The organism is Thioclava sp. GXIMD4215 (assembly GCF_045291555.1).
GTDB classification, from domain to species: domain Bacteria; phylum Pseudomonadota; class Alphaproteobacteria; order Rhodobacterales; family Rhodobacteraceae; genus Thioclava; species Thioclava litoralis.
The window spans coordinates 1,637,808-1,694,516 of the sequence record NZ_CP149515.1; the positions used below are offsets into that span (position 1 = coordinate 1,637,808).

Annotated in this window: 58 protein-coding genes (2 of these 58 running past the window's edge); 20 read left to right on the plus strand and 38 right to left on the minus strand. The window is 60.8% G+C overall.

Annotation, left to right across the window (positions count from 1 at the left end; all coding sequences use genetic code 11):
* Positions 1–135, minus strand: partial view of a cytochrome-c oxidase, cbb3-type subunit II gene (ccoO, locus tag WDB86_RS08125; protein WP_339108979.1) — the start only. 594 nt of this gene lie to the left of the window's left edge; only the first 135 of its 729 coding nucleotides appear in the window; its start codon is at positions 133–135; its stop codon lies beyond the left edge, outside the window.
* 12 nt (positions 136–147) lie between these two features.
* Positions 148–1,743, minus strand: a complete 1,596-nt coding sequence (gene ccoN / locus WDB86_RS08130) for a cytochrome-c oxidase, cbb3-type subunit I (protein WP_406720249.1) — start codon at positions 1,741–1,743, stop codon at positions 148–150.
* A gap of 212 nt (positions 1,744–1,955) precedes the next feature.
* On the opposite strand from ccoN, the gene WDB86_RS08135 reads away from it, so the two are divergent.
* Both WDB86_RS08135 and WDB86_RS08140 read left to right on the plus strand, forming a co-directional pair.
* The gene (locus WDB86_RS08135; RefSeq protein ID WP_339108977.1) at positions 1,956–2,795 is read left to right on the plus strand and encodes a universal stress protein; all 840 of its coding nucleotides are present in this window, start codon (positions 1,956–1,958) and stop codon (positions 2,793–2,795) included.
* 18 nt (positions 2,796–2,813) lie between these two features.
* Complete coding sequence (locus tag WDB86_RS08140) at positions 2,814–3,353, plus strand: hypothetical protein (RefSeq protein WP_339108976.1); 540 nt, start codon at positions 2,814–2,816, stop codon at positions 3,351–3,353.
* Between the two features lie 7 nt (positions 3,354–3,360).
* Here the strand turns inward: WDB86_RS08140 and WDB86_RS08145 are convergent, their stop codons facing one another.
* On the minus strand, positions 3,361–4,296 hold the full coding sequence (locus WDB86_RS08145) for a PhzF family phenazine biosynthesis protein (RefSeq protein ID WP_406735653.1): 936 nt from the start codon (positions 4,294–4,296) through the stop codon (positions 3,361–3,363).
* On the minus strand, positions 4,277–5,023 hold the full coding sequence (fnrL, locus tag WDB86_RS08150; protein ID WP_406721634.1) for a transcriptional regulator FnrL: 747 nt from the start codon (positions 5,021–5,023) through the stop codon (positions 4,277–4,279). The genes WDB86_RS08145 and fnrL overlap by 20 nt, the downstream gene beginning before the upstream one ends.
* Positions 5,024–5,078: 55 nt before the next feature.
* Here fnrL and hemN point away from each other — a divergent pair, with 55 nt between their 5' ends.
* A complete protein-coding gene (gene hemN / locus WDB86_RS08155; RefSeq protein WP_339108973.1) occupies positions 5,079–6,434 on the plus strand; it encodes an oxygen-independent coproporphyrinogen III oxidase in 1,356 nt (451 codons plus the stop codon).
* A gap of 149 nt (positions 6,435–6,583) precedes the next feature.
* Here the strand turns inward: hemN and WDB86_RS08160 are convergent, their stop codons facing one another.
* The 10 genes from WDB86_RS08160 to WDB86_RS08205 all read right to left on the minus strand — a co-directional run bounded on the left by WDB86_RS08160 (position 6,584) and on the right by WDB86_RS08205 (position 21,289).
* On the minus strand, positions 6,584–7,807 hold the full coding sequence (locus WDB86_RS08160; RefSeq protein WP_339108972.1) for a glycosyltransferase: 1,224 nt from the start codon (positions 7,805–7,807) through the stop codon (positions 6,584–6,586).
* Positions 7,804–9,387 (minus strand): ABC transporter ATP-binding protein, encoded by a 1,584-nt coding sequence (locus tag WDB86_RS08165; protein ID WP_406735654.1) that lies wholly within the window; start codon positions 9,385–9,387, stop codon positions 7,804–7,806. The genes WDB86_RS08160 and WDB86_RS08165 overlap by 4 nt, the downstream gene beginning before the upstream one ends.
* The gene (locus WDB86_RS08170) at positions 9,384–10,490 is read right to left on the minus strand and encodes an ABC transporter permease (protein ID WP_406735655.1); all 1,107 of its coding nucleotides are present in this window, start codon (positions 10,488–10,490) and stop codon (positions 9,384–9,386) included. Before WDB86_RS08170 ends, WDB86_RS08165 begins: the two co-directional genes overlap by 4 nt.
* A gap of 1 nt (position 10,491) precedes the next feature.
* Positions 10,492–11,688, minus strand: coding sequence for a microcin C ABC transporter permease YejB (locus tag WDB86_RS08175; protein ID WP_406735656.1), 1,197 nt, complete (start codon positions 11,686–11,688; stop codon positions 10,492–10,494).
* A gap of 39 nt (positions 11,689–11,727) precedes the next feature.
* Positions 11,728–13,608 (minus strand): extracellular solute-binding protein, encoded by a 1,881-nt coding sequence (locus tag WDB86_RS08180; RefSeq protein WP_406735657.1) that lies wholly within the window; start codon positions 13,606–13,608, stop codon positions 11,728–11,730.
* A gap of 259 nt (positions 13,609–13,867) precedes the next feature.
* The gene (locus WDB86_RS08185; RefSeq protein ID WP_406720245.1) at positions 13,868–14,380 is read right to left on the minus strand and encodes a c-type cytochrome; all 513 of its coding nucleotides are present in this window, start codon (positions 14,378–14,380) and stop codon (positions 13,868–13,870) included.
* A gap of 117 nt (positions 14,381–14,497) precedes the next feature.
* The gene (locus WDB86_RS08190; RefSeq protein WP_406735658.1) at positions 14,498–16,603 is read right to left on the minus strand and encodes a hypothetical protein; all 2,106 of its coding nucleotides are present in this window, start codon (positions 16,601–16,603) and stop codon (positions 14,498–14,500) included.
* Positions 16,603–19,347 (minus strand): DUF4159 domain-containing protein, encoded by a 2,745-nt coding sequence (locus WDB86_RS08195; RefSeq protein WP_406735659.1) that lies wholly within the window; start codon positions 19,345–19,347, stop codon positions 16,603–16,605. The genes WDB86_RS08190 and WDB86_RS08195 overlap by 1 nt, the downstream gene beginning before the upstream one ends.
* Positions 19,347–20,255, minus strand: a complete 909-nt coding sequence (locus WDB86_RS08200; RefSeq protein WP_406737032.1) for a DUF58 domain-containing protein — start codon at positions 20,253–20,255, stop codon at positions 19,347–19,349. The genes WDB86_RS08195 and WDB86_RS08200 overlap by 1 nt, the downstream gene beginning before the upstream one ends.
* A gap of 17 nt (positions 20,256–20,272) precedes the next feature.
* Complete coding sequence (locus WDB86_RS08205; protein ID WP_406735660.1) at positions 20,273–21,289, minus strand: AAA family ATPase; 1,017 nt, start codon at positions 21,287–21,289, stop codon at positions 20,273–20,275.
* 78 nt (positions 21,290–21,367) lie between these two features.
* Here WDB86_RS08205 and WDB86_RS08210 point away from each other — a divergent pair, with 78 nt between their 5' ends.
* Genes WDB86_RS08210 through WDB86_RS08220 form a run of 3 tightly spaced genes read left to right on the plus strand, consistent with a single transcriptional unit; the run spans position 21,368 to position 23,569 of the window.
* Positions 21,368–21,955, plus strand: coding sequence for a DUF1285 domain-containing protein (locus tag WDB86_RS08210; RefSeq protein ID WP_406720241.1), 588 nt, complete (start codon positions 21,368–21,370; stop codon positions 21,953–21,955).
* Positions 21,956–22,756 (plus strand): TIM barrel protein, encoded by an 801-nt coding sequence (locus WDB86_RS08215; RefSeq protein WP_406735661.1) that lies wholly within the window; start codon positions 21,956–21,958, stop codon positions 22,754–22,756. It begins immediately after the preceding gene.
* Positions 22,757–22,762: 6 nt separating this feature from the next.
* Positions 22,763–23,569 (plus strand): glycosyl transferase, encoded by an 807-nt coding sequence (locus tag WDB86_RS08220; protein WP_339108960.1) that lies wholly within the window; start codon positions 22,763–22,765, stop codon positions 23,567–23,569.
* A 3-nt stretch (positions 23,570–23,572) separates the two neighbouring features.
* Here WDB86_RS08220 and WDB86_RS08225 read toward each other — a convergent pair whose 3' ends face one another.
* From WDB86_RS08225 to WDB86_RS08240, 4 genes are all read right to left on the minus strand, one after another.
* Positions 23,573–24,490, minus strand: a complete 918-nt coding sequence (locus WDB86_RS08225; RefSeq protein WP_406735662.1) for a cation diffusion facilitator family transporter — start codon at positions 24,488–24,490, stop codon at positions 23,573–23,575.
* 76 nt (positions 24,491–24,566) lie between these two features.
* Positions 24,567–27,404 (minus strand): DNA polymerase I, encoded by a 2,838-nt coding sequence (gene polA, locus WDB86_RS08230; protein WP_406735663.1) that lies wholly within the window; start codon positions 27,402–27,404, stop codon positions 24,567–24,569.
* Positions 27,405–27,992: 588 nt separating this feature from the next.
* Positions 27,993–28,412, minus strand: coding sequence for a globin domain-containing protein (locus tag WDB86_RS08235; RefSeq protein ID WP_339108957.1), 420 nt, complete (start codon positions 28,410–28,412; stop codon positions 27,993–27,995).
* A gap of 100 nt (positions 28,413–28,512) precedes the next feature.
* Positions 28,513–28,737, minus strand: a complete 225-nt coding sequence (locus tag WDB86_RS08240) for a zinc-finger domain-containing protein (protein ID WP_339108956.1) — start codon at positions 28,735–28,737, stop codon at positions 28,513–28,515.
* A gap of 81 nt (positions 28,738–28,818) precedes the next feature.
* Between WDB86_RS08240 and WDB86_RS08245 the strand changes: the two genes are divergently transcribed.
* Positions 28,819–29,748 (plus strand): ABC transporter ATP-binding protein, encoded by a 930-nt coding sequence (locus WDB86_RS08245; protein WP_339108955.1) that lies wholly within the window; start codon positions 28,819–28,821, stop codon positions 29,746–29,748.
* A gap of 122 nt (positions 29,749–29,870) precedes the next feature.
* On the opposite strand, the gene WDB86_RS08250 is transcribed toward WDB86_RS08245, so the two are convergent.
* The 4 genes from WDB86_RS08250 to ectA are packed head-to-tail and all read right to left on the minus strand — an operon-like array spanning position 29,871 to position 33,600.
* The gene (locus tag WDB86_RS08250) at positions 29,871–31,313 is read right to left on the minus strand and encodes an aspartate kinase (RefSeq protein ID WP_406735664.1); all 1,443 of its coding nucleotides are present in this window, start codon (positions 31,311–31,313) and stop codon (positions 29,871–29,873) included.
* A 6-nt stretch (positions 31,314–31,319) separates the two neighbouring features.
* Positions 31,320–31,727, minus strand: coding sequence for an ectoine synthase (locus WDB86_RS08255; RefSeq protein ID WP_339108953.1), 408 nt, complete (start codon positions 31,725–31,727; stop codon positions 31,320–31,322).
* Positions 31,728–31,772: 45 nt separating this feature from the next.
* A complete protein-coding gene (gene ectB / locus WDB86_RS08260; protein WP_406735665.1) occupies positions 31,773–33,041 on the minus strand; it encodes a diaminobutyrate--2-oxoglutarate transaminase in 1,269 nt (422 codons plus the stop codon).
* A 49-nt stretch (positions 33,042–33,090) separates the two neighbouring features.
* Positions 33,091–33,600, minus strand: coding sequence for a diaminobutyrate acetyltransferase (gene ectA / locus WDB86_RS08265; RefSeq protein ID WP_406721632.1), 510 nt, complete (start codon positions 33,598–33,600; stop codon positions 33,091–33,093).
* 260 nt (positions 33,601–33,860) lie between these two features.
* Here ectA and WDB86_RS08270 point away from each other — a divergent pair, with 260 nt between their 5' ends.
* From WDB86_RS08270 to WDB86_RS08285, 4 genes are all read left to right on the plus strand, one after another.
* Positions 33,861–34,343, plus strand: coding sequence for a MarR family transcriptional regulator (locus tag WDB86_RS08270; protein ID WP_339108951.1), 483 nt, complete (start codon positions 33,861–33,863; stop codon positions 34,341–34,343).
* A gap of 186 nt (positions 34,344–34,529) precedes the next feature.
* Positions 34,530–35,714: a M24 family metallopeptidase gene (locus WDB86_RS08275; protein ID WP_406735666.1), complete on the plus strand. Its 1,185-nt coding sequence runs from the start codon at positions 34,530–34,532 to the stop codon at positions 35,712–35,714.
* Positions 35,715–35,728: 14 nt separating this feature from the next.
* A complete protein-coding gene (gene argE, locus WDB86_RS08280; RefSeq protein ID WP_406735667.1) occupies positions 35,729–36,883 on the plus strand; it encodes an acetylornithine deacetylase in 1,155 nt (384 codons plus the stop codon).
* 101 nt (positions 36,884–36,984) lie between these two features.
* On the plus strand, positions 36,985–37,125 hold the full coding sequence (locus WDB86_RS08285) for an entericidin A/B family lipoprotein (protein WP_339108947.1): 141 nt from the start codon (positions 36,985–36,987) through the stop codon (positions 37,123–37,125).
* A 73-nt stretch (positions 37,126–37,198) separates the two neighbouring features.
* On the opposite strand, the gene WDB86_RS08290 is transcribed toward WDB86_RS08285, so the two are convergent.
* A complete protein-coding gene (locus WDB86_RS08290; RefSeq protein WP_339108946.1) occupies positions 37,199–38,017 on the minus strand; it encodes an ABC transporter permease in 819 nt (272 codons plus the stop codon).
* Between the two features lie 123 nt (positions 38,018–38,140).
* On the opposite strand from WDB86_RS08290, the gene cysQ reads away from it, so the two are divergent.
* From cysQ to WDB86_RS08330, 8 genes are all read left to right on the plus strand, one after another.
* Positions 38,141–38,935: a 3'(2'),5'-bisphosphate nucleotidase CysQ gene (cysQ, locus tag WDB86_RS08295; protein WP_406735668.1), complete on the plus strand. Its 795-nt coding sequence runs from the start codon at positions 38,141–38,143 to the stop codon at positions 38,933–38,935.
* Positions 38,935–39,732 carry a manno-octulosonate cytidylyltransferase gene (locus tag WDB86_RS08300; protein ID WP_406735669.1) on the plus strand — a complete coding sequence of 266 codons (798 nt, stop codon included), beginning with the start codon at positions 38,935–38,937 and terminating at the stop codon, positions 39,730–39,732. Before cysQ ends, WDB86_RS08300 begins: the two co-directional genes overlap by 1 nt.
* Positions 39,733–40,066: 334 nt before the next feature.
* Positions 40,067–40,972 (plus strand): UTP--glucose-1-phosphate uridylyltransferase GalU, encoded by a 906-nt coding sequence (gene galU, locus WDB86_RS08305; protein WP_339108943.1) that lies wholly within the window; start codon positions 40,067–40,069, stop codon positions 40,970–40,972.
* Between the two features lies 1 nt (position 40,973).
* Positions 40,974–41,960: a UDP-glucose 4-epimerase GalE gene (gene galE / locus WDB86_RS08310; RefSeq protein WP_406720231.1), complete on the plus strand. Its 987-nt coding sequence runs from the start codon at positions 40,974–40,976 to the stop codon at positions 41,958–41,960.
* Between the two features lie 187 nt (positions 41,961–42,147).
* A complete protein-coding gene (locus WDB86_RS08315; RefSeq protein ID WP_406735670.1) occupies positions 42,148–42,993 on the plus strand; it encodes a glycosyltransferase family 2 protein in 846 nt (281 codons plus the stop codon).
* Positions 42,994–43,183: 190 nt separating this feature from the next.
* Positions 43,184–44,194, plus strand: a complete 1,011-nt coding sequence (locus WDB86_RS08320) for a glycosyltransferase family 2 protein (protein ID WP_406735671.1) — start codon at positions 43,184–43,186, stop codon at positions 44,192–44,194.
* Positions 44,191–45,888 (plus strand): beta-1,6-N-acetylglucosaminyltransferase, encoded by a 1,698-nt coding sequence (locus WDB86_RS08325; protein WP_406720228.1) that lies wholly within the window; start codon positions 44,191–44,193, stop codon positions 45,886–45,888. Before WDB86_RS08320 ends, WDB86_RS08325 begins: the two co-directional genes overlap by 4 nt.
* A gap of 4 nt (positions 45,889–45,892) precedes the next feature.
* Positions 45,893–47,290: a nodulation protein NodH gene (locus tag WDB86_RS08330; protein ID WP_339108938.1), complete on the plus strand. Its 1,398-nt coding sequence runs from the start codon at positions 45,893–45,895 to the stop codon at positions 47,288–47,290.
* Here WDB86_RS08330 and WDB86_RS08335 read toward each other — a convergent pair.
* The 15 genes from WDB86_RS08335 to WDB86_RS08405 form a co-directional block, all read right to left on the minus strand.
* Positions 47,287–47,748: a PTS sugar transporter subunit IIA gene (locus tag WDB86_RS08335; protein ID WP_406720226.1), complete on the minus strand. Its 462-nt coding sequence runs from the start codon at positions 47,746–47,748 to the stop codon at positions 47,287–47,289. The genes WDB86_RS08330 and WDB86_RS08335 overlap by 4 nt on opposite strands.
* Positions 47,749–47,783: 35 nt before the next feature.
* Positions 47,784–48,362 carry a ribosome hibernation-promoting factor, HPF/YfiA family gene (gene hpf / locus WDB86_RS08340; protein WP_339108936.1) on the minus strand — a complete coding sequence of 193 codons (579 nt, stop codon included), beginning with the start codon at positions 48,360–48,362 and terminating at the stop codon, positions 47,784–47,786.
* Between the two features lie 303 nt (positions 48,363–48,665).
* Positions 48,666–49,415 (minus strand): LPS export ABC transporter ATP-binding protein, encoded by a 750-nt coding sequence (gene lptB / locus WDB86_RS08345; RefSeq protein ID WP_406720225.1) that lies wholly within the window; start codon positions 49,413–49,415, stop codon positions 48,666–48,668.
* Positions 49,415–49,900 (minus strand): lipopolysaccharide transport periplasmic protein LptA, encoded by a 486-nt coding sequence (gene lptA / locus WDB86_RS08350; protein WP_339108934.1) that lies wholly within the window; start codon positions 49,898–49,900, stop codon positions 49,415–49,417. Before lptA ends, lptB begins: the two co-directional genes overlap by 1 nt.
* An 11-nt stretch (positions 49,901–49,911) precedes the next feature.
* A complete protein-coding gene (locus WDB86_RS08355; RefSeq protein WP_339108933.1) occupies positions 49,912–50,514 on the minus strand; it encodes a hypothetical protein in 603 nt (200 codons plus the stop codon).
* A gap of 18 nt (positions 50,515–50,532) precedes the next feature.
* Positions 50,533–51,147: a ribonuclease D gene (locus WDB86_RS08360; RefSeq protein ID WP_339108932.1), complete on the minus strand. Its 615-nt coding sequence runs from the start codon at positions 51,145–51,147 to the stop codon at positions 50,533–50,535.
* Positions 51,148–51,351: 204 nt separating this feature from the next.
* Positions 51,352–51,873 (minus strand): flagellar basal body-associated FliL family protein, encoded by a 522-nt coding sequence (locus tag WDB86_RS08365; RefSeq protein WP_406735672.1) that lies wholly within the window; start codon positions 51,871–51,873, stop codon positions 51,352–51,354.
* A gap of 7 nt (positions 51,874–51,880) precedes the next feature.
* Complete coding sequence (gene flgH / locus WDB86_RS08370; RefSeq protein ID WP_339108930.1) at positions 51,881–52,606, minus strand: flagellar basal body L-ring protein FlgH; 726 nt, start codon at positions 52,604–52,606, stop codon at positions 51,881–51,883.
* A 5-nt stretch (positions 52,607–52,611) separates the two neighbouring features.
* The gene (gene flgA / locus WDB86_RS08375; protein WP_339108929.1) at positions 52,612–53,043 is read right to left on the minus strand and encodes a flagellar basal body P-ring formation chaperone FlgA; all 432 of its coding nucleotides are present in this window, start codon (positions 53,041–53,043) and stop codon (positions 52,612–52,614) included.
* Positions 53,043–53,828 carry a flagellar basal-body rod protein FlgG gene (gene flgG / locus WDB86_RS08380; protein ID WP_339108928.1) on the minus strand — a complete coding sequence of 262 codons (786 nt, stop codon included), beginning with the start codon at positions 53,826–53,828 and terminating at the stop codon, positions 53,043–53,045. Before flgG ends, flgA begins: the two co-directional genes overlap by 1 nt.
* Positions 53,829–53,839: 11 nt before the next feature.
* Positions 53,840–54,553, minus strand: coding sequence for a flagellar hook-basal body complex protein (locus WDB86_RS08385; RefSeq protein ID WP_339108927.1), 714 nt, complete (start codon positions 54,551–54,553; stop codon positions 53,840–53,842).
* A gap of 3 nt (positions 54,554–54,556) precedes the next feature.
* On the minus strand, positions 54,557–54,823 hold the full coding sequence (locus tag WDB86_RS08390; RefSeq protein WP_339108926.1) for a flagellar biosynthetic protein FliQ: 267 nt from the start codon (positions 54,821–54,823) through the stop codon (positions 54,557–54,559).
* A 3-nt stretch (positions 54,824–54,826) separates the two neighbouring features.
* The gene (gene fliE / locus WDB86_RS08395) at positions 54,827–55,135 is read right to left on the minus strand and encodes a flagellar hook-basal body complex protein FliE (RefSeq protein ID WP_339108925.1); all 309 of its coding nucleotides are present in this window, start codon (positions 55,133–55,135) and stop codon (positions 54,827–54,829) included.
* 17 nt (positions 55,136–55,152) lie between these two features.
* Complete coding sequence (gene flgC / locus WDB86_RS08400; protein WP_339108924.1) at positions 55,153–55,545, minus strand: flagellar basal body rod protein FlgC; 393 nt, start codon at positions 55,543–55,545, stop codon at positions 55,153–55,155.
* Between the two features lie 2 nt (positions 55,546–55,547).
* Entirely contained in the window at positions 55,548–55,934 is a 387-nt protein-coding gene (locus WDB86_RS08405; RefSeq protein ID WP_406735673.1) for a FlgB family protein, read from the minus strand.
* 80 nt (positions 55,935–56,014) lie between these two features.
* Between WDB86_RS08405 and WDB86_RS08410 the strand changes: the two genes are divergently transcribed.
* Positions 56,015–56,709, plus strand: the 5' portion of a protein-coding gene (locus tag WDB86_RS08410; RefSeq protein WP_406735674.1) for a FliI/YscN family ATPase. 625 nt of this gene lie beyond the right edge of the window; only the first 695 of its 1,320 coding nucleotides appear in the window; its start codon is at positions 56,015–56,017; its stop codon lies off the right edge, out of view.

A 56,709-nucleotide genomic window follows, 5' to 3' on the forward strand; every position in this document is an offset into this window, starting at 1 on the left:
CTTCTCGATCGTGTTCTCGAGATAGAACAGAGGCGCGATTTCGACGATCCCGCCGATGGTCACCACAAGGAAGGAGCCGATCAGAAGCAGCGTCGCGTTCTTCTCGATGATCCCGTGTTTATCCAGAATGGACATAGGTCTCTCTCCTTACTCTGCCGCAACAGGTGCCGCGGCCACGGCCTTGGGCTGCTTGGCAACCGTCGCCCAAAGGTTCCAGGCCATGATCAGCGAACCGGTCAGATACATCACACCCCCAAGAGCCCGCACGACATACATCGGGAATTTGGCGGAAACGGTGTCAGCGAACGAGTTCACCAGGAAGCCCTGCGCATCCACCTGACGCCACATCAGACCTTCCATGATACCGGTCACCCACATGGAGGCGGCGTAGAGCACGATCCCGATCGTCGCGAGCCAGAAATGCCAGCTGACGGCCTTGAGCGAATAGAGACGCTCGCGTTTCCACAGTTTCGGAACAAGGAAGTAGAGCATCCCGAAGGTGATCATCCCGTTCCAGCCAAGCGCGCCGGAATGCACGTGACCGATGGTCCAGTCCGTATAGTGCGACAGCGAGTTGACGGCCTTGATCGACATCATCGGACCTTCAAAGGTGGACATGCCGTAGAAGCCGATGGACACCACCATCATACGGATCACCGGATCGGTGCGCAGTTTGTCCCACGCGCCCGAGAGCGTCATCAGACCGTTGATCATCCCGCCCCAGCTGGGCATCCACAGCATGATCGAGAACACCATCCCCAGCGTCGAGGCCCAGTCGGGCAGCGCGGTGTAATGCAGGTGGTGGGGACCAGCCCAGATATAGAGGAAGATCAGCGCCCAGAAGTGGATGATCGACAGCTTGTAGGAATAGACGGGACGCTCGGCCTGTTTGGGCACGAAATAGTACATCATCCCGAGGAAGCCTGCCGTCAGGAAGAAGCCCACCGCGTTATGGCCATACCACCACTGCGTCATCGCATCCTGCACGCCCGAGAAGAGCTGCACGGATTTCGACCCGAAGATCGAGACCGGCAGAGCGAGGTTGTTGACGATATGCAGCATCGCCACGGTCACGATGAACGAAAGGTAGAACCAGTTGGCCACATAGATATGCGGCTCGCGGCGTTTGAGGATCGTGCCGAGGAAGGTGATCAGATAGGCCACCCACACGACGGTCAGCCACAGATCGACATACCATTCCGGCTCGGCATATTCTTTCGACTGGGTGGCCCCGAGGATATAGCCAGACGCCGCCAGAACGATGAACAGGTTATAGCCCCAGAACACGAACCAGCCGAGGCTGCCGCCAAACAGCCGCGCCGCCGAGGTGCGCTGCACCACATAGAAGGACGACGCGATCAGCGCGTTCCCGCCAAAGGCGAAGATCACCGCAGAGGTGTGTAGGGGACGAAGCTTGCCGAAATTCAGATAGCCCTGCGCCCATTCGAAATTCAGCGCCGGAAAGGCCAGCTGGAAAGCGATGAACACGGCGACCAGAAAGCCGACGATACCCCATAGAACCGTTGCCACCACGCCATAGCGAATGACACTGTCAAAATATTCCGTTTGCGAGACGGGTTTGGATTTTTCCATTCCCCGCATCACCCAGATCAGTGCAATCACAGCCGCCACAAATACTTCGATCGCATTCACGGTATAGGCGAGATCGCGGCCATAGCTGGCAGCAATCGCGGCAAGCACCGCGACGAGCCCCAGCATAGCTAGCTTGAGATAATCCCACATATTGCGTCCCTTCGTCTTATTCTCCCCTGCTCAAATGAAAGGGGCACGACTTCAGTCCCTTTTGCGGGGGACGCCTTCACTATGCATTGATCTGCATCAACTCTTCGAGAGGGCAAAAAGTAGGTCTTCAATCCATGAATTGATCCTTGTCAAAGTGGTGAATTAGAAGCAGGCATATGATATTTTCCGAACTGAAATGACGAGGCAAAGCCATGTCCTATAAATCTATTCTGACTATTGTTACCGATCTGGGCGCGGCGAAAGCCCAGTTGGACGCGGCCGTTGTGATGGCCCGTCAGGAGCAGGCGCATCTTGATGTGCTCTGCCTCGGCGTCGATGTTTCGCAGACGGGCTACTATTATGCAGGCGCAACTGCCTATGTTCAGAAGGAAATCATCGAACAGGCGCAAGACGAAGCCCGCAAGATCGAGGAAGGCGTGCTGGCGCGGCTGAAAGCCGAAGACATCCGCTGGGCCACCGAAACCATGGTCGTCCAGCTTGGTTCGATCTCTCCGGCTGTGGCGATCCGTGCGCGGTTTGCCGATCTGGTCGTGATGGGACGCCCCTATGGCGAAGATCGTGGACAGGAAATCGAGGCCACCATCGAGGCCGCCCTGTTCGAGGGCAATGTGCCGGTGCTGATCGTCCCCGACGATTTCAACGGTCGCCTGAGTGGCCGCCATGTGGTGGTTGCATGGAATCAGTCCGACGAATCGCTCAATGCGGTGCGCGACGCCCTGCCGCTGCTGAAAGCTGCGGAGAAGGTGGATATCACCCTTGTCGCGCCGCCCGCACATGGGCCCGAACGCGCCGATCCCGGCAGTGCGCTTTGCCAGATGCTTGTGCGCCACGGTGTGGCCGCCGAAGTGACGGTGCTGCCCAAAACCATGCCGCGCATCTCCGATGTGATCAATCGCCATGTCAGCGACACGAGCGCCGATATGATCGTGATGGGGGCCTATGGCCATTCGCGCTTCCGCGAGGCGATTCTTGGCGGGGCAACCCGTCACATGCTGGAAATGGCTGCCGTTCCGGTGCTGATGTCGCATTAAACCGGCAAGAAATCTCTGATGGCACTCACGAACGGGCGGCTTTATGCCGCCCGTTCCACACTGTGCTGGACAGTCGTGCCGCCACACCCCAATCCTGCGGCTGTCACCCGAAAAACCGGCCATTGGAGACTGGAGAGACTGATGCGACTGCTCGCCCTGCCCCTGATAGGAACCCTCGCGCTTGCGGCCTGCATGCCGCCGGGCAGCGCCAAGCCGGATGCGGGGAACGTGGCCGCAGCCGGACCGATCCCCGCAGGGTTTCAGGGCCGCTGGGGCATGAGCCTGAACGACTGCACCTCGACGAAGGGCGATGCCAAAGGGCTGATGACGGTCAGCGCCGATACCCTGACCTTTTACGAATCGCGCGGTGTTCTGACCGAACCGCAGGAACAATCCGCAACCAAGCTTGCGGGCCTGTTCGACTTTACCGGCGAGGGCCAGTCATGGTCCTATCACGAAATGCTGGAATTGAAGGACAAGGGCCAGACCGTGATCCGCACCGAAACCGGCGATGGCGCGGCCCCTGCCCCGCTACGCTATACGCGCTGCCCGATCTGATCGGGGATCAGGACCGAGGGGGGGGCCTGAGCCTGCCGCGGCTGATCTCGACCGCCGCGCCGGACACATGGACCGAGGCCAAGCGCCCGCCCCGACAGATCACGCGCAGTCCAAGATCCGAGATGCGCCCCATCTCGACACCCTGCTGCAAGGCAAAGCAGGTCTCGCCATCCCGCAGAGCCCCTCGTGCCAGAAGCTGCGCGGCGAAAAGTGCGGTGGCAGACCCTGTCGCGGGGTCTTCGGGAATACCGCCCATCGGGTCGAACATCCGCCCCTGCCAGCGATACGCCCCTGTGGGCGCATAAAGATACACCCCCGCCGCCGCCAGCTCTGTCTGCAAAAGGTCGAAGGCGGGCTGCACCGGCCACGCCCGCGCCAGCGCCTCTGTATCGCGCAGACCGATAAATGCAAAACGCGGCCCGCCGGCAATCACCGCCAGAGGCGCGTCATCCAGATCCGCAGGGCCTAGCCCAAGCGCGGCGGCACAACGATCCGGCGCTGCGCTCTGCGGCAGGTCGTCGGGCAGGCATTCGGGCAGGACAGGTGCCTGAAATTCGGCACGGATCTCTCCGGCCTCACGCCAGACACGCACCGGCACAAGCCCCGCTTCCTCTTCCAGCACCAGCACACGGTCGAAATCGGCCCCGTCCGTATCCGGAGCAAGATCCTCAAGCGCCAGAAAGATCGCGCAGCCAATGGTGGGATGACCGGCAAAGGACATTTCGCCCTGCGGATAGAAGATCCGGACGCGGGCACGGTGGGCCGGATCGGCGGGCGGAAAGACGAAGATCGTCTCGGAGAGGTTGAACTCGCGCGCGATGGTCTGCATCTGCGCATCGCTCAACCCCGTCGCATCGGGCAGAAGGGCAAGCGGATTTCCCGCGAAGGGCGTCGTTGTAAAGACATCAAGCGTGACAAACGCTCTAGTTGAAGATCCCGCCATCCGCATCATCTCCCGCCTCAAGCTGCAACGCATCCATATCGGGCACGGTCACATGGCGCTTGCCTTCCAGCGAAATGATCCCGTCCCGCTTGAGCGCCGAAATCTGGCGCGACACCGTTTCAAGCGTCAGGCCCAGATAATCGGCCATCGCCTCGCGGGTCAGCGGCAGATCGAATGTCATGCTTTCCGAGGGGTTTTTCATCTGCAAGGACGCATTGCGCCGCGCGATGATCGACAGCAGCGAGGCGATCTTCTCGCGGGCGGTCTTGCGCCCCAGAAGCAGCATCCATTCACGCGCGGCATCCAGCTCGTCCAGCGTCATCTGCAACAGGCGCTGCGCCAGATGCGGGGTGCGCTCGATCATCGCCTCGAAAGGCTTGCGCCGGAAGCAGCACATCAGCACATCGGTGGTGGCCGTCACGTTGTAAGCGGCGTTGGACCGCCCCGGACGCCCGACAAAATCCGAGGGCAGCAAAAGCCCCACCATCTGCGTGCGCCCGTCTTCCATCGCCTGCGTGATCGTGGCGATTCCCGTCACCACAGAGGCCACGAATTCCATTTCATCACCGGCCCAGACAATGGTCTGGCCCGCCTCGTAGGTGCGGTAGAACTTGATCGCCTCAAGCTCGTCGATTTCCTCCGCGCTACAGCGAGCACAGACCGCCCTGTGGCGGATGGTGCAGTCCCCACACTGAAGCGTGAGCGAGGGCACATCATCTTTCGTAATGGACATTTGATATGAGTCAATTTCTGCTGCGCGTTGATCTTCTAAACATATCTGCATGGAACACAAATCGCAACTCGCCCGTCTGGGATTGTTTGACGCACGCGTCCCCCGCTATACCAGCTATCCGACGGCCCCGCATTTCAGTGCGGATGTGGGACCGGAGGCCTTCTCCTCCTGGATCGAAGCCATCCCTGCGGGAAGCTCTATCTCGCTTTATATGCATGTGCCTTTCTGTCGGCGGCTCTGCTGGTTCTGCGCCTGCAGAACGCAGGGCACGCAAAGCGCCGAGCCAGTGCAGGCCTATTCCGAAGTCCTGCTGCGCGAGTTGAAAATGCTCAAACAGCGGCTCGCCCCCGGCGTCACTTTGTCGCGGCTGCATTGGGGGGGCGGCACGCCGACGCTGATGCCCGCCGATATGATGCGCCGTCTGGCCGAGGCCACCTTCAACGCGGTGCCTCTGGCCGAAGGGGCCGAATTCTCGGTCGAGATCGACCCGAACGAGATCGATGCCGCACGTCTGGATGCGCTGGCGCAGTCGGGCATGAACCGTGCCTCGATCGGGGTGCAGGATTTCGATCCCGAGATCCAGAAGATCATCGGGCGCGACCAGAGTTTCGAGGTGACGGCCCGCGCGGTCGAGATGATCCGGGCACGAGGCATCTCCAGCCTCAATGCCGACATCCTGTTCGGCCTGCCACGGCAGACGCCGCAGCGGATTTCGTCTTCGGTGCAGAAACTGCTGTCGCTGGCCCCCGATCGTGTCGCGCTTTACGGCTACGCCCATGTGCCGTGGATGGCCCGTCGCCAGAACATGCTGCCCTCCGACGAATTGCCCACACCGGAAGAGCGGCTCGACCTGTTCGACCGCGCGGCGATGCTGTTCCGCGCGGATGGCTATGACACAATCGGCATCGACCATTTCGCGCTGCCCGATGACGGTCTGGCCGTGGCGCAGAAGGCAGGCCAGCTACGGCGCAATTTCCAGGGCTATACCGACGATCAGGCCAATGTTCTGGTCGGCCTCGGGGCCAGCGCGATCTCCCGCTTCCCGCAGGGCTATGCGCAAAACGCCTCGGCCACGGGCAAGCATGTGGGCGCGATCCGCGATGGCAGCTTCTCGACGGCGCGCGGCCATATCCTCAGCCGCGAGGATCACCTGCGCGCACGTATTATCGAAGCCCTGATGTGCGATTTCGAGGTCCGCACGGATGACCTTCTCCGCCATCATGATGTGACGCTCGCCCATCTGACACAGATGTTCAGCCATTGTGCGGCCGAATTCGAGGACTGCGTCGAGATGACAAGCTTCGGCCTTGTGATCCCCGAGAAAGGCCGCCCCCTGACCCGTTTGATCGCGCGGTATTTCGATGCCTACGATCTCTCGAAGGCGGGCCACAGCTCGGCCATCTGAAACCAGCGTTAGGGGGCAAAGCCGGAGGGGGCAGTGCCCCCGACCGAAACGGAGCGGGGCTCGATGCCCTGCTCCGTTTCGCTCCCCCCGCAGGACAAGGGCGCGCCTGCCCCCGCTCCCCCACAAGGCGGCAACACACTGGAACCGCCTCAGGCACGCCCTGCGGTTTCGACAAACTCGACAAGTCTGGGCAGACACTGGCGGCGCAGATCATATTGCGCGACCATATGGGCACGCGCGGCAAGCCGCATCGGGATAAAACGCTCGGGGGCGGCCAGAGCCGCGATCAGCCGGTCCGACCACCCCTGAATATCGAAAAAGCCGACCAGCTCTCCGGTCTCCCCATCCGCGATCATCTCGCGCACGGGGGCGGTATCGGAGGCCACGACATGGCACCCCGCACTCATGCTTTCCATCAGCGACCAGCTCAGCACAAAGGGATAGGTCAGATAGGCATGGGCACGGCTGACCTGCAGCATCGCGATATAGCGGTCATAGGGGATACGCCCCAGAAAATGCACCCGCGAGAGATCCAGCCTGTCGCGGACCTCGTTGAGATAACGCTCTTTCCAGCTGATCCCGTCTTTCGGGGGGCCGCCGTAACTCTGCCCCTCCTCGCCCACGATCAACACATGGGCCTCCGGACGCGCCGCCAGCACGTCGGGCAGCGCCCGCATGAAGCTGTGATAGCCGCGATAGGGCTCCAAGGAGCGGTTGACGAAGGTCAGCACCTCGTCTCCGGGACGGAAACGCAGCCCCTTTTGCGCAATCTCGAAGACCGCATCGGGGTTGGGGCACAGCCTGTCGGTATCGACCCCGTCATGACAGATGGTGATCTTGTGCCGGAATTCGGGCTGGAAGGTCTCGGCCTGAAACCGTGTGGGGCACAGGGCCGCATCGGCCTGCACCATGGTCTGGATCAGATGTGCCGAGCGCGCCACGGTCGAGATACGGCTCTCGAACATGTCACGTGCGAATTCGGGATCGAAATCGGTATCAAGCCCCGATGTCCGGTACATCAGTTCGCCATAGATCAGAAGTCGCGCTTCCGGCCAGACCTCGCGCAGATACAGCGTCTCGCCCCAACCGGGATGGCCGAAAATCACATCCGGCACATAGCCATGCTCGCTGCGTAATTGCCGCGCGGCACGGGCCGCCTTCATCCCGCGCTCGGAAACCTGCGCATACATCCGCGTAAGGTTCGACGACAGGGTTACCTCGTCGGGCTGGCGGTATTTCACCACCCTGACCGGTGAAGGGCGGGTGTTTTTCTCGGCCGTCAGGGCCAGAACATCATGGCCGCGCGCCTGAAGCGCCGGAGCCAGATGCGGAAACTGGCCGGGAAAGTTCTGGTGCGCGAAGAGGACCTTCACACCGCCTCCCCCAAAGCTGCCGCCATCAGGTTGCGGGTATAACCGGTTTTGGGGTTGGCAAAGACATCGCCCGCCGCGCCCTGCTCGACCACCTCGCCGCGCTTCATCACCAGAACCTTATGGCTCAGCGCCCGCACCACCCGCAGGTCATGGCTGATAAACAGATAGGCCAGCCCGTGTTTGCGTTGCAGGTTGCGCAGAAGATCGACGATCTGCACCTGCACCGTCATATCCAGCGCCGAGGTCGGCTCGTCCAGAACCACCACTTTGGGGCGCAGGATCATGGCGCGGGCAATGGCGATGCGCTGCCGCTGCCCGCCCGAGAATTCATGCGGGTAGCGATGCATCGCCTCGGGCGGCAGGCCGACCTCTGCCATGATCTCCGCCACCATTTCGGTGCGGTTGCGCCCGGGCTCGAGCCCATGCACGGTCAGCCCTTCGGCGATGATCTGTTCGACCGTCATCCGCGGGCTGAGCGAGCCGAACGGGTCCTGGAACACAATCTGCATATCGCGGCGCAGCGCGCGCAGGCGCTTGCCCTCCCACTGGGCGATATTCTCGCCCGCATAGATGATCGGCCCGTCGCTTTCGATCAGCCGCATGATGGCCAGCGCCAGCGTGGTCTTGCCGGACCCGCTTTCGCCCACAATGCCCAGCGTCTCCCCCGCCCGCACCGACAAAGACGCGCCATTGACGGCCTTTACATGGCCGGTCACTTTGCGCAAAAGCCCGCGTTTCACGGGAAACCAGATCTTGAGATCCTCGGTACGCACCAGTTCCGGCGCATCCTCGGGCACCGGATCGGCAAGACCTTTAGGTTCGGCGGCCAGCAGCTTGCGGGTATAGGGGTGCTGCGGATTGGCAAAGATTTCCTCGGCCGGCCCCTGCTCGACGATCTCTCCATTCTGCATGACACAGACACGGTCCGCGATACGGCGCACCACGCCAAGGTCGTGGCTGATGAACAGCAGGCTCATGCCCATATCGCGCTTCAGATCGGCCAGCAGGTCAAGGATCTGCGCCTCGATCGTCACATCCAGCGCGGTGGTCGGCTCGTCGGCAATCAGCAAATCCGGCCCATTGGCCAGTGCCATCGCGATCATCACCCGCTGGCGCTGCCCGCCCGAGAGCTGATGCGGATAATCGGCCAGACGGCTTTCGGGGTCGGGGATGCCGACCTTATCCAGCAGCTCGACAATCCGTGCCTTGGCCTGCGCGCCCCGTACACCCTGATGCAGCGCCAAGCTTTCGCCCAGCTGCTTTTCCAGCGTATGGAGGGGATTGAGCGAGGTCATCGGCTCCTGGAAGATGAAGCTGATATCATTGCCGCGCACCTTGCGCAGAAGGCGCTCGGGGGCACCCACCATCTCCTGGCCCTTATAGCGCACAGACCCCGACAGATGCGCATTCGGCCCCAGAAGCTGCACCGAAGACAGCGCTGTGATCGACTTACCCGAGCCGGATTCCCCCACCAGCGCCACGGTCTCGCCCTGCCCCACGGTAAAGCTGACGCCCTTCACCACCTCCGGCCCGCGCCCGAAACTGATCTTCAGGTCTTTGACATCGAGGATCGTGGTCATTGGAACACCTTGCGCGGGTCGAAGGCATCGCGCACGCCCTCGAAGATGAAGATCAACAGCGACAGCATCGCCGCGAATGTGAAGAAGGCCGAGAGCCCGAGCCACGGAGCCTGCAGGTTTTCCTTGCCCTGCTGCGCCAACTCACCCAGCGAGGGCGCCGAGGACGGCAGCCCGTAGCCAAGGTAATCCAGCGAGGCCAGCATCGAGATCGTGGCGGTCACCACGAAGGGCAGCATGGTCAGCGTCGCCACCATTGCATTGGGCAGGATATGGCGGCGCATGATCGTGCCGTCACTCACCCCCAAGGCCCGCGCGGCGCGGACATATTCGAAATTGCGCGCGCGCAGGAATTCGGCGCGCACGACCCCCACCAAGGCAGGCCAGCCAAACAGGATCGACACAAAGACCAAGAGCCAGAAACTGCGCCCCAGAATGGCGAAAAGGATGATGATCACATAGAGCGAGGGCGTCGAGGCCCAGATCTCCAGAAGCCGCTGGAAGACGATATCGACCTTGCCGCCGAAATAGCCCTGCACCGCCCCCGCCGCGACCCCGATCAGCGAGCCGACGCCGGTGACGATCAAGGTGAACAGGATCGAGGTGCGGAAGCCGTAGATCACCCGCGCCAGCACATCATGGGCAGTGTTGTCGGTGCCCAGCCAATGGGTGCTGTCGGGCGGCGAGAAGGCCGGCGCGACATCGCTGATGGTGCGGTAATTATAATGGATCAACGGCCAGATCATCCAGCCGGTCTCGACCTTTTCGCCCTCGACCGTGCCTTTCTCCCGCGCCTCTTTCATATAGGTCTCGGGGTCGTCCCAGCAGGCCTCGTTACCGCCGGTGACAATCAGGCATTGCACCTCCGGCTCGCGATAGACGGCTTCGGTGCGGAAATCCCCACCGAATGTGGTCTCGGGGTAGAACCGGTAGGCCGGAAAATAGAAATGCCCGCGATAGTTCACCACGATGGGCTTGTCATTGGCCAGCACCTCGGCAAACAGCGAGGCGACAAACAGCACGCTAAAGATAACCAGCGACCAGAAGGCGCGGCGATTGGCTTTGAAATTCTGCCAGCGGCGCCGGTTGAGCGGGGAAAGTGCCATATCAGCCGCCCCTCTTCTCGAAATCGATCCGTGGATCGACAAAGACATACATCATATCCGACAGGATGCCGACCACCAGCGAGATCAGGCCAAAGACGTAAAGCGTGCCGAAGATCACCGGATAGTTCCGCTCGACCGCCGCCTGAAAGCCCAGAAGACCGAGGCCGTCGAGCGAGAAGATGGTTTCCACGATGATCGACGACCCGAAGAACACGCCCAGAAAGGTCGAGGGGAAGCCCGCGATCACGATCAGCATCGCATTGCGGAACACATGGCCGTAAAGGACGCGATGTTCGGTCAGCCCCTTGGCGCGGGCGGTGACGACATATTGCTTGTTGATCTCGTCAAGGAAGGAGTTTTTCGTCAGCAGGGTCAGCGTGGCGAAACTGGAGATCGTGATCGCCGTGATCGGCAGCACGATATGCCAGAGGTAATCCTTGGCTTTGCCAAGGGTGGTCAGCGTGTCGAAATTATCCGACGTCAGGCCCCGCAGCGGGAAGAGCCTGTAACAGGTCGGGTTCCAGCTCTCGGGGATAAAGGGGATGTGGAAGCAGTTGCCCGACACAAACAGCACCAGCAGAAGCACCGCAAACAGGAACCCCGGAATGGCATAGGCCACCACGATAACCGCCGAGGTCCAGGTGTCGAAGGAGGTGCCATCGCGCACCGCCTTGCGGATGCCCAGCGGGATCGAAATCAGATAGGCCAGCAGCGTCGACCAGAGCCCCAGCGTGATCGACACCGGCATCTTCTCCGAAATCAGCTGCATGACCGTCTCGTTGTGGAAGTAGCTCTTGCCGAAATCGAAGGTCAGATAATGCCCCATCATGATGAAAAACCGCTCGACCGCACCGATTTTTTCGGTGCGGCATTCGGGAGCGGTGACAGAAGGCACCCCCTGATAGCCCTCTTCGCAGACGATCCGCGAAAAGCCCATCTGCACTTCCAGCTGGGCGAGCTGCTGCGGCGAGATCCCCCGCGCGCCCTGATAGCCCTGATCATCGCCGCCCTGCGCCTGTCCGGAATCGCCGCCGCCGCCGGTCAGGTTGCGCATGGAATCGCCGCCCCCCTCGACCCGCGCAAGGATCTGCTCAATCGGACCGCCGGGGACAAATTGCGTGAGGGTGAAGTTGACGATCATGATGCCGAGAAGTGTCGGTATCACAAGAAGCAACCGCTTCAGGATATAGGCGCCCATAAGTGGCCTCGCCCCTTTTCTGCCCGAGCCCCTGCGCGCTTACAGCGCGCCGGAGGCCTTCAGTTTTTCTGCTTTTGCGGCGTCATACCACCAGAAATCCATCTCGCCCAGCGAATAGGGCGGAAGGGTCTGGGGGTGATCGAAGATGTCATAATACGCGACCGTATAGGTGTTCTTGTACCATTGCGGCACCCAGAAGCGGATCGCCCGCAGCACACGGTCCAGCGCATGGACACGGGTCGTCAGCTCGTCTTCCGTCGTGGCCTGCTCGACCAGCGTGATCAGCTTGTCGACCGCCGGATTGGCCAGACCCATCGCGTTGAAGACATCCCCCACGGATTGCGACCCGAAATATTGCTGCAGATCGGACCCCGGTAGCAGATCCTGCCCGAAATGGCTGATCACCATATCGAAATCATGGCTGCGTTCGCGGCTTTGATATTGCGCGTCATCGACACGCTCGTTGACCGCCTCGATACCAAGCTGTTTGAGGTTCTCGACATAGGGGTTGATGACACGGTCCATCGACTGGCTGTCATTGAGAATGTCGATATGCAGCACCTTGCCATCCTTGCGGCGCAAACCGTCGCTGCCCACGGTCCAGCCCGCCTCTTCCAGAAGCTTCGCCGCCTGACGCAGGTTCTTGCGATCCAGCGCACGTTCACCCGATACGGGGGCCATCACCGCATCCTCCGTCAGCACCCCTTCGGGCAGATCGGCCTTCAGCGGCTCGAGGATTTTCAACTCTTCGGGGCTGGGCTTGCCAGTGGCCTCCAGCGGCGAATTCTCCCAGATCGAATTCACCCGCTCGTAAAGCCCGTGAAACAGCGTCTTATTGGACCATTCGAAGTTGAACGCCAACCCAACGGCCTCACGCACCTTCGGGTCCTGAAACATGGGGCGGCGCATGTTCAATACGAAAGCCTGCCCCGAGGCCACATTCCCGTCAGGCAGTTCGGCCTTGACCACCGCCCCGCTTTTCACAGCAGGAAAGGTATAGCCTGTCGCCCAGCTATTGGACGACGCCTCGTTGCGGAACCTATAGATCCCCACCTTGAACGCCTCGAAAGCGGCGTTGTAATCACCGAAATACTCGATGCGCAGCTTGTCGAAATTGTTCCGCCCGCGATTGATCGGCAGGTCCTTGCCCCAGTAATCGGGATTGCGCTTCCATGTGATCGAGCGGTTGTTCTTATCGCTGTCATACATATAGGGGCCGGTGCCGACCAGCGCCTCGGGGAAGGTCTTGTCCAGCGTCAGATTGAGGCGCTCGAACTGCTTTTGCTCAAAGACGGGCAGCCCCCCCACCATCTGGATCACATCGCGGCGCGGCGCATCCTTGGTGAAGGTATATTTGATCGTATGGTCATCCAGCACCTCGGCAGAGGCCACCTGCTGCGCCACAAGCTGACGGAAGCTCGACAGACCATAATCGCGCAGCTGCTCGAAGGAAAACAGCACATCCTGCGCCGTCATCGGCGTCCCGTCCGAGAAAGTAATGCCCTCGCGCAGATGGAAGATCACCCAATCCTTGGACACGGGATATTCAAGTGTCGTGCACATCAGGCAATAGCTCTGCCCCACCGTATCGGAGGTGCCGGTCAGAATGCTTTCCTGCGGCACCGAAGCCAAGGCCGCAGCGCGGCCCTGCACCGAGTAGGGGTTGAAATTATCGAAGGCCCCGACCGTCCATTCCGACATCTCCCCCCCTTTCGGAGCCTCGGGGTTCACATAGTCGAGATGCTGGAAATCTGCGGGATATTTCAGATCATTCAGGGTCGAGATCCCATAGGCTTTCACCACGGTCTGACCACCGACCTGCGCGGCCCCCACCTCGCCCGCAACCTCTTGCGCCGCCACCGGTCCGGCAAGCAGGGGGCTTGTGCATCCCAAAACGGCAATCATAGCAAAAGGCATCATATATCGCCGCGCTCCGCGCTCTTGCGGAACCGCCTCTACAGGCGCCTTTGTCATGTCATGCATTACCGTTCCTTTCACACAGGCTGGACCCCGTATAGGTAAAACTGCGAAAGGCCGCCTATCAAGTTGCTTCTGTGTGAAACACCTGTGAAGGCACGATTTTTCATGAGGATGCGCAGGATTGTGAAGCGGTGATGCAAAAAGAGCCACCCCCGAGGGCGGCTCTTGGAACGGTCTCTGCTTGGCGTGAAGGCCGCGGTTATTGCAGGCTTTCGATATAGGCGACCACATTGGCGCGGTCTTTGGCCTTTTTCAGACCGGCAAAGGTCATCTTGTTGCCCGGAGCGAAATCTTTGGGATTGGTCAGCCATGCATCCAGCGCCTCGTAATCCCATGTGCCGCCATGCCCCTTCAGCGCCTCGGAATAGGCGAAGCCATCGACACTGGCGATCTGGCGCCCGACCACGCCATCCAGATGCGGCCCCACAGCATTCGTGCCGTCAACCTTGTGGCAGGCCTTGCATTTATTGAAGACCTTGGCACCGGCGGCGGCATCCCCCTCGCCCATGACGACCTCGACCACATCCTCGGCCGGTGCCGCCGCACTGTCGCCGCCAATCAGACCACCGGGCGCATCGGTCATGCCCGCTGTCTGTGCATCATTGCCGCCCACAGTATAAAGCGCCTGCGCCGCCCAGCTTCCGACAAGAAAAAACAGCACAGCGCCCACCAGACCGAGGGCCGCTTTGAAGAGGTTAGAGAGTGTGAACATGGCTCATCCCGGGATGGATCATCGTCAGTAATTGCGACCATTTAATATCACCAAATGGTGAGCACTTTGACCGAGATCATGTTTTCGCTTTAAATCCGCATCTGCCGCAAGCCGGACCTATCCTGTCTGGCGACGGCGTCCCCGCCCTTCGTAAAGCCATGCCCCCACTGTCAAAAGTGCCGCCAGCACCAGCCATGCCCAAGCGGGGAGGACCGGCATCACACGGATATCGGCCACTTCGGACGCCCCGCGCGGCGTGATCCCGATCCAGCCCTGCCCGGCCGAGGGCCGGCCCTCGCGCACGCTGCGAATCTGCGGGATCCCCTCTTCCAGCCGCGTCACAGCCCCGCCAGAGCCCGCCACCGCCTGCGCCAGTGGCGCGCCCGAGGCAATGGTCTGCTCATATTCGCGCGGACTGGCCGGACCCAGCGCCACAACGCGGTCCATATCGCCCTGTTTCAGCCGGTACAGCCCCGCCTCGGACGCGGCCCATTGCGCGGTAAACCGCCCCGGTGCGGTTTCTTTCAGATCCACCTGCGCGGTCGTGCCATCGGGCCTGGTAATCGTGACAGGGCCGGTTTTCTCGGCCATGCTGCGACGGACAATGGTAAAGCCCATCGCGCCGGGCTGGACCTCGGCATACAGCGCCTCTTCCTCCAGCTCGGGCTCTTTCATCTCCCAATGGGCGATACGTTTGAGCAATTCCAGCTGCGGCCCGCCCCCGTCATAGCCGCGATCCCACAGCCATGCCTGATCGGATGCCAGAAGCGCCACCCGCCCCTTGCCTTCGCGGCTCATGACCAGAAGCGGCGCATCCTGCGCGCCCGTCAGCACGGTCTCGCCGCGCACATCGCCCAGTTCAATCTGGCGCAGCCAATGGCCCCAATGCTTGGTCCCGCCATCCTTCGCGGGATCGACCGGCGGCATCCCTGCCAGCCCCGCCGTCACCGGATGGCGCATCCCCAGCTTGGTCGGGCGCGGCAGATAGCTCTGCGAGAATACCCGCCCCGTAGGCCGTGCCGGCAGAATGTCCTTGAGCGGCGTCTGCCAGAGGCTTTCGACAGTGGCGAATTCCGGCCCCGCCGATACCAGAACCGCGCCGCCATCGCGCACATATTGCGCGATATTGGCAAAATAGCTTTGCGGCAGGATGCCCCGCGCGGCATAGCGGTCAAAGATGATCAGATCGAAGTCATGGATCTTGTCAACGAACAGCTCGCGGGTCGGAAAGGCGATCAGCGACAGTTCCGACACCGGCACCCCATCCTGCTTTTCCGGCGGGCGCAGAATGGTGAAATGCACCAGATCCACCGCAGCGTCCGATTTCAGCAGGTTCCGCCATGTGCGCTCGCCCGCATGCGGCTCGCCCGACACCAGCAGCACGCGCAACCTGTCGCGCACCCCGTTCATCTGCACCACCGCATCGTTATTGCGGTCGGTCAGCTCGCCCGCGACCGGCGTCAGCGAGAACTGCACCACATTCTGCCCGCCGTGGTCCAGCACCAGCGGCAGCTCCAGATCCTCGCCCACATTCACCTGATAGCTTTGCGCGGCGGCCCCATCGATGGCAATCTTCAGCTCGGCCGTTTTGGGCGCCTTGTCAGGCACCTGCCCCATATCCTCGACCTTCAGCCGGATCGAGACGGGTTCTCCGATAATCCCGAAGCTCGGCGCGGACTGGATCACCAGACGGCGGTCCCAATCCGCCTTATGGCCCGTCATCAGCACCTGAAGCGGCGCGGGCAGATCCGGCATCAGCCCCGCGTCATGCGCCTGCCCGTCGGTCACCATCAGCGCGCCCGCCACCCGTGCACGCGGCTCGGCGGCCAGCGCCTCGGCCATAGCCGAGCCCAGCAGCGTGCCTGCATTCTCGGGCGCATCGCCCACCGTGATCCGGCGCAACTCCGTATTGGGCCGCGCCTCGATCTGACGGGTCAGGCTGGCCACCGCCTTGTCGGTCTGTGCGCTACGATCCGACAGGTTCTGGCTGGCCGAGCGGTCGTCCAGCAGGAACACGATATCCGAAAGGCTTTTGCCCTCTTCCGTCTGGATCGACGGTTGGGCCAGCGCAAGAAGCAGCACCGCAAGCGCCATGCCCCGCAAGGCCCAGCCGCGCAGCCCCCGCCAGAGCGCGACCCCCACGGCCAACCCGCAGATCACGCCCGCCAGCACCAGACTCTCCCACGGCACCAAGGGTGCCCAGATCACCGAGAGGGTGTTCATTACTGACCAAGCCTTTCCAGAAGTGCGGGCACATGCACCTGATCGGATTTATAATTGCCGGTCAGCACATGCATAATAAGATTGACCCCGAACCGGCGCGCCATCTCGCGCTGCTGGTCCCCGCCCATGCCGCGCCCGACCGGCAGCAGCGGGTTGCCGCGCGCATCCACGGCCCAGGCCCCCGCCCAGTCATTGCCACCAATTACCACGGGCGTCACCCCGTCATTGAGATCACGGAACGGCATCCCCTCGGCCTGTGCGGCCTTGCCATCCGCCGCCTCGACCCAGACCGGCCCGTCATAGCGCCCGGGAAAGCTGGCCAGCAGATAGAAGGTCCGTGTCAGCACATGATCGGGCGGAATCTGTGTCAGCGGCGGAATATCGAGCGGCGCCGCCAGAGCCTTGAGCCGCTGCCCCTCGGGGGATTCGCCCATACCGGCGGTATCGGCATCGCGGGTATCGAACAGTATCATGCCGCCCCCCCGCAGAAAGCGGTTGAGCTTGGCATAGGCTTTGGGGCTGGGCGCGGGCTGGTCTGCTGTCACGGGCCAGTAGATAAAGGTGAAAAGCGCCAGATCATCGGTTTCCAGATTCAGCGCCATCGGTGTCGAGGGTTCGACGGTGGTGCGGGCATAAAGCGTGTCCGACAGCCCCTGAAGCCCCGCCTGCGCGATGCGGTCCACCTCGGCATCGCCGGTCACCACATGCGCCAGCACCACATTGGACGCGGCAGCAATCGCACGGTCAATCGGCATCTGGTCTTGCGCGCGGGCCTGCTGCCCCGCCAGCCCGCAAGCCAGCGCCACAACCGCCGCTCCGGCCAGATGCGTGGCCCGCGGCCCGCGCAGCCGCCCCGACAGCAGAAGCGAGGCCAGAATATCCACCACAAGCGCCAGCAGGGCCAGCCCGAGCAACGCGCCCTTCAGCGGCCGCGCAACCTGTGTCTGCGCCCCCTCGACGGGGATATCCGCAGGCCATATGGCGGGTGCCAGCCGCCGGTCCGGTGCCACGGCATTCAGGGCCACAGCGCGGTCATCGGCGGTATAAAGCCCCGGCTTCAGATCCGGCCCTGCCGGCCCTGCGGCCAGCGTCTCGCCTGCGACACCGCCGGCGTTTTCGGCGGTCGAAAGCCGCCCGAACCCGTCAATCAGCTTTTGCGGCACCCATGTCGTGCCCGCCAGCTCGCCCGGATCGGGCTGCGCAGGACGGCTGGAAATAGCAAGACGTTCAAGCATTTGCGGGAAAAGTCCGGAAAGCGGAAGGGTAGACCATTCGGCATCCGCCGCCACATGGAACAGCACAAGCTGCCCGTCCCCCAGTCTGGAACGGGTCACCAAAGGCGTCCCGTCAGCCAGCGCGGCAATGGTGCGTGAAGCCAGATCCGGTGCCGGATCGGCCATCACCTGCGCCTTCACGGTCACATCGGACGGCACCGCCAGCCCCTCGAAGGGCGAACCGACGGGAAACGGCGCAAGCTGGCGTGGCTGTCCCCAGCTCATCGTCCCCCCGATCGAGCGCCCGCCCGCCCGCAGATGCACCGGCAGAAGGGGGTCGCCGCTCAGATCGGCCGCGGCCATATGCGGCCCCGCAAAGCGTACCAGCAACCCGCCCTCCTCGACCCATTCGGCCAGACGGTCAGGAGCGGAAATCTCGGCCATATCGGCCAGAATGATCACATCGGGATTGGCCACCAGCACATCGTCCAGAGTGCCCTCGATCAGATCGGCGGTGGGCTTGAGAGCCTCACGCAGATAATGGGCAGGGTCCAGCAGCTCCAGCCCCTCGCGCGAATTGGTGCCCGACACCAGCGCCACCTTGCGCCGTTTGACCGCGTCATCGGTCAGGCTCACCGCCCCTGCGGAACGGAGGCCCACCACGGCAAAACGGCTCACACGATTGCGCAGCTCGGGCGGCAGATCAAAGAGCGCCACGCCTGCTGCCCCCGCCATCGTGACCGGCACATGGGCCAGTTCCCGCTCGATCCCGTTAGGGTCGAGCCCGATGGCCGCGACCTCGATGGTCGCGGTCAGCGGGGCTTGCGACCTGACCGGAACCTCGACGCCACTGTCCCTGATCCGCGCAGGCCCAGGCGCGATCACCGGCGCCTGAGACTGCCAGACGGTCAGCGGCCCGCGCGCCTGCAAGGCCTGCACCAATGCCGCGCGTCCGGCGCGGTCCAGCCCGTCCGAAATCCAGAGCGTCTCGAATTTTCCCTTCGGCAGGATCTTCGCCGGTTCGATATCCTGCGGCTCCCATGCCATAGGCTGCACGCCCGCCAGCCCCTGCGCCACGGTCTCGGCGCTCAGGAATGGCGGCGGCTCGGGCGGCGGGTCACTCAGCGAAATCAGCGCCACGGGCCGCCCGTCGGCCTGCGCCTGCGCCAGGGCCTGCGAGATCCGGTCCTGACGCAGGCTCCAGTCGCGCGCCGAGGCCCAGCTGCCATCGGTCAGAATGACCAGCGGCCCCGATGCTCCCTGCACCGACATCACGGGATGCAGCACCGGCCCCGCAAAACCGACAATCGCGGCAGCAACCGCCAGCATCCTGAGCGCCATCAGCCACCACGGCGTGCGCGCAGCCTGCACTTCCTGATCGGACAGCCCCAGAAGCAGTGCCACACCGGGAAACCGGCGGCGCACTGGCGCGGGCGGCGTGGCGCGCAGCACAAGATACAGCACCGGCAGGGCGACCAGCCCCAGCAACAGCCAGGGGGCGGTAAACCCGACGGGTCCAAGACCCCACATCAGCGCCCCCTTTCCAGCGCGGCATGCAGCCAAAGAAGCGCCGATTGCGCCGTCTCGCCGGTATGATGGGTTCCAAACTGCCAGCCCGCGGCCCGTGCCATCCGGGCCAGCCTGTCGCGCCGCTCGGCCAGACGCAAGCGGTAGCGCGCACGCAGATCACCGGCCTTACGGGTCTCGTGGCGCAGGCTCCCCGCCATCGATTCAAAAATCGTGCGGCCATCAAAGGGGAAATCCTCCTCGACAGGGTCCAGCACCTGCAACATTACCCCCGTCACGCCGCGCTCCGAAAGGCGCCGCAGGCTTTCGGCCATACGTTGCGGATCGCCCAGAAAATCCGACAGGAAAACCACCTTCGATTGCGCCCGCACGGCAGAGGTCTCGGGCACGCCGTAATCATCCACCGCACCGGCCTGCGACATCATCTGCGCCAGCGTCATGATCTGCCCGCGCCCCGGCTTGGGGGTCACCAAGGCCCCCGTCAGCCCCACCCGCTCGCCCGAGCGGACCGACAGAACTGCCAGCGCCAGCGCCAGAAGCCGCGCCCGCGCGCCTTTTTCCGGTCGGGCATTGCGGCCGGTCCCGGCCCCTGTGAACTGCATCGACGCGGAATCATCCACCCATAGATGCAGCGTCTGCGCCAGTTGCCATTCGCGCTCCCGCACGAACTGGCTGTCCGAACGGCCCGACCGCCGCCAGTCGATAAACCGTGCCTCGTCGCCGCTATGGACAGGGCGATATTGCCAGAATTCCTCGCCCGTTCCCGCACGGCGCTTGCCGTGAAAGCCCATCTGCACCGTGCGCGCAAGCTGTTCCGCCGCCAGAAGCAGGGGCGGCAATGTCGCCGCCTGCTGGTCGGCCTCTCGCCGCAAGCCCAGCACGGGAGCCTGCGAAACGGGCGCTTTTGTCATCGGAGCTTTGGAGGCGTTCACGCCGCAACCTCTTTCGCGGCTCTGGACGCCACCTCCTGCGCCACATCGGCAATGATCTGCGTCAGGTCGTCACCACGCGCCCGCGCCGAGAAACTCAGCGCCATGCGGTGCACAAGAATGGGCTCGGCCAAGGCCAGAACATCCTCGACCGAAGGGGCCAGACGTCCCTGCATCAGCGCCCGCGCCCGCACCGTCAGCATCAAGGCCTGTGCGGCCCGCGGACCGGGCCCCCAGGACAGTCTGTCCTGCACCAGCGCCGAGGCATCGGGCTCATTGGGGCGGCAGGCGCGCACCAGATCAAGGATCATCTCGACAACCGAAGCCCCCACCGGCATCTGCCGCACCAGATTTTGCGCGCGCAGCAGCTCGTCGGGGGTGAACACCTCATGCGCCTCGCCCAGTTCGGCCCCCGTCGTGGCCAGCAGGATCGCACGCTCGGTTTCACGGTCGGGATAGACCACATTCACCTGCACCAGAAAACGGTCAAGCTGCGCCTCGGGCAGCGGATAGGTGCCTTCTTGGTCAATCGGGTTCTGGGTGGCCAGCACATGGAAGGGGCGGCCCAGCGGACGGCTTTCTCCGGCAATCGAGACCTCCTGCTCCTGCATCGCCTGCAACAGCGCCGACTGGGTGCGGGGGCTGGCGCGGTTGATCTCGTCGGCCATCAGAAGCTGGCAGAACACCGGCCCTTCGAGGAAACGGAACGCCCGCGCCCCGTCGGGGGCGGTCTCCAGCACCTCCGAGCCCAGAATATCGGCGGGCATGAGGTCAGGCGTAAACTGGATGCGGCTCGATTTGAGCCCCATCACGGTGGACAGCGTATCCACCAGCATGGTCTTGCCCAGACCCGGCAGCCCCATCAAAAGCGCATGCCCGCCCGACAGCATCGCCGCCAGAACCAGTTCCACCACGCGCTCCTGCCCGATGAAACGCTTATTGATCGATTCCCTTGCCGCCATCAGCTTTGCGCCAAGGGTTTCAATTTCAGCGACAAGATCGGTAGGCTCGGTCATGACAATGCTCCGCGAAAAGTATTACATATAGAAAACCAGATTACGCCTCAAAACCAAATAGCTAATTCAAAGGCCCGCATGACACAGACACACAAGCCCGTGAAGGCCCCCACCGCCGACGGGCTGGCAGCAGCGGCCCGTCAGGCCACGCAGAAAGGCCCGCCGCCCGTGCATCTCTGGAACCCGCCCTTCTGCGGCGATCTGGATATAGAAATCCGGCGTGACGGGACATGGTTCTACCTTGGCACCCCGATCGGGCGCGAGGCTCTGGTCAGGCTTTTCGCCTCGATCCTCAAGCGCGAAGGCGACGCGTATTTTCTGGTCACTCCGGTCGAGAAAGTGGGCATCCGCGTGGTCGATGCCCCCTTTCTGGCCGTCGATGCCGACGTGACCGGCACCGGCGAGACGCAGCAGATCCGCTTTACCACCAATGTCGGCGATACGGTCACCGCCAATGCCGACCATCCGATCCGCGTCACTCTCGACGCGCAGGGAGAGCCCTCCCCCTATGTGCATATCCGGCGCGGTCTGGAGGCGCTGATCGACAGGAAAACCTTCTACAGGCTGGTTGACCTCGCCCAAAGCGGGAAACATGGTGAAGAGGACTGGCTGGGGTTGTGGTCGGAAGGCCGATTCTTCCCTATCATCCCCATGGCGGAGCTTTGAATGCCGAAATTTGCAGCCGATCTGGATCATCTCTTCTCTGACCGTCCGCTCATGACCCGGTTCTCTGCCGCGAAATCTGCCGGTTTCGATGCGGTCGAGATGCGCAGCCCCTATGATGCAGCGGCCCCCGATCTGCGCTATCAGCTGGTGATGAACGACCTGTTCTGGACCGGGCTGGACGCTCCGCCACCCAACTATACCGGCGGCCTGCCGGGCTATGCGGGGGTCGCGGGCCAAGAAGACCGCTTCCTGCGCGATCTCAAGCGGGCCCTGCGGGTGGCCGACGTGCTGAAATCCGGTTTCCTGACACTGCTGGCGGGGCCCGAGGCGCAGATCGGCACCCTGATCGGCAATCTCAAGGCCGCCTGCAAAGCCCATCCGAAAGCGCGTTTCATGATCACCCCAGAGGGGGCGGGCAGCCTGCTGCCCGATCTGGCAAGCTGTGCCCATGTGCTTGCGGAAGTCGGCGGCAAAAACCTGTTACTGGCCGCTGATCTGCGCAGCCCCCTTGCTTCCGGCGAAGACCCGATTGCATGGGTCACACCCTACCTGCCGCAACTTGGCCATCTCTGGCTGGCAGGGGCCGATGGGCACGAACCTGCGGGCGAGTCCCTTGATCTGGCGGGGCTTTGCGCCCATCTCGACGCGGGCGGTTATTCCGGCTATGTCTGCGCCAACTATACGCCGCGCGAGACCACCGAAGGCGGGCTTGCATGGCTGAGGCGCATCATAGGGGACGCTCCCTCCGAGGAGCCCGCCCCCAAGAAGACACGGGGGCGACCCCGCAAGGCGAAAGGCTGAATTGCCATGATTAAGCAGGTGATCTGCATCAACTGGGGCACCAAATATGGCCCGCCCTTCATCAATCGCCTGTACGCTATGGTCGCGCGCAATATCACGCCGCCCTTCACCTTCACCTGCTTTTGCGACAACCCCGAGGGCATCCGCCCCGAGGTGAAAACCGAGCCCCTGCCCGAAATTCCGGTTGAAATCCCGAAGACCCGCAAGGGCATCTGGCCCAAGGCGCGCCTTTGGGGGCCGAAGCTGGGCAGCCTGACCGGCAATGTGCTGTTTCTGGATCTGGATCTGGTGATCACCGGATCGCTGGACGATCTTTTCACCTATGGCGACCCTGATGGCGTGGTGCTGTCGCGCAACCCCGCCAAACCCTTCGAGCGGCTGGGTCAGACCTCCTGCTTCCGCTTTCCGGTGGGCAAGCTCCTGCCCCTGCAAGAGACATTCTGTGCCGATCCTTTGGGCGTGGCCGAGGAATATGTCTATGAGCAGCGCTTTGTGACCCGTAATGCGCCGGGCGGCATCGACCTTTTCCCGAAGAACTGGGTGCAGCATTTCCGTTATCAGTGCCTGCCGGTCTTCCCGCTGAACTGGGTGATGCCCGCGCGCAAACATCCCGATGCCCGCGTGGTGATCTTTCCGGGCGGGGTCTACCCGCAGACCGCCATCGAGGGCGGCTGGCAGGGGCGCGAGGGGTTTACCCTGCGCGACCATCTTGCCAATTTCCCCAACCGCCCCGAGAACGAGGGCTCGGCCTTCCGCTATCTGCGCCACTTCATGAAGCCTACGCCGTGGATCAAAGAGGCGTGGCGCGAATAGCACTCAGGCAGGGTGGGGATCGGGGCGGGCATCCGCACAGCCCAAAGCCGCGCTTTCGGGTTCAAGCGTCACATGGGCCAAGCCGAACCGTTCGACCAGCATCACCTTGGCCCGCGCGATAACGGGCGCATATTCCACCCCTTCGGCCAGCACGATATGCGCCTCGCAAGAGGTACGCTTTTCATCGATCTGCCACAGATGCACATGATGGACCCCCGTCACGCCCTCGATCTGGCCCAAGGCCTCCTTGATCTCGGCGCTATCACGCGCGGCGGGCGCGCCCAGCATCAGGATGCTGGTGACGGGTTTCAGATCCGCGAAAATATGCCACAGAATGAAGACCGAGATCAGCACCGTCAGGATCGGGTCCACCAGCCGCCAGTCCCAGATCAGGATCACCGCACCGCCGATGATCACCGCAACCGAGGCCCCCGCATCCGCCAGATTATGCAGGAAGGCCGCGCGGATATTCAGGCTGTCTTTCGAGAGCTTGAAGGTCAGCGCAGCGGTGCCCAGATCAACGATCAACGCCAGCCCTGCCAGAATCAGCACGGTCCAGCCCTCGACCTCGGGCGGGTCGATCATGCGCCCCACCGCCTCGGCCAGCAGCCAGATCGAAATCAGGATCAGTGCGATATAATTGGTGAAAGCGGCCAGCACCTCGGCGCGGGACCAGCCGAAGGTCATACGCGCATCATGGCCCCGCCGCGCCAGCCTGCGCGCGCCAAAGGCAAGGATCAACGCCGCCGCATCCGAGAAGTTATGCACCCCGTCGGCCACCAACGCCATCGACCCCGCCAGTGCCCCGCCCACGACCTGCGCAACCGTCAGCGCCATATTGATCGCCACCGCCCAGACCACGGCACGGTCGCCGCTCGCGGGGTCCAGATGATGGTGGTGGTGATGGTGATCATGCGGCATGGGTGGCCTCCCTTTGGGACCACCCTAGCGCGGGGCTGGCGGCTGCACAGCCAGCCCTTACGTCACGGTCGCGTGATCAATGCGCTTCGGCCCAGGAAAGCCCCTGCCCCGCATCCACAATCAGCGGCACATCAAGCTTCACCGCAGGCTCGGCGGCGCCTTCCATGACCTCACGCGCGGTGGCGATCAGCCGGTCCACATCAGCCTCGGCCACCTCGAAGATCAGTTCGTCATGGACCTGCAACAGCATGGTCGCATCAATGCCCTTGATCGCCTCGGGCATGCGCACCATCGCGCGGCGGATAATATCGGCAGCCGCCCCCTGAATGGGTGCATTGATGGCTGCACGTTTGGCAAAGCCCGCCCCCGGCCCTTTGGCATTGATCTCGGGGGTGTTGATCCGGCGACCGAAGAGCGTTTCGACATAGGCGTGCTCTTTGGCGAAGGCCGTGGTGTCCTCCATATATTGGCGAATGCCGGGGAAACGCTCGAAATAGCGGTCGATGAAGCCCTGTGCCTCGGCGCGCGGGATGCGCAGGTTGCGCGCAAGACCGAAGCCCGAGATGCCATAGATGACGCCGAAGTTGATCGCCTTGGCCTGACGGCGGATCATCGGGTCCATGCCCTCGACGGGGGTGTTGAACATTTCCGAGGCGGTCATTGCGTGAATATCCACGCCCTCGCGGAAGGCCTGTTTCAGCGCGTCGATCTGCGCCACATGAGCCAGAATCCGCAGCTCGATCTGGCTGTAGTCAAGGCTGACGATCCGGCGGCCTTCGGGGGCGACAAAGGCCTCGCGGATGCGGCGGCCTTCTTCCGAGCGGACGGGGATGTTTTGCAGGTTCGGGTCGGTCGAGGCCAGACGCCCCGTATTCGCCCCCGCAATGGAATAGGACGTATGCACACGGCCCGTCTCGGGGTTCACATGGGTCTGCAGCGCATCCGTATAGGTGGATTTCAGCTTGGAAATCCCGCGCCAGTCCAGCACCGCCGAGGCGAGTTTTGCAGCCTCGGGGTTACGGTCTTCCATCGTCGAGATGTCTTCGAGCACATCTGCGCCGGTCGAATAGGCACCGGTCTTGCCCTTCTTGCCGCCCTCGACGCCCATCACGTCAAAGAGGATCTCGCCCAGCTGTTTCGGCGAACCTACGTTGAATTTCTGGCCTGCGATCTCGGTGATCTCGTCTTCAAGCTGCGCCATCTTCTGGGCGAAGACATTGGACATACGCGCCAGCACCGAGGCATCGACCTTCACCCCCGCCATTTCCATATCGGCCAGAACCGGCACGAGCGGGCGTTCTTCGGTTTCATAGATCGTGGTGGCCTTTTGCGCGTGAAGCTGCGGTTTGAACAGCTGCCACAGGCGCAGGGTAATATCGGCATCTTCGGCGGCATAGGCTACGGCCTTCTCAAGCGGCACCTTATCGAAGGTGATCTGCGATTTCCCCGAGCCGATCAGATCCTTGATCGGGATCGGCTGGTGGCTGAGATAGCGGTCAGAGAGCGTATCCATGCCGTGGCCATGCAGACCGGCGTGAAGCGCATAGGACAGAAGCATCGTATCCTCGATCGGCGCCATGCGGATGCCGTGGCGGGCGAGGATCTTGAAGTCATACTTCATGTTCTGCCCGATCTTCAGGATCGAAGGGTCTTCCAGCACGGGCTTCAAGAGCGCAAGCGCCTCTTGCAGATCCATCTGTTCGGGCACAAGCTGCGCGCCACCGAAGAGGTCATCGCCGCCTTCGGTATGGCCCAGCGGCAGATAGGCGGCTTCATTGGGCTCAATCGCCAGCGAAACGCCAACCAGATCGGCCTGCATCTCGTCAAGCGAGGTCGTCTCGGTATCGATGGCCAGCCAGCCACGCGCGCGGGCTTTATCGAGCCATTTGGCAAGCGTCGCGGCATCCTTGATATGGACGTAATTCTCGGGGGTGAAGGGGGCCGCCTCGACGGGGCTACCCCCCGCCTCGGCGGCCCCGCCCGTGGCTTTCGCCACGGGCTCTGGCGCGGGTGGCGGCGTGGTGCCGGATTTCTCGGCGACGCGACGGGTGAGCGTGCGGAATTCCATCTCGTTGAGGAATTTCATCAAGGTTTCCGGCTCGGGGTCGCGGACCTCGAGGTCGTCCAGCGTGAAATCGATGGGAGTCTCTGGGTCCAGCGTCACAAGCTGTTTCGACAGGCGGATCTGGTCGGCATTGTCGATCAGGGTCTGGCGGCGCTTGGGCTGTTTGATTTCGCCCGCGCGTTCCAGCAGCGTCTCCAGATCGCCATATTCATTGATCAAAAGCGCCGCCGTCTTGATGCCGATCCCCGGAGCGCCCGGAATATTATCGACCGAATCGCCGGCAAGCGCCTGCACGTCGATCACCTTATCGGGGGTCACGCCAAATTTCTTCTCGACCTCTTCAAGGCCGATCTGGACGTTCTTCATCGGGTCCAGCATCTCGACCCCGCCGCCGACAAGCTGCATCAGGTCCTTATCGGAGCTGAGGATCGTCACCCGACCGCCTGCTTCGCGCGCCTGACGGGCAAGGGTGGCGATGATGTCATCTGCCTCATAGCCCGCCAGTTCCTTACAGGCGATATTGAAGGCCTCGGTGGCCGCACGGGTCAGCGGGATCTGCGGGCGCAGGTCCTCGGGCATGGCCTCGCGATTGGCCTTATACTGGTCATAGAGGTCATTGCGGAAGGTATGGCTGCCCTTATCGAAGATCACCGCCACATGGGTCGGCGCATCCGCGCCCTTGGCCTCTTCGACATATTTGAACAGCATATTGCAAAAGCCCGACACCGCCCCGATCGGCAGCCCGTCGGATTTGCGCGTCAGTGGCGGCAGCGCATGATAGGCGCGGAAGATAAACGCCGATCCGTCGATCAGATGCAGGTGGCACCCTTTGCCAAAACCTTCCGCCATATGCTTCCCTCCGGTCAGCTTTTACATACCTATATTTCGAGACGTTTTGCCATGATCCGCCGGTTTCTTCCAGTTCTGCTGGGACTTTCTTTTCCCTCTCGGACAAGCAAGCCGCCCGACATCTGACCGGGCCACCGACGACCTTGCCCGAAGGGAGATACCCCTGCGAACGCTCCGAGGACACGACCAGTTACCCTATGGGATGCGCCTTTATCGGAGAGAAAGGGGATTGGTGAAGTGACCGTGGTTCAGGACGCGGCGCATAGGGATCTGCGCGGCCGGATCCATTACAAGACCCTGTTTCATTACAAGACCTTCTACAGGCACATGGGCGCAACGCCAGTGACATGAGCCAGCCGATGTGGCCTGTGAGACCAGCAGACCGCACAGATCCTGTTCGCCGATCAGGGCGCCTATACCGGCAGCCCCCCCACGGATAGGGCCGGACAGGGCGCCGGCAGATGTCCTGATGGGCGCGAAGTGCAGATCCGGAACCGGTCCGGTACTCACATTGCTGAATACGTCGCGCACAAATATGGCAGCCCGCCTCTGCGCTGCGATCGGGCTGAAATCCCGATTTTGCAACTCTCAGGCGGCTTCATCCGATGCACCGGCCAGCATCTCGCGACTGACAAACTCCAGAAAGCGGCGCCAGGCTGTTTCATAGGCCTCTGTCCAGTCGCGCCCCAACTGGATCGCCAGAGTCGCCACAAGGGCCTCTATCACTGCGGGATAATGTTCGGCCCGCACCCCGTGCCCGCGATGGTCACGCCCCAACTGGCGCAATGCCCGTGACAAGTCTTCGGGTGCGTTTTCATAAGACAGCAAAAGCTGCAACGCCCCCGCAAACTTATCGGCCTGACGCGCGATAGATCTAGGGAAAAGCGGCTCCATCTCCGGATGGCGGGTCAGAAGATAAAGGTAGAAATCCTGCAAAAGGCAGGGCCTGCGCAAAAGCGCCTTTGCGTAGCTATCGCGAATAAGTGCAGTCAGGCCCTTGTCCAGCACGATCCTTCCCTCCGAAACGTGACGCAACGGTAGGAAGAATAGCTTAACAGGGGCCTAATCGCGATGCGGGCATTGGTTCAAATTGAATCAACCCGCAGGGTCAGTGCCCCGTCTTGGCATGCGCGCGGTCGATCACATATTTCTTGTCGCAATATCCGCATTCGACAAAGCCGGTTTCGGGCGGAATGGCCAGCCAGACACGCGGATGCCCCAAAGCCCCCACGCCGCCATCACAGCACACTTTCCACGTCGTCACGATTTCGGTTTCAGGGGCTTCCGGCACAGAAGGGGTCGGGGTAGCGGCAGTCTGGGTGGTGGCGGTCATCGGTGGCTCCACTATATTAGGGACAGGCAGCAAGCGCCCGGGTTCGGGCCCATGATACAGCAATGCGAAAAGGACCGGCAAGTGGCAGGATCGGCAATCGAGATCAAAGGTTTACGGAAAACTTACGCAGGCACGCGCCATGCGCCCCCGAAAGAGGCGCTGAAAGGGCTGGACCTTGATATTCCCGAAGGCTCGATCTTCGGACTGCTCGGGCCCAATGGCGCGGGCAAATCGACCACGATCAATATCCTCGCAGGGCTTGTGCGTAAAAGCGCAGGTCAAGTGAAAATCTGGGGCTTCGATCAGGATGAGAATCCCCGCCAGTCGCGGGCGGCCATCGGCGTGATGCCGCAGGAAATCAACATGGACCCCTTCTTCAAACCGCGCGATCTGCTGGAACTGCAGGCAGGGCTTTATGGTGTGCCCAAAGCCGAGCGCTGGACCGACGAGATCCTCGAACTGGTGGGACTGTCGGATAAAGCGGAAACCTATGCCCGCAGCCTTTCGGGCGGGATGAAACGCCGTCTGCTCTTGGCCAAGGCATTGGTCCATCGCCCGCGGATTCTGGTGCTGGACGAACCGACAGCGGGGGTGGATATCGAACTGCGCAGCATGCTGTGGCGCAACGTCCGCAAGCTGAACGAACAAGGCATGACGATCATCCTGACGACCCATTATCTGGAGGAGGCGCAGGAGATGTGCGACGAAATCGCCATCATCAATCATGGTGATCTGATCATACGCGACAGGACCGAGGCCCTGCTGGCACAGATGGACGCCAAAACCATGCTGATCACCCCAATGGGCGACGCCCCCGACATCACCCTGCCCCAAGGCGTGCAGCTGACCCGCCGCGAAGACGGGCTGCTGGCCTTCGACTACAACCGCCATAAAACCTCGGCCAATGCCATCCTCGACGCGGTGCGCGCCGCCCATATCGACATTGCCGATGTCAAAACCACCGAGGCCGATCTGGAAGACGTGTTCCTCTCCCTCACCTCGGGCCGCTAAGGAGGGGGCAAGGCCCCCGACCGGTTTTGCCGGGGCCTCGATGGCCGCGGTGAAACCGCCCCCCCCAACAGAAAAAGGGGCACCCCGAAGGGCACCCCTTTCCCGCATTCAGAAACCCAAACTTAGGCCGCTTTCAGCTGCAACTCGCAGGGCGCGATAAACTCGCCATGCAGCGCGGCAATCACCGGCTTCAGGCTCGGGCGCTCCAGCACGAATTGCACATCCACATTCCGCGGACCCTGCGTCGCGCCCAAAGCCTCATGGCCCGCCGCCGCAATCGCCTGCAGCCCGCGCGTCAGGGTCGACAACCCGTTCAGATCGCGCCCGATGATCGAGGCCATCGCCAAGGGCCGCGCCGACACCTTGGCCGAGGGGTAGATCCGGTTCAGATCCTGCTCCACCTGCCGCGCCACCTTCAACGAGCAATCGACATAATGGGTGATCGTATTGGCATTCGACGCCTTGGAGATGATGCGCACATCATGACGCGTCAGCACCTCGAGGATCGCCGCATCATAGCCCTTCACCCCCACCATATCCTGCTCGAACAGCTCAAGCGCCAGAATATCGAGGCCAGTGATGATCTCGACGGCTGGCGTATCCGCCGGCTTGTCGTCGATCAGCGTACCCGGATCATCGGGCTCGAAGGCGTTGGTCACGCGCAACGGCACCTCGGCCTGACGCAGCGCCTTGGCTGCCTTGGGATGGATCGCCTCCATCCCCATATTCGACAGCTGGTCGGCCACGTCATAATTGGTATGGCCCAGCTTGCGCACGGCGTCTTGCCCCACAAGGTTCGGATCCGCCGAAGACAGATGGAATTCCTTATGGATGATCGCCTCGCGCGCGCCCGTTAAGGCCGCCAGCCGCGAGAAGGTCACCTCGGAATAGCCACGGTCGAATTCGGCCATCAGCCCTTCGCGGCATTGCGCATAACCCGTGACAATCGGCATCTCACAGGTCAGATCCACGCCCTCAAGCCCCGCCTTCAGGCGGTCCTCAAGATCGGGATCGCCCTCTTCGCGCCAGCCCGACAGGTCGACAAACCGCGCCGCCACGCCTGCGCGTTGCAACATCAGCGTGGTGACATAGGCCGAATGCGCCTCGCCCAGACCCGACAGCATCTCGCGCATCGCCAGCATATGATCCGACAGCCGGAAATGCCCGTAAGAACACAGCCTTCCGAGATCGATCAAACAGTTACGCGCACCATCGATCCGGTCACGCACGAAACTGTCGGCCTGCGCCAGATCGGCGGGGTGGTCCAGCACCTTGCGATGCGCCTCCCCCATGGCCTGCGCCACAACATCCAGCGCTTCCAGCCAGCCGTGATCATTATCGGCATCGGCAAAACGCGCATAAACGCCGCGCTCGCCGGTCTTCTTATGCTCAAGAAGCAGGTTGGTGATGCCGCCGAAAGCCGAGACCACGAAGACACGGCCATAAAGCGCGGCCCCTTCGCGGCCCCCGATAAACAGCGTGTCGCGCAATTCGCGCACGCGGCTCATCGAAGTGCCACCGATCTTTTCGACGGTATGAGCGGGATATTGCGGAGTACTGCCCATGCTGGCTTACGCCTTCTCCAGCTCGTCCGCAGGCGCGTAAGAGCCGTCCTCGCGGTGCACTTCCTTACCGGTCACCGGCGGGTTGAAGCAGCAGGCCATCACCAGATCCGCGCCCTCATCGGCAATCAGGCGGTGACGGTCATGCAGGTTGAGCGCATACATCACGCCCGGCTTGATCTCATGGGTCTTATTGTCGTTATCCAGTTCGATGATGCGCCCCGTGCCGGACATGCAATAAACGCTCTCGAAGTGGTGCTTGTAATGGAACTCATGCTCCGAGCCCGCTTCCAGCGTGGTGATATGGAACGAGAAGTTCATCTTGTCATCGGCCAGCAGCATGCGGACCGAGGTCCAGCGCTCATTGGCCACGGCTTTATCGGTGTTCTTCAGTTCGTTGAAATCACGTACAATCATAGTGGTCTCCTATTCATTGGGGGCTGGGTTATTCACCAGTCCGTATTACTTGCCAGCGACTTCGCGGGCCGATTGGATCAGAATGTCCAGCCCCTCACGGAAGATCGCATCCGGCGTGGTCAGCGGTGCCAGCACCTTGACCACTTGGTCTTCATTGCCCGAGGTCTCGATCACGAGGCCCTTTTCAAAGCATTTGCCACAGATCTCGGAAGCGCGTTCGCCGGTGCCGACATCCACGCCCTGCATCAGCCCGCGGCCCTTCAGGAAGGCGCCATCGAACATCTCGGCCACCTCTTGGAGTGCCGTCGTCAGCACCACAGCCTTATCGGCCAGCTGGCGTTGAAAGGCGTTATCGGCCCAGAACTTCTCGATCGCGGTTTTCGCGGTGAGAAAGGCATGGGTATTGCCGCGGAAAGTGCCGTTATGCTCGGCGGGACCCATCACGTCATGCTCGGGGCGCACCAGAACCAGCGCCATCGGCAGGCCCATGCCCGAGACCGATTTCGCCATGGTCACGATGTCGGGCTTCACGCCCATTTCTTCAAAGGAGAAGAAGGTGCCGGTCCGGCCACAGCCCGCCTGAATATCGTCGATGATAAACAGCGCGCCATGCTTGCGGGCCACGGCCTCGACGCCGCGCACGAAGTCCGGCGATGCGGCATTCAACCCGCCCTCGCCCTGCACGGTCTCCATGATGATCGCGGCAGGCGCATCCACGCCACCCGAAGCATCCGACAGCATCTGGTCCAGCAGAGCGACCGAATCCACGCCCTCGGCATAGCCATCAAACGGCATGCGGGTCACGCCCTGCGGCATCATCCCTGCCCCGCCGCGGTGATAGCCATTGCCGGTCGCGGCCAGCGCGCCCATGGTCACCCCGTGGAAGCCATTGGTGAAGGCGATGATATTCTGACGCCCCGTCGATTTGCGGGCGATCTTCATCGCGGCCTCAACCGCATTGGCGCCAGTCGGGCCGATGAACATCAGCTTATGGTCCATATCGCGCGGACGCAGGATCAGGTCGCGGAAGACCTCGATGAATTCGCCCTTGGTATCGGTATGGAAATCAAGCGCATGGCCCAGTTTATCCGCCATCAGGTGGTCAACCAGAGCCTGCTTCATATCGGGGTCGTTATGGCCGTAGTTCAGCGACGAACAGCCCGCCAGAAAGTCGATGTAGCGTTTGCCATCAGCGTCGAACAGCTCCGAGCCACGGGCTTCGGTGAAAACGGTATCGAAACCACGGCAGTAAGAGCGGGCATCGGATTCACGTTGGGTAAAAATCGTCCGGTCGTTTGCTTTGTCAAACGGCATAAAGAACCTCTTGGGTTTGATATGGGGGGAATGGGAAGAAGGGGGCGGATCAGGCCGCCGCCATCGCCTCTTCCTCGAATGTGATGGTGACCATGTGCTCGGTTGCGGCATGGCCTGCGAAGTGGTCATCGCGGTCGAAATGTGCAGCCGATGTCAATTCGCCGCCAATAGAGCGCGCGAAAGAGCGGAACAGGCCCCATGAGGCCTCGTTCGATTTGGTGATGGTGGTCTGCAGGCGGGCACAATCCGCCGTCTCGGGGCGGTCAAGCAGATGGGCCAGCATACGCTTGCCCAGGCCAAGACCGCGCGCTTCGGGCGCCACGGCCACCTGCCAGACAAAAAGGGTATTGGGGGTCGAAGGCGGGATATATCCCGAAATCCAGCCAACCGGCAGGCCATCCTGTTCGACCAGAACGCAGGTATCGCGGAAATGGTCGCATTGCAGGAGATTGCAATACATCGAGTTCTCGTCCAACGGCTTGCACCGCGACACCAGCGACCAGATTTCCGACCCGTCCTTCGCGTCCGGCTTTCGGAAGGTAAGCTTTGGCTGTTTCATGACTTCGACTGTCGGCACGATTCCACTTCCTCAGTTGCTTCGTCAATCTAATTAGATCATCGAAGTATAAATTTCAACATTCAAAGTAATTTTCTTTTCCAATGTTGAAAATATAGGCTTAAATTTGCTATAAACCCATCGAAACCCTAAGTGACAAAGGGAATATCCGTTAGTCAAAGCAAAGGAAATCGTAATTGCCCACCGCCTCCGCCTCTGCGATATTAAGCCATTCGAAGCTTCTAACCAGTTATGGAGACGGTATGAGCAGCGACCGTACCGATATGAGTCTTATTGCCCTGCGCCGCATCCTGCGTGCGACCGAGCTTTTTGGCCGTGACCTTGCGAAATCGGCGGGGCTGACGCCTGTGCAGTTCCGTGTCCTGCAAGTGGTGGCCGAAAAGGGCTGGTCGACCGCCAAGGCGATCTCGACCCGCATGGGGGTCAGTCAGGCCACCGTTACCTCGCTTGTCGACAAGCTGGTCGATAAAGGCATGGTGCAGCGCCAGCGGTCCGAGATCGACCGCCGCCAGACCGATATTGTCATCACCGAAGCCGGCCACCACGCGCTGGACGAAGCCCCCGACGCCCTGCAACAGCGCTTTGTGAAGAAGTTCGAAAATCTGGCCGACTGGGAGCAGGCCCAGCTTGTGGCCTCGCTGGAACGCGTCGCCGCGATGCTGGATGCGGGCGCGATCGATGCAGCTCCCGTGCTGCATTCAGGGGATATTACGCCAAGACAATAAGCAGATACGCGCCCTTCGGGGGCGTACAGGCCTTGGGTTTCCGCCAAGGCAGCCGATTTCCGTTTGACGCTCGCAGGGCATGCGGTGTCCCATATAGGCAAGGCAGCGCCCGAACAGGTGCTGCCCGCCACCGCACGCCCATCGGCCACAGCCGGTTTACGCCAGCAATTTCAAGACGGAGACTCCATGCCCATCGAGAATGCCCCCTTCAGCCTGCCCGAATATCAACGTCGCATTGCGCTGGTGCGCCATTCGATGGCCGAGCGCGGGCTGGATGTGCTGTTTGTCACCAACCCATCCAACCAGTTCTGGCTGACGGGCTATGACGGCTGGTCCTTCTACACCCATCAAGGCGTCATCCTGACGATGGAGGGCGACCCGATCTGGTGGGGCCGGATGATGGATGCCAATGGTGCCAAGCGCACCGTGTGGATGAGTGACGACCAGATCCGCTGGTATGCCGACCGCATGGTTCAATCCGACACCGTGCATCCGATGGAAGATCTCGCCTCCCATCTGCGTATCCTTGGCCATGGTCAGGCGCGAATCGGGGTGGAGATGGAGACCTATTTCTACACCGCCCGCGCCCATGCCGTGCTGGCCGAGGGGCTGCCCGAGGCCACGCTGGTGGATGCATCGGTGCTGGTGAACTGGCAGCGGCTGATCAAATCCGACGAGGAGCTGCGCTTCATGCGCCGTGCCGCGCGGATCTCGGAACTGGTGATCACCCGCGCGGTCGAGCTGATCGAGCCGGGCTATCACAAGCATGATCTGGTGGGCGAGCTGTACAAGACCGCCGTGCAGGGCGAGGATGACAGCTGGGGCGATTATCCCGCCATCGTGCCGATGCTGCCATCCGGCGCGGATGCCTCCGCCCCGCATCTGACATGGAATGGCGAGGCGTTCCAGAAAGACCAGATGACCTTTGTCGAGCAATCGGGTTGCTACCGGCGTTATCATGCGCCGCTCTGCCGGTCGGTTTACTTGGGCAAGCCGCCGCAGCATATGCTGGATGCCGCCGAGGCGCTGACCGCGGGGCTGAATGCCGGCATCGAGGTCGCCCGCCCCGGCAATCGCGCCTGCGACATTGCCCGCGCTTTGGACACGGAGCTGCTGAAAGTGGGGATCGAGCGCCCTGCCCGCTGCGGCTATGCGGTCGGCTGTTCCTACCCGCCGGATTGGGGCGAACATACCGTCTCGCTGCGGGCGATGGATGAGACCGTGCTGCAACCGGGGATGACCTTCCACTTCATGCCGGGCCTCTGGATGGACGATTGGGGGATGGAAACCACCGAAACCATCCTGATCCGCGAGGATGGGCCCGCCGAGCCGCTGTGCAATATCGAACGCAAGCTCTTTGTCAAAGACTGAGCTTGGAGGGAAATATGTCAGATCTTCAACATGCACGGGCTATTCTGGGAGACCTGATTGCTTTCCCCAGTATCTCTGCCGAGAGCAATCTTGATATCATCACTTATTGCGCCCGCCATCTGGAAGCGGCAGGCGCAAGGGTAGAGATCCTGCGCGATCCGTCAGGGAAAAAGGCCAATCTCTGGGCCACGCTCGGGGCGGAGGGGGATGGCGGGCTTGTGCTTTCGGGCCATAGCGATGTCGTGCCGGTGGCCGACCAGAATTGGCGCACCAACCCTTTCGAGATGCAGGAAGAAGACGGTCGGCTTTACGGGCGGGGAGCATGTGACATGAAAGGCTTCATCGCCTGCTGCCTGACCAAAGCCGAAGAACTGGCGCGCATCGCCGGTCAACACCCCATCCATTTCGCGTTCACCCATGATGAAGAGGTCGGCTGCCTTGGTGCGCGCGCACTGACCGACACGCTTGCCCAACGCAACCTCCGCCCCCGTCTCTGCATCATCGGCGAGCCGACCGAGATGCAGGTGATCGAGGGCAATAAGGGCTGTTGCGAATATAGCGTGACCTTTTCGGGGCTGGAGGGCCACAGCTCGGCCCCCGAACGCGGCGTGAATGCGGTGGAATATGCGGCGCGCTATATTGCCCGCCTGTTGGAGCTGCGCCAGCATCTGGTGACCCGCGCCCCTGCGCAGTCACGTTTCGACCCGCCTTGGACCACTTTGAACGTGGGACGGCTGCAAGGGGGTGTGGCCCATAATGTAATTGCCAATCATGCGGTTCTGGACTGGGAATTCCGCCCCATTACCAGTGATGACATGCATTTCGTGAAATCCGAGGTCGCCAGCCATGTTGACACCCTACTGGCCGAGATGCGCCAGACCCACCCGCAGGCCAGCATCCTGACGGAAACCATAGGCGAGGTCGCGGGGCTGGAACCTATGCCGGAAAACGAGGCCCGCGATCTGGTCTTCGGGCTGACGGGGCACAACGAGGCGGCCTGTGTCCCTTTTTCGACAGAAGCCGGCCTGTTTCAGGCGCTTGGCACCGATGTGGTGATCTGCGGCCCCGGGTCAATCGCGCAAGCGCATAAGCCTGACGAATTTGTCAGCCTTGACCAGATGCAAAGCTGTCTGACCATGTTCGATCGGCTGATTTCCGACCGCTCATAGGCAGAAATCCGTTCATACGGGAATATTCACGATAATGACGGAACTTGCGGAACCTGCATGATTTTCGTGTGTTATGGCCCCAGAGACAAAGGAGTCGCACCATGACAAAACGTATTTTCCCCGCCCTTATTCTTGTTGCCGTCAGCGCGCTTTCGGCCTGTTCGACGGTGCACGGCTTCGGTCAGGACGTTTCGACCGCAGGTCACGTTGTCCAGCGCGAAGCGGTAGAAGCCCAACGCTGATCCCGCATGGACGGCAGCCCCCGGTGCATTTTGCTGTAGCGGGGGCTTCCGGATCGGGGCGGCTTTCGCCCCCTTAACGTCGGGCGCCCCAAGAAACAGAGGCGTATTGACGGGTGTAGAATTCGCCCAGCAAACCGATCATCATCAGCGCCAGCCCGACATAAAGGGCATAGGGCCAGTTCGAGAAATGCGGATTGTAGTTGATGAACGTGTAGCCGCGTGCTTGGTCGATTGTGTGAAATAGCGGGTTCCAGCTGAACAGGACCAGCATCTTGTGCGGCAGGGTATTGGCCAGAAACATCTTGCCGGACGCGATCATATTGGCGCGGGAATAGACCTGCTGGATCACCCCCACAACGTCGGGGGCCCAAGGCTTGGCCGCCAGAAACACCATCCCGATCGCCACACCGGTAAACCAGCTCAGCATCACCATCCCCAAGGCACCGACCCAGTTGTAAAACGAGATCGGCGTGAATGCGGCGTGATAGACATAGAGCACCGCCACAATCGACAGCATCTGGATATAAAGTGCGCCCAGAGCAGCCGCGGTAATCGAGACGGCGGTCGTCATCGGGGCGTGTTTCATCATGGCAGAGGTCGGCCCTTCCGCCCCGAAGACCGCGCTCATGGCCTTGGCATGGGTCATGAACAGGAACACCCCGCTCATGATATATAACAGGAAATCACCGCGCACCGTACTGCCGCGACCAAGCAGCGCATACATGACATAGAAGGTGAAAACGAGGATCATCGTCTGCATCATGTTCATCAGCAGCCCCACCAGCGCATTGCCGTGGGTTTTGCGGATTTGACGCACCGTCGCATGGTAGATCAGCTCCAGAAGACTGAAGGTTGACCCGATTGTCGAATTACTTTGTTGCGCTCTGAACATAATTCCGCACTCTGCCTCGTAGGACTGAATATGTCTTGCAAAACTTGCTGTTTACTTGATGCCCTATCATAACTGTGACACCTAAACAGTACTAAGCGGCGAACGTGACGGATTGGAGACCTCATGGATTATGAAAAGCTCGTGCCAACCATTCGCAAACTGGCTCTGGAAGCCGGTGACCGAATCATGGAAATCTATGATGGTCCGGATTTCGAGATCAAATCCAAATCCGACGACAGCCCCGTAACGGCCGCTGACGAAGCGGCGGACAAGATCATCTCGGACGGGCTGCGCGCGGCGTTCCCCGATGTGGCTCTGGTGACCGAGGAACAGGCGGCAAGCCATGATCTGACAGTATCGACCTTTTTGATTGTCGATCCGCTGGATGGCACGAAAGAATTCATCAAGCGTCGCGGCGAATTCACCGTGAATATCGCCTATGTCGAAAACGGCGTACCGAAAGCGGGCGTGGTTTACGCCCCTGCGATCAAGCGCCTCTTCTACACGCTCGCCGATGGCCGCTCGGTCGAGGAAAAAGGCAGCTTCGACAAAGAGCAGCCCGGCGAGATCAGCCCGATTACGGTTTCGACCCCCGATAACCGCGCGCTGATGGTGGTGGCCTCGAAATCGCACCGCGATCAGGCGACCGACGACTATATCGGCCAGTATGGCGTGAAAGACATGACCTCGGCCGGATCGTCGCTGAAATTCTGTCTGGTCGCGACCGGCGAGGCCGATCTTTATCCCCGCCTTGGCCCGACAATGGAATGGGACACCGCCGCAGGGGATGCGGTGCTGCGTGGCGCGGGCGGCCTTATGATCAACTTCGAGGATCACAAGACCTTCGCTTATGGCAAAGACGGTTTCCGCAACCCCTTCTTCATCGCCTATGCACCGGGCGTCCTGCTGGTAAAATAATGTCGACCCTTATTGTTATTCCGGCGCGCTACGCATCGACCCGCTATCCGGCAAAACCGCTTGTGGCCCTGACCGGTGCCACAGGCGAGAAAAAGACCCTGATCCGCCGGAGCTGGGATGCGGCCATGTCGGTGCAAGGCGATCTGCGGGTTGTCGTGGCCACTGATGACGAGCGCATCAGGGCCGAGGCCGAAAGCTTCGGCGCCGAGGTGGTGATGACCTCGCCCGAGTGCCGCAATGGCACCGAGCGCTGCGCCGAGGCCCATGCCAATCTGGGCGGCGGCTTCGATTATGTGGTCAACCTTCAGGGCGACGCGCCGCTGACGCCCCCCTGGTTTATCGAGGCGCTGATTGCGGGCATCAAGGGCTGCGATCTGGATCTAGCGACGCCGGTCCTGCGTTGTGAGGGCGCGATGCTGGAGGCGCTGAAGGAAGACCGTCGCCATGACCGCGTAGGCGGCACCACGGCTGTCTTCGGGGCCTCCCATCAGGCGCTCTATTTCTCGAAAGAGGTCGTGCCCTTCACTAGCCAGACCTATGCGCCCGATGCACCGACGCCCGTTTTCCATCATGTCGGGGCCTATGCCTATCGCGCCGAAGCACTGGCACGCTATCCCGGGTGGGACATCGGACCACTCGAACAGCTCGAAGGGCTGGAGCAGCTGCGCTTCCTCGAAAACGGCCATGACATCCTCTGCGTCGAGGTCGAATCACGTGGCCGCCAGTTCTGGGAACTGAACAACCCTTCGGATGTGAGCCGTATCGAGGCCATGATGGCGGAAATGGGACTCGCCTAAAAGTTTAGAACTGCTCGGTATTTGATCGAGCAGTTCTTATAAACATTTAAAAATTAGTTAATTCGCATAAAATTTCCGCAACGTTAACTCAACCTCAGGGTTATTTTCCATTCGCCAAAGCAGCGGAGATCAGCTTAAGCTGTGAGGGACGGCTTGATTAATCCGGAAATCTCAACAAATTAAAAAATGCCGTGACACGTTGAACTAAATTGCGCGTTCGCGCGTTCTGGGAATTGATGCGACATCGCGATCTTGTTTGGAACCAAACTTCGTGTGTAACATTGATTAAACTGAAATGGATGCAACTCCGCATCCTAAACCAAAAAGGTGCTTGATGACACGTAAGGTCACTAAAGCGGTCTTTCCCGTTGCAGGTCTTGGAACCCGCTTCCTCCCCGCGACCAAATCTATTCCTAAAGAAATTCTGACGCTGGTTGACCGGCCGCTGATTCAATATGCCATCGACGAGGCACGCGCCGCAGGCATCACCGAATTCATTTTCGTGACCTCGCGCGGGAAATCCGCACTCGAGGACTATTTCGACGACGCCCCCGAACTGGACGCCTCCCTGCGTGCCAAGAACAAGACGGCGATCCTCGAAGAGCTTGAAAAAACCAATATGCCCTCGGGTGCCATTGCCTATGTCCGCCAGCGTCGCGCGCTGGGTCTGGGCCATGCGGTCTGGTGTGCGCGCCGGATGATCGGCGACGAGCCCTTCGCCGTGATCCTGACCGATGACGTGATCGCAGCCGACAAGCCCTGTCTGGCACAGATGATCGAGGCCTATAACGAAAATCCCGGGAACTATGTTGCCGCGATGGAAGTGCCCACCTCGAAGATCTCGTCCTACGGTGTGCTTGATTGCGAACAGGTCAACGGCAACACCTATAAGGTGAACGGCATGGTTGAAAAGCCGCCAGCCGAGGAAGCGCCCTCCAATCTTGCGGTCATCGGGCGTTATATCCTGACCCCCGAAATCCTGCATAACATCGATGCGGCGATCCAGTCCAATACCACCGGTGCGGGCGGCGAGTTCCAGCTGACCGATGCAATCGCGCAGGATATCGAAGCGGGCAATCCGGTTTACGGCTTCCGTTTCAACGGCCAGCGTTATGACTGCGGCTCCAAGGCAGGCTTCCTGCAAGCGACCGTGGCCTTTGGTCTGGCACGCGATGACCTCAAAGACGAATTCGCCGAATATCTGGGCGATGTCATGACGATGCGGGCTGCTGCAGAGTAAGATGACCAAACATGTTCTAGTCACAGGTGGTGCGGGCTATGTTGGCTCGCACGCTTGCAAGGCGCTCAAGCAGGCAGGGTATATCCCTGTCTGCTTTGACAATTTATCGACCGGCTGGAAAGAGGCTGTCAAATTTGGCCCTCTTGAAGTGGGAGATCTGCACGATCGCGCCCGCCTCGACGAGGTCATTGCCAAGTACCAGCCTCTTGCCATCATGCATTTCGCGGCCCTGTCCCTTGTGGGCGAGTCGATGAAAAACCCTGCAAAATATTGGGCGACCAATGTGAATTGCGCGCTGAACCTGATTCAGGCAGCCACCGATGCAGGGATCGACAAATTCGTCTTTTCCTCCACCTGTGCGACCTATGGCGATCAGGATGGTGTGGTGCTGAATGAACAGACCCCGCAATTCCCGATCAATGCCTATGGCGGCTCCAAACGCGCCATCGAGGATATGTTGCGCGATTTCGGCAATAGCCACGGGCTGCGCTCGGTGATCTTCCGCTACTTCAATGTGGCAGGGGCCGACCCCGAGGCAGAGGTGGGCGAACAACATGTGCCGGAAACCCATCTGATCCCGCTGATGCTGGATGCAATCGCCGGAAAACGTGCAGCGCTGACAGTGTTCGGCTCGGATTACGAGACCCGCGATGGCACCTGCATCCGCGATTATGTCCATGTCTCCGATCTGGTCGATGCGCATGTTCTGGGGTTGAAATGGCTGGAAGAGGGCAAACCCTCCGAGGTCTTCTGCCTTGGCACCGGCAACGGATTCTCGGTGCGGGAAGTCATCGCGCAATCGCGCAATGTCACCAATCGCGAAGTGCCCATCATCGAAGGCGACCGCCGCGAGGGGGATGCCGCCGTGCTGGTCTCGGGGTCGGTGAAAGCGAAAGACGTGCTGGGGTGGACCCCCAAACGTGCCGAGCTAGAAACCATGATTGCCGATGCATGGCGCTGGCATCAGGCGCCGGAATATGCAGAATAATTCCTGACCCAGTCAGGAGACCTGCCCGATGCAGACCCGAACGCTCTGGTCTGCATACCGGTTGCGGCAAAAACGACAAAACGCTCTTCTGCGCGCATGGATGGCGCGCAGAAGGCTTACGCCCCCGCCGCGCCCCTTTGCGGCCCCGTCCGATGCGCCTGTCCTCTTCTGTTGCCTGCGCAACGAGATGGAGCGTCTTCCCGCCTTTCTGGAACATTACCGCCGCCTCGGCCTCGGCCATTTCCTGATGGTCGATAACGGGTCGGAGGATGGCAGCACGGCCTATCTCGCGACGCAGCCGGATGTCTGGCTCTGGCAGACCGGTGCCAGCTACCGCGCCGCGCGGTTCGGCATGGACTGGATCAACGGGCTGCTTCTGGCCTATGGTCATGGCAGATGGTGCCTGACGGTCGATGCCGACGAGCTTCTGGTCTATCCCGACCACGACAGGCTTCCTTTGCCCCGGTTGACCCGCAAGCTGGATCAGGCGGGACAGGATGTCATGGCCGCGCTGATGCTGGATCTCTATCCGAAAGGGCCTTTGTCGGAGGCGCATGACCTGCACGATCTCACCGAATTCGACGCTTGGGGCTATGACTGGGAGTATCAGCCACGCTACGGCAATATCTCCATCCGTGGCGGCCCGCGCAAACGCCTGTTCTTTCGGGACCGTCCGGACCACGCCCCCCATCTGCATAAAACGCCACTGCTGCGCTGGCACTGGCGCTACGCCTATCTGAGCTCGACGCATCTGCTTCTGCCCCGCCGGTTGAATGGCGGCTTCGATGCACGGCGGAACCTGACGACCGGCGCGTTGCTGCATAGCAAGTTTCTGGCCTCGTCGATGGACCGCGCCCGCGAGGACCAGCACCGCAAGCAGCATTTCACCCATGTCGAGAACTATCACCGCTACTACGAGGCGCTGACCGAAAATCCGGCCCTTTGCGGCGCTCCCTCGCAAAGCGGCCCGACAGCGCCCCGCCTTGAAGCCTGCGGGCTGATCACCCGCGGACAGGCGCTTGCGCGGCGTTAGACGCACAGTCGCCAAGGAAATCCGTGCGACCCACCATGACTGATTTACCCGCCCGCCTATATGCCCTAGCGTGCAAGAACCCGATCAACCCGCCATGAGAAGACAGGCACTCTTGTGCACAACGAGGCCCGTTAATCCTGTTGAAAAGAAGATCGGGCAGAAAGACAAAATGCGGGCGCGAGACGGTTAGGTGAAACTGAGACAGCTTTATAAATTGCGATGGGAACGGAAAAAGTTCTTGTTCCGCGCGTTTCGCAAACGCCGCGAATTGAGCTGTCTGGCCGACAGAACCCGTGCCATCCGCACCGAGGATATTCTGGTCTTTGTCACGCTGCGCAACGAGCGTATCCGCCTGCCCTATTTCCTGCGCTATTACCGCGAGATGGGCTGCCATCATTTCATAATCGTCGATAACGGCTCGGATGACGGATCGCGCGAATATCTCGAAACCCAGCCCGATGTCTCGCTCTGGCACACAAAAGCCAGCTATAAGGGCGCGCGCTTCGGGATGGACTGGGTCAACCATCTTCTGCGCCGCTATGGCACGGGGCATTGGTGCCTGACAGTCGATCCCGATGAATTCTTCGTCTATCCTTTCTGTGACACCCGCACGCTGGATGCCCTGACCGACTGGCTGGATACCTACGACATCCCGCATTTTCCAGCCATGCTGCTGGATATGTATCCCAAGGGGCGGCTGGAAGAGCAGCCCTATGAGGAAGGCCAGAACCCGTTCGAGATTGCCTGCTGGTTCGACAGCGGAAATTACACCATCACGAAAAACCGGCTCTACCAGAATCTCTGGATTCAGGGCGGACCACGCGCGCGCAAATTCTTCGCCAGCGCGCCGGCAGAGGCCCCTTCGCTCAACAAGATCCCGCTGATCCGCTGGCAGAAAAACTATGTCTATATCAGCTCGACCCATATGGCGCTGCCGCGCGGGCTCAATACGGTCTATGATGAATGGGGCGGCGAAAAACCTTCGGGCTGCCTGCTGCATGCCAAATTCCTGTCGGTGCTGAATGCGAAGGTGACGGAAGAGATCACCCGCAAGCAGCATTATTCGGCCTCGCGCGAGTATAAGGCCTATGCCGAGGTGCTGGCGGAAGATGGCGAGCTTTGGTGCCGCTGGTCCGAAAGATATATCAACTGGCGCCAGCTTGAGATTCTGGGCCTCATGTCGAAGGGCAATTGGGCATGAGCGTCGGGTTTGTCATGATGTGCCATACCGCACTGGACCGCGCCGCCGAAGTCGCGCGCCACTGGGCCGCGCAGGACGCGCCGGTGGTGATCCATGTCGACAAACGGGTTTCGGCCTCGGCCTATGACGGTTTTGTCGCGGCTCTGGCCGACCTGCCCAATATCTCGTTTTGCAAACGTTTCGCCTGCGAATGGGGCACATGGTCTCTGGTGGCGGCAGCCCAAGCCGGGGCCGAGCAGATGCTGGACCGCCACCCCGAGGCACGCCATGTCTTTCTGGCCTCCGGCTCCTGCCTTCCGCTGCGCCCCCTCGAGGAACTGCGCGCCTATCTCGATGCCCGTCCCTGGACCGATTTCATCGAATCCGTCACCACATCGGAAGTGGGCTGGACGCAGGGCGGGCTGGACATGGAGCGTTTCACCCTGCGCTTCCCCTTCTCATGGCGCAAGCACCGGAAGCTGTTCGATGATTACGTCGCCTTCCAACGCAAGATCGGATTTCAGCGCAAGATCCCCGACGGGCTGGTGCCGCATATGGGCAGCCAGTGGTGGTGCCTGACCCGCAAGACCCTGATCGCCATCCTGAAGGACAAGGACCGCCCGCTTTACGACCGCTACTTCAAGAAGGTCTGGATACCGGATGAAAGCTATTTCCAGTCGCTGGCGCGGATCTATGCCACCTCGATCGAGAGCCGGTCGCTGACGCTGACCAAATTCGATTTTCAGGGCAAGCCGCATATCTTCTATGATGACCACTTGCAGCTTCTGCGACGCTCGGACTGCTTCGTGGCGCGCAAGATCTGGCCCAAGGCCGACAGGCTTTATGCGACGTTTCTCAAACAGCGCAAACCGGCGGCCAAGATCGCAGAGCCCAACCCCTCGAAGATCGACCGCCTGTTCACCAAAGCGGTCGAACGGCGCACGCGGGGCCGTCCGGGCCTGTATATGCAGTCCCGCTATCCCAATCGCGACCATGAGAACGGCAAGACGGCAGGCCCCTATTCGGTATTCCAGGGCTTTTCGGACCTTTACGAGAATTACGAAGGCTGGCTGTCGAAATATGTGGCGGGGCGCGTGCATGGCCATCTTTTCGACAAGGATCAGGTTGCGTTTTCGGGCCATGATCCGATGTTCAACGGCTGTCTGGGCGACAGCCCCGAGCTGCGCGACTATGCCCCCCGCGCCTTTCTGACAAACCTGATGTGGAATTCCCGTGGCGAGCGGCAGTGCTATATGTTCAGCCCGCGTGACAATCAGGCGCTGAACTGGTTCACAGCGACCGACCCGAATGCACAGATCTCGGTGATTACAGGCGCATGGGCCATTCCGCTTTATCGTTCGACAGATCCATTCGCGACGGTGCGCAAAGAGGCCGCGCGCCTGCAGAAGATCGAACTGGCCCAGCTGGAGATCCTGCGCTCGATGTATGTCAAAGCGCGCATCCGGCTTTGGAATTTGCAGGAATTTCTGGAAAACCCGATGGAGCATCTGCAGATCATCATCGACGAGATCAGCCCCCGCGCCGCACGGCGTCTGGCGGAAGCGCCGCAGATGGTCGATCTTAGCGGCTTCGGGCAGTTTTTGCAGAACCTCAAGAACCAAGGCATGCAACCCCAGCTGATGGGCGATTTCTCGACCGTCTCGACACCGGATCCCCACGCAACGCGGCGCAGACGCTCGCAATTTTTAAAGTGATCTCATGGCAAATTTTGAAAGCTTCGTTATTCTGGCTGAAATGCGCACCGGCTCGAACCTGCTGGAAGCGGCGGTCAACATGCTGCCCGACACCCATTGCCACGGCGAGGCGTTCAATCCGGTCCTGATCGGCTATCCCAACAGGACCGATCTTCTGGGGATCTCCAAAGAGGCCCGTGACGCCGATCCCAAAGAGCTATGGAAGAAAATCCGCAAGGCGCCCGGTCTGAATGGCTGCCGCTATTTTCATGAACATGACCCGCGCGTGCTGGGCCTGATGCTCAATGATCCCAAATGCGCCAAGATCGTGCTGACGCGCAATCCGGTCGAAAGCTATGTGAGCCTGAAGATCGCACGCTCTACCGGCCAATGGAAGCTGGGCGACGCCAAGCACCGCCGCGTGGCGCAGGCCGAATTTGACGCGACGGACTTCGAGGACCATCTGGAAAGCTTGCAGAATTTCCAGATCAAAATCATGAACGCGCTTCAGGTTTCCGGCCAGACCGCGTTCTATATCGATTATGAGGATGCGCAGGACATTGCGGTGCTGAACGGGCTGGCGAAATGGCTGGGCGTGGCGGATGGCCCCGAGGCGCTGCCCGACAATCTGGTTGTGCAAAACCCCGAAAGTCTGGAAGAAAAGGTGCGCAACTTCCCCCAGATGGAAGCCTCGCTGGCGCGGCTGGACCGCTTCAACCTTTCCCGCACCCCCAATTTCGAACCCCGTCGCGGGCCGAATGTGCCGGGGTTCATTGCCACCGCTGTTGACAAGGCAGGGCTTCTTTACATGCCGCTTCGTCCGGCCCCCGATGCCGAATTCCGCGACTGGTTGCAGAAACTGGGCGAGATCAGCGACGGTTTTTCGCAAAAGACCCTGCGCCAATGGAAGCGCCAGACGCCGCAGCATCGCAGTTTTACGGTGCTGCGCCATCCGGTGATGCGGGTGCATCTGGCCTTTCTGGCGCTCCTCGACTGGCCGAATTTTGCGGAAACCCGCGAGACCTTGCGCAAAGCCTACAAACTGCCCCTCCCCAAAGAGGGCCAATCGCTCGAGCAAGACGCATATCGTACGGCCCTGACAGCTTTCGCCGTCTGGCTGAAATCCAGCCTCAACAGCCAGACCAGCCTGCCTGTCCACCAGCTATGGGCCAGCCAATCCACCATGCTGCAGGCCTTTGCCAGCTTCGCCACGCCGGATCTTCTGGTGCGTGAGGACCGTCTTCAGGAGGATCTCGCCTATCTTCTGGCGACGACGGGGCTTTCCCATGAGCCCCCCCTGCCGCAGCCCGATTGCGGGCGGATCGCCTTGGGCGATGTGTATTCGGCAGAGTTGGAACAGGCGGTTCGCGACGCCTATCCCCGTGATTACATGCAATTCGGATTTACCGACTGGTCGGCTTAGGCCGCCAGCCCCTGCGTGGTGGTCAACACACCATGCAACGCAGCCGGATCAGTGTTCGAGCGCAGCTTTTTACAGGTATCTTCGTTACGCATTGTGCGCGACACCAGCGCAAGCGCCTTCAGATGGTCCACACCAGAGCTTTTGGGCGCCAGCAGACCGAATACCAGATCCACCGGCTGCCGGTCTACCGCATCGAAATCCAGCGGTTTCTCAAGGCGCATGAACACGCCCACCACGTGATCCAGCCCATGCAGGCGCGCATGGGGCAAGGCCACGCCATGCCCGACACCGGTCGGGCCCAGACTTTCACGCTCTTGCAGCGCATCAACGATGATCGCGGCATCAAGCCCGTAGGCCTGTGCCGCGATATCTGCCAGATCCTGAAACAGACGCTTTTTGCTAGCCACATTGGCAACCGCACGCACGGCGGCCGGGCGAAGCAGAGACGATAGATCCATCGGTCCTTTTTCCGCGCCCATTTCAGTGCAGGCGCTTACTTGCTGTGACGGGGGTCGATCCAGCCAATATTGCCATCTTCACGCTGATAAACAACGTTGACCCCGCCATGTTTTTCGTTGCGGAAGACCAAAAGCGGCTTATGCGCGAGTTCCATCTGCATCACCGCATCACCGACAGAGAGGGTAGGCACCCGCGTCTCCATTTCGGCAACGATGGTGGGCGCATCGCCCCCTTCGGCACCAGTCGATTCGTCTTCCTCTTCTGGAGCCAGCACATAAAGCCCTGCCGCCTCGAATTCAACTGCGGTGGTGCGTGCGGCCTGATGGTCTTTCAACCGGCGTTTATGGCGACGCAGCTGTTTGTCCATTTTCTCTTGCAAAGCGTCAAAGGCGGCATAGACCTCCGTTGCAACGCCCCGTGCCTGCGCGGTCAATCCCGTCGACAGGTGCACGGTCGCTTCACAGATATACTCATGCGCGTTTTTCGAAAACACGACGGTGGCATCAGTCGGTCGTTGCGAATATTTCTCGACCGTGCTGCCCAGCTCGGTTTTGACATGGGATTGCAGAGCTTCACCGATATCAAGCTGTTTGCCGCTAATTTGGTAACGCATGGCGTCTCCTTCCTTGATGACTGTGTCACGGTGCTCGGCACCATATTTACAGTCGGTTAAATTCTGTGAGGGGGCACACCTTTCCTGCTCGTTCCCGACATCGAGCAAAGAAAAATACGGACCGGGCAGCCGAACCAAGGGCTGCGCGAAGCATCGGGAATATGATAGCCAGATCACGCATTTGACTACATTTGGGAACGTTCCCAAGAGGAAGTCAACGGGTGATCGTCGCTGCACTGCGGCGTATGACACAACTGTGACGGGCAGACGCCATGCCCTCACTTCTGTCTGGAATAGGGGATATTATTGAAAGCGGAAATCCTGCCCCAGATAGACACGGCGGACGTTTTCATCGTTAACGACCTCCTCCGTGCTTCCGGACATCAGCACAGCGCCATCATGCAGGATGTAAGCACGATCAACGATTTCAAGCGTTTCACGCACGTTATGGTCGGTAATCAGCACCCCGATACCGCGCTCTTTCAACTGCCCGACAAGATGGCGGATATCTCCCACCGCAATCGGGTCCACGCCGGCAAAAGGTTCATCAAGCAGCAAATATTTCGGGTCCGCCGCAAGGCAGCGCGCAATTTCGCAGCGGCGGCGTTCGCCCCCCGAAAGCGCCAGGGCGGGAGAGCTGCGCAGATGCTCGATAGAGAAATCGCTCAGCAGCTCCTCCAGCCGCTCGCGACGGCGGTGACGGTCCTGCACCGCTATTTCCAGAACGGCCATAATATTTTGCTCGACCGTCAACCCGCGAAAGATCGAGGCCTCTTGCGGCAGATAACCAATCCCGAATCGCGCGCGGCGATACATTGGCAGACCGGTGACATCGCGGCCATCAATGCGCACCTGCCCCGCATCCGGCGTGATCAGCCCCGCAATATTATAAAAACACGTGGTTTTTCCCGAACCGTTCGGCCCCAGAAGCGCAACCACCTCGCCGCGGTCCAGCGTCAAAGAAACATCACGCAGAACAACCTTCTTGCGATAGCCCTTACGGAGGTTGCTGACGCTTAGCCCGTGTTCAAGCGTTTCGGCTGTGTGATCCATCACTGTCCTCCGGGTGCCAGAATGGTGCGCACACGCCCGTCCATCTGCCCTGTCCCCGTGGTCATATCGACCGTCAGCTTATTCCCGGATAGCGCATTTTTCCCTTGGGTCAGCAGGACATTTCCCGTCATCACCAGATTGCCGCTGCGCACGTCATAGACCGCGTCCTGCGATTCCGCCGCATCGGTCTGGGACACAAGCGTCACTCCTCCAGATGCGATCAACTTGTTGATCTCGCTCTGGGTTTCTCCGTATTCCACATGCAGCTCTGCGGCTTTCAGGCGCATATCGCTTTGCACGACAAGAACATTTCCGCGAAAAACGGCCTCTCCGGTGCTTTGATCGACCTGCAGGCTGTCAGAGGTAATCTCGACCGGTGCCTTGGTATCCGTCGACAGCCCCCCGAAAGCCACCTGCTGCGCGGCGCCCAGCGTCGGAAACGCCAGCCCTGCCCCCAAGATCATCACCGTCAAAAATTGCCGCATGTCACCCACCTTCATTCTTGGGGTTGGTATACCAGCTTCACGCCCTTGGTGAAGAGCAGATTATTCGGGCCACCGGGTTGGGCCTGCGACAGCTCCATCGCTCCGGCATCCAGAACGCCCATCGGCGCTTCGCCATGCACCGCCCCCGGAGAAACGATCTTGGTCCGGTCCGTCGTCATCTCGACCAGCTCGGATTGCATGCGATATCCGCTTGACGTCTGTAGCGCGACACGGTCACGCAGCTCGATCAGCCCCGCATCAGGACGCAATTCACCCGCCTTGGCGTTCAGATCCACCACAAGGCCGGAGCGCGCCTGAAGTTTCGCGACGAGCTGGGCCACCGAGCTGCCATTCGCGCCCATCGGTTGCAGAACGGCCTTGGAGGCGCGCACCGAAAGGGCAGCACCATCCTGCGTCAGCCCCGAATATTCCGGCGACACAACCTGCGGCTCCCGCGCCAGTTCTGCGATATCGACATCGGAATAGGGGATCACAGACCCCGGCTCGACCCGATGCCCGACCAGAAACACAAGCGACAAAAGCACCAGCGCCGCCAGAGGCAGTACTGTCTTGGCCCAAGCGACCAGAATGGAATGTCGGTTATCGCGGATCATATCGAAGGAGATGCCGGCTTAGTGGTGGAAGATGTCGCTTGGCTCATCCCACCCCATCAGGTCAAGACGCGCACGCGCTGGCAGAAAATCGAAACAGGCTTGGGCAAGCTCCAGACGGTCTTCGCGGATCAGGCGCGGCAGCAAACCGGCCTTGAGTCTGTGCAGATGCAACACATCGGAGGCCGCATATTCTTTCTGGGCATCCGTTAACACCGCCGCCCCCCAATCGGAGCTTTGCTGCTGTTTGGAAATATCGACACCGACAATCTCCTGCAGAAGCAGCTTGAGCCCGTGACGTTCCGTAAAGGTCCGCACCATTTTAGACGCGATTTTGGTACAGAAAACCGGCGCGGTCACCACGCCGAACGCGTTATACAGCGCCGCAATATCGAAACGGGCGAAATGGAAGAGCTTCTCGACCTCGGGATCGGCCAGAAGGGCGCAGAGGCGCGGCGCGTCTTTCTGGCCTTTCGCGATCTTCACCAGATGGGCATGCCCGTCGCCGCTGCTGAGTTGCACAAGGCACAACCGGTCGCGACGCGGATCAAGCCCCATCGTTTCGGTATCAATCGCCACCACCGGACCAAGGTCAAGCCCCTCCGGCAGATCCCCCTCGTGCAAATAGATCGTCACACGCAATCTCCTATCTTTGGACCCATATAGGCGCTTTGACAGGAGCTTGCCAACGCAGGCTTCGCACATAGTCTGTGGAAAATACCCAGCCCGCGCGCAAATCGGCAAAGAAGCGCACAGGAAGGCGAGCATCCCTTATCCGAATGCGCTGCAAAGATCAGAAGGCCGCAGCTTGGCCCCGCTCTTCTCCTGCCGCGCCAGCTCCTAGCTATCCTGACGCAAGATATCCGAAATCAGGATGCTTTTGACATCCGGCCCGACCACCGAACGGGCATTTTCCAATAGGGCGCGACGCAGTTCGGCCATCTTATCCGTCGAAGTATAAACCCCTTCGAACCCGCCATTATTGGCGTGATCAAACAGGACCTGAAGAAACGAATCTCTCAGACGCGGCTCCACGGCATAAACCCGTTCGGTGCCACCCACCGGCATCTCGATCGAGAGAGACATAATGACCATCGCGCGCACCCGGTTCGCATCCAGCAAAGGCACGACAAACTGGTTGTTCAGCTTAACAAACTCGGAGGTCGGCACACCTTCTTCCCCGCCCTCCTCACCATGACCTTCCTCGGCTGTGGCATGCGTCTCCCCTGTTGCGGCGGCAGCGGCTTCTCCTTCGACCACCTCTTCCGGAGGCGGCGGCGCAGGACGCAGGAAGAACCCTGCTCCTCCGCCAATCGCGAGGCCGAGAATCACGAAGATGACCGGAAGCAATTTACCCATCATGCCCTCCTTAGAACGGCATCACGATATCGGCGATCTGGGACCCGATCCGCGGCTGCTGCACATCCGAAATTTGTCCGCGGCCACCATAAGAAATCCGCGCGCCGGCAATCTTGTCATAGGTGATCTCGTTCTGGCGGCTGATATCTTCGGGGCGCACATAGCCGGTCACGATCAGTTCACGCACTTCGTAATTCACCCGAACTTCCTGACTGCCCTGCACACGCAGGACCCCGTTGGGAAGAACATCGATGATCGTCGCCGCCACGCGCAAGGTCAGCTGCTCGTTACGGGAGACATTCCCATCCCCTGCGAAAGACGAATTCGAATTGGTGGACACGGCGCTGGCCATACTGGCCCCCTCCGGCAGGGATTTATTGATCTGTTCGGGAATACCGAACAAGGACGGGATCCCCATAGATTGCGATTCCGTCCTGCTGCGATCGCTGGAATTGGAAAATTTCGCGCTGTCATCGATTTCGATCACAACCGTCATGATATCTCCCTTGCGGGCCGCGCGACGGTCCCCCAGCAGCGATTTGGGCGTGCCGGACCAAAGCGAGGCCTGCGCGACCGGCGAGCGGTCCTCGGGCATTTCCGGCATCGGGATCGTGTTCATGGCGAAATATTCATTGGTGTCTTCCACCGGCGTAAAGCTCGGCGTGCGCCCTACTTCGCCAAGGCGCTGGCAGCCAAGGATCGAAAGGGTCATCAGAAGGAGGCTCAGGCGACGCATGACAATCAGTCCTTGTTCACATAGGCGGTACCATCCGCCGAAATAGTGGCCGTAACAGTGGTGCGGGAGGAGACATTCATCACGCGGATGCTGTCGCCGATAGCGGCGCGCTCCAGCGCGCGCCCCTCGGTGATAATGGTCAAAGAGCCACGATTATATGCCAGTGAGACCGTCTGATTCCGTTCGACAATCGCAGGCTGGCTAAGATGTTCGGGGCGGATCGGGCGTCCGGCATAAATCGCGACACGCGTCTCAAGACCGACCGCGTCAATCGGGTCCACCAATGCACCGGGCACATCCATAGAGGCGATATCCAGATCATCCGGCGTCAGAATGGTCTGCGCGCGCAAGGTGCGCGTCGCCACAACGACTTCGGCCTGAAGGCTGGTTCCGGCAACCGCAAGCAACGCCACCAGAAGAGGGGCAAAGCTACGCATCAACGCACCTGTACCGTCGCGCTCAGAATCTGGTCCGCAGCCGATATCACCTTGGAATTCAGCTCGTAACCGCGCTGCGCCTTGATCAGTTCAGTGATCTCGCGCACCGGATCCACCGAGCTTTCCTCAAGATACCCCTGCCGCAGCGTCCCCAGCCCGTCCTGCCCCGGCTCTCCGACAACGGGCGGGCCGGACGCGCCGGTTTCCAGAAAGAGGTTCGAGCCAATAGCTTCAAGCCCTTTCTTGTTGGTGAAATTGGCCAGCGTCAGCTGCCCCATCAGTTGCGGCTGCACCTGATCGCTGAAATAGGCATAGACCTCGCCCGACGTATTGATCGCAACAGAGGTCGCATCATCGGGGATCGTAATGCCCGGCACGACCGGATAACCATCCGAGGTCACGATCTCGCCATCCGCCGAACGTTTGAGCCCGCCGTCACGGGTATAGGCCGACACACCCGAAGGCATCTCGACCTCGAGATAGCCGATCCCGTCAATGGCGACATCAAGATCACCGCCCGTGCTCACCAGAGATCCCTGTTCGAGAATCTGCGTCACGGCAGTCGGGCGCACACCCAGACCAAGCTGTACGCCGGACGGCACGACCGAGCCATCGCTGGCGCTAATCGTTCCCGGACGGGTGAGCTGTTGATAGGTGAGATCCGCAAATTCCGCACGACGTGCATTATAGCCGGTGGTCGACATATTCGCGAGGTTGTTCGAAATAACCTCGACGCGCATTTGCTGGGCGGCCATCCCGGTGGCGGCAATCTGTAGGGCACGCATAAGGCTTCTCCTTACTTCGTCAGCGTCGAAATGACGTTGCGGATGCGTTCGTCTTCTCGATCAAGGAATTTCTGTCCCATCTCGTAGGCCCGCTGCACTTCGATCATGCGCGCGACCTCTGTGATTGGGTCTACATTCGATTCCTCAACAAATCCTTGCAGGACCTGAGGAAATTCCTGCACCTGTGCGCCCCCTTCCGCATAAAAGAGCGTCCCGCCCGAATGCACCATGCCATTCGGGTCAGCAGGGTCGTAAACTCCAAGCTGCGCAATAGGTTGGCCGTCAACAGACATCGTGCCGTCCTGCGCCACCGAAAGCTGCCCTTCAGCGGGAATAAAGATCGGCCCTCCCCCCGAATCCAGCACGGGATAGCCGTCTTGGTTCTGCAAAATCCCCTCAGCGGAGGGCACGAAATTTCCGGCGCGGGTCAAAGCGTCGCCCTGCGGGGTCTGCACCATGAAATAGCCATCGCCCTGAATGGCGAAATCGAAGTTGTTTCCGGTGGATGTCAGGCCACCCTGCAGCGTCGAGATCTCGCGGCCATTGCCAAGCGCCATCGACAAAGACGGCTCGTCATTGCCCAACGCCTCGACATGTTCGGCAAAAATCACCCCTTCCTTGCGGAAACCGGTGGTAGAGGTGTTGGCGATATTATTCGCCACCACCTGCATTTCCTTCATCAGACCCGATTGACGGGTCAACGTTGCATAAATCGCATTATCCATAAGTTAGCTCCCGGCAATCATGGGGATGATGCCCGAGGTGAAAAAATCGACCAATCGTTCCGACATAAAAGACATGGACACCCAGAAAACGATGAGCATCGCACCGACTTTGGGCACAAAAGTCAGGGTCATCTCCTGCACCGATGTCAGCGCCTGAAACAGACCGATGGACACCCCGGCAATCAGGGCGACAGCCAGCATCGGAGCCGAAATCATCACCGCGACCCAAAGAGCCTCGCGCAACGTATCGAAGAAGATGACATCATTCATGGGTTACACCGGCATCCGCAGGATTTCCTGATAGGCCTCGACGACCTTATTGCGCAGCGTCACGGCTGCCTCGACCGCCAGTTCGGTCTGCGACAGGGCCTGCACCAATGTGTGGGGATCGGCATCGCCGGTCATTGCGGCCTTCGCGGTTTCCTCGCCATTCTTGACGGTATCCACGAAATCGCTGGCCAGAGCTGCAAACGGATTTTCGGTCGCCTCGGTGGCATTGCCCCCCGATCCCTCAAGTCCAAGTTGTGCAGCGGAACGGCCTTGGGCATAGCCCTGTGCGGCCAAGGAAGTTTTCACGTCCATTCTAGACTTCTCCTAGGTTAACGGCGCAGAATATCGAGCAGAGCCGAGGACATTTGCCGCGTCTGATCAAACATCTTGATATTCGCCTCGTAGCTGCGCTGCGCTTCACGCGCGTCAGCAATTTCCACCACCAGATCGACATTCGAGCCGTCATAGTAGCCATTCGCATCGGCCAGCGGGCTGCCCGGATCATAAATTTGCTTCAGATCCGAGCGATCCAGATCGACCTTGCCAAGCTCGACCTTGCCCGTAACTCCCTCCTCTTCCATCACCTGTTTGAACTTCGTCAGCTTGCGGTGATAGCCGGGGGTATCCGCATTCGCGATATTCTCGGACACATAGCGCAGACGCTGTGCCTGCGCCTTCATGCCCGATGCCGCGAGAGAAAAAGAATCGCCAAAGTCAGTCATAATCAGCTCCGTGCAACGCTTGTTCTCAGAATGTTCAAAGTTGATTTGTATATGGTTAACGCGAGATCATGCTGGCGCTTGGTCTCCACCGCTTTCACCATCTCGTCTTCCAGCGAAACCGTGTTGCCATTAGGGGAGGCCGTGCCGGGATCACTGCGGGTGGTCACCTCCGAGGTCACCAGATTATCCGCACCGATATGGCCCGCCCGCGTTGCCTTCATCGGCATCGCAACCTCTTCCTGATAGGCTTCGGCAAAAGGCGTCACATCCTGCGCCTTGTAACCGGGGGTATCCGCATTCGCCATGTTGCGCGAGACTGCGGATTGGCGCTGAGCGGCGTGGCGTGCCATCGACTCAGCCATATTCATCACATCGATTTTTTCGAACACCGAGGCTTCTCCTCTGAGATTTCAACCAAGGCTTAAGAGTGATTCATTAAAAAACATTTAGAAAACGAATGGAGGCCAGAATGGCTTATGCAGATTTGGACCTGTTGCGGGCATCAATTTCAGACTTTGGCGCAGTGCATACAGTAGGCAGAATCAGCCGTGTCGGTCAGGGGGTGATCGAGGCAACAGGCCTTTCGCGCGTCGCAACCCTCGGAGATCGCGCGGAAATCCTCTGCCAGTCAGGGTTGAAAATTGGCGCCGAAGTGCTGTCGCTTGAAAAAGATCATGTCAAATTGCTGGCCGACGGGGCCGCGGACGGGCTGGCCATCGATGACCGGGTAGATTTGCTGGGCCAGACCGGAATCTGTCCCGACAGCTCTTGGATCGGGCGAATCATCGATCCGTTCGGCAATCCGCTGGACAGCCAGCCCCTGATGCGCGGCCCGATCGAACGCAACATACGGTCCCGCCCGCCGGCGGCCGCCCAACGCCGTCGTCTGGGCGCGCGGCTGGAGACCGGTCTTGCGGTATTCAACACCCTTCTCCCCCTTGTCAAAGGCCAGCGTATCGGCCTCTTTGCAGGGTCTGGCGTGGGTAAATCCTCGCTTCTGGCCAATTTTGCCAAGGGGGTCGAAGCCGATGTCGCGGTGATCGCCTTGATCGGTGAACGTGGCCGCGAGCTGCGCGAATTCGTTGAAAAGGTTCTTGGACCGGAAGGTATGGCACGCTCGATCATTATCGCTGCGACCTCCGACCAATCGCCACTGGTCCGGCG

Bases quoted from the DNA above. Each gene is read 5' to 3' on its own strand.
- lptA (WP_339108934.1), bottom strand. From the start codon at position 49,900: ATGCGGCAATTTTTGACGGTGATGATCTTGGGGGCAGGGCTGGCGTTT.
- flgC (WP_339108924.1), bottom strand. From the start codon at position 55,545: ATGACTGACTTTGGCGATTCTTTTTCTCTCGCGGCATCGGGCATGAAG.
- WDB86_RS08325 (WP_406720228.1), top strand. From the start codon at position 44,191: ATGAGCGTCGGGTTTGTCATGATGTGCCATACCGCACTGGACCGCGCC.
- WDB86_RS08145 (WP_406735653.1), bottom strand. From the start codon at position 4,296: ATGGCGGGATCTTCAACTAGAGCGTTTGTCACGCTTGATGTCTTTACA.
- hemN (WP_339108973.1), top strand. From the start codon at position 5,079: ATGGAACACAAATCGCAACTCGCCCGTCTGGGATTGTTTGACGCACGC.
- cysQ (WP_406735668.1), top strand. From the start codon at position 38,141: ATGGATTATGAAAAGCTCGTGCCAACCATTCGCAAACTGGCTCTGGAA.
- argE (WP_406735667.1), top strand. From the start codon at position 35,729: ATGTCAGATCTTCAACATGCACGGGCTATTCTGGGAGACCTGATTGCT.
- WDB86_RS08210 (WP_406720241.1), top strand. From the start codon at position 21,368: ATGACACAGACACACAAGCCCGTGAAGGCCCCCACCGCCGACGGGCTG.
- ectB (WP_406735665.1), bottom strand. From the start codon at position 33,041: ATGCCGTTTGACAAAGCAAACGACCGGACGATTTTTACCCAACGTGAA.
- hpf (WP_339108936.1), bottom strand. From the start codon at position 48,362: ATGCGTTACCAAATTAGCGGCAAACAGCTTGATATCGGTGAAGCTCTG.
- WDB86_RS08170 (WP_406735655.1), bottom strand. From the start codon at position 10,490: ATGGCACTTTCCCCGCTCAACCGGCGCCGCTGGCAGAATTTCAAAGCC.
- WDB86_RS08270 (WP_339108951.1), top strand. From the start codon at position 33,861: ATGAGCAGCGACCGTACCGATATGAGTCTTATTGCCCTGCGCCGCATC.
- WDB86_RS08255 (WP_339108953.1), bottom strand. From the start codon at position 31,727: ATGATTGTACGTGATTTCAACGAACTGAAGAACACCGATAAAGCCGTG.
- WDB86_RS08185 (WP_406720245.1), bottom strand. From the start codon at position 14,380: ATGTTCACACTCTCTAACCTCTTCAAAGCGGCCCTCGGTCTGGTGGGC.
- WDB86_RS08290 (WP_339108946.1), bottom strand. From the start codon at position 38,017: ATGTTCAGAGCGCAACAAAGTAATTCGACAATCGGGTCAACCTTCAGT.
- polA (WP_406735663.1), bottom strand. From the start codon at position 27,404: ATGGCGGAAGGTTTTGGCAAAGGGTGCCACCTGCATCTGATCGACGGA.
- WDB86_RS08205 (WP_406735660.1), bottom strand. From the start codon at position 21,289: ATGACCGAGCCTACCGATCTTGTCGCTGAAATTGAAACCCTTGGCGCA.
- WDB86_RS08275 (WP_406735666.1), top strand. From the start codon at position 34,530: ATGCCCATCGAGAATGCCCCCTTCAGCCTGCCCGAATATCAACGTCGC.
- WDB86_RS08200 (WP_406737032.1), bottom strand. From the start codon at position 20,255: ATGACAAAAGCGCCCGTTTCGCAGGCTCCCGTGCTGGGCTTGCGGCGA.
- WDB86_RS08250 (WP_406735664.1), bottom strand. From the start codon at position 31,313: ATGGGCAGTACTCCGCAATATCCCGCTCATACCGTCGAAAAGATCGGT.
- WDB86_RS08355 (WP_339108933.1), bottom strand. From the start codon at position 50,514: ATGATCCGCGATAACCGACATTCCATTCTGGTCGCTTGGGCCAAGACA.
- WDB86_RS08225 (WP_406735662.1), bottom strand. From the start codon at position 24,490: ATGCCGCATGATCACCATCACCACCACCATCATCTGGACCCCGCGAGC.
- flgA (WP_339108929.1), bottom strand. From the start codon at position 53,043: ATGCGTAGCTTTGCCCCTCTTCTGGTGGCGTTGCTTGCGGTTGCCGGA.
- flgH (WP_339108930.1), bottom strand. From the start codon at position 52,606: ATGCGTCGCCTGAGCCTCCTTCTGATGACCCTTTCGATCCTTGGCTGC.
- WDB86_RS08175 (WP_406735656.1), bottom strand. From the start codon at position 11,688: ATGGGCGCCTATATCCTGAAGCGGTTGCTTCTTGTGATACCGACACTT.
- WDB86_RS08240 (WP_339108956.1), bottom strand. From the start codon at position 28,737: ATGACCGCCACCACCCAGACTGCCGCTACCCCGACCCCTTCTGTGCCG.
- WDB86_RS08190 (WP_406735658.1), bottom strand. From the start codon at position 16,603: ATGAACACCCTCTCGGTGATCTGGGCACCCTTGGTGCCGTGGGAGAGT.
- WDB86_RS08390 (WP_339108926.1), bottom strand. From the start codon at position 54,823: ATGAATGATGTCATCTTCTTCGATACGTTGCGCGAGGCTCTTTGGGTC.
- WDB86_RS08330 (WP_339108938.1), top strand. From the start codon at position 45,893: ATGGCAAATTTTGAAAGCTTCGTTATTCTGGCTGAAATGCGCACCGGC.
- WDB86_RS08285 (WP_339108947.1), top strand. From the start codon at position 36,985: ATGACAAAACGTATTTTCCCCGCCCTTATTCTTGTTGCCGTCAGCGCG.
- galE (WP_406720231.1), top strand. From the start codon at position 40,974: ATGACCAAACATGTTCTAGTCACAGGTGGTGCGGGCTATGTTGGCTCG.
- ccoN (WP_406720249.1), bottom strand. From the start codon at position 1,743: ATGTGGGATTATCTCAAGCTAGCTATGCTGGGGCTCGTCGCGGTGCTT.
- WDB86_RS08165 (WP_406735654.1), bottom strand. From the start codon at position 9,387: ATGACCACGATCCTCGATGTCAAAGACCTGAAGATCAGTTTCGGGCGC.
- WDB86_RS08300 (WP_406735669.1), top strand. From the start codon at position 38,935: ATGTCGACCCTTATTGTTATTCCGGCGCGCTACGCATCGACCCGCTAT.
- WDB86_RS08215 (WP_406735661.1), top strand. From the start codon at position 21,956: ATGCCGAAATTTGCAGCCGATCTGGATCATCTCTTCTCTGACCGTCCG.
- WDB86_RS08315 (WP_406735670.1), top strand. From the start codon at position 42,148: ATGGAGCGTCTTCCCGCCTTTCTGGAACATTACCGCCGCCTCGGCCTC.
- lptB (WP_406720225.1), bottom strand. From the start codon at position 49,415: ATGGATCACACAGCCGAAACGCTTGAACACGGGCTAAGCGTCAGCAAC.
- WDB86_RS08335 (WP_406720226.1), bottom strand. From the start codon at position 47,748: ATGGATCTATCGTCTCTGCTTCGCCCGGCCGCCGTGCGTGCGGTTGCC.
- WDB86_RS08365 (WP_406735672.1), bottom strand. From the start codon at position 51,873: ATGATGGGTAAATTGCTTCCGGTCATCTTCGTGATTCTCGGCCTCGCG.
- galU (WP_339108943.1), top strand. From the start codon at position 40,067: ATGACACGTAAGGTCACTAAAGCGGTCTTTCCCGTTGCAGGTCTTGGA.
- fliE (WP_339108925.1), bottom strand. From the start codon at position 55,135: ATGGACGTGAAAACTTCCTTGGCCGCACAGGGCTATGCCCAAGGCCGT.
- WDB86_RS08385 (WP_339108927.1), bottom strand. From the start codon at position 54,553: ATGGATAATGCGATTTATGCAACGTTGACCCGTCAATCGGGTCTGATG.
- WDB86_RS08140 (WP_339108976.1), top strand. From the start codon at position 2,814: ATGGCACTCACGAACGGGCGGCTTTATGCCGCCCGTTCCACACTGTGC.
- ectA (WP_406721632.1), bottom strand. From the start codon at position 33,600: ATGAAACAGCCAAAGCTTACCTTCCGAAAGCCGGACGCGAAGGACGGG.
- WDB86_RS08220 (WP_339108960.1), top strand. From the start codon at position 22,763: ATGATTAAGCAGGTGATCTGCATCAACTGGGGCACCAAATATGGCCCG.
- WDB86_RS08180 (WP_406735657.1), bottom strand. From the start codon at position 13,608: ATGATGCCTTTTGCTATGATTGCCGTTTTGGGATGCACAAGCCCCCTG.
- WDB86_RS08195 (WP_406735659.1), bottom strand. From the start codon at position 19,347: ATGTGGGGTCTTGGACCCGTCGGGTTTACCGCCCCCTGGCTGTTGCTG.
- WDB86_RS08135 (WP_339108977.1), top strand. From the start codon at position 1,956: ATGTCCTATAAATCTATTCTGACTATTGTTACCGATCTGGGCGCGGCG.
- flgG (WP_339108928.1), bottom strand. From the start codon at position 53,828: ATGCGTGCCCTACAGATTGCCGCCACCGGGATGGCCGCCCAGCAAATG.